The organism is Desulfomonilaceae bacterium (assembly GCA_041662605.1).
Lineage (GTDB): Bacteria > Desulfobacterota > Desulfomonilia > Desulfomonilales > Desulfomonilaceae > CAJBEZ01.
On record JBAZSD010000024.1, the window covers coordinates 1 to 57671 of the forward strand.

46 protein-coding genes and 1 tRNA gene (1 of these 47 running past the window's edge) are annotated in these 57671 nt (G+C 47.8%); 20 read left to right on the forward strand and 27 right to left on the reverse strand.

All coding sequences use genetic code 11. The features are described 5' to 3' along the window. A partial coding sequence (locus WC647_15650) for a 4Fe-4S dicluster domain-containing protein (protein ID MFA6223744.1) occupies positions 1-475 on the reverse strand: 475 nt, incomplete at its 3' end. Between the two features lie 222 nt (positions 476-697). Between WC647_15650 and WC647_15655 the strand changes: the two genes are divergently transcribed. Next, positions 698-1030 carry a hypothetical protein gene (locus tag WC647_15655; GenBank protein ID MFA6223745.1) on the forward strand — a complete coding sequence of 111 codons (333 nt, stop codon included), beginning with the start codon at positions 698-700 and terminating at the stop codon, positions 1028-1030. A 40-nt stretch (positions 1031-1070) separates the two neighbouring features. Continuing rightward, a tRNA-Leu gene (locus tag WC647_15660) sits at positions 1071-1158 on the forward strand. A gap of 94 nt (positions 1159-1252) precedes the next feature. Here WC647_15660 and WC647_15665 read toward each other — a convergent pair. The 5 genes from WC647_15665 to WC647_15685 form a co-directional block, all read right to left on the reverse strand. Next, positions 1253-1393, reverse strand: a complete 141-nt coding sequence (locus WC647_15665) for a hypothetical protein (GenBank protein MFA6223746.1) — start codon at positions 1391-1393, stop codon at positions 1253-1255. 511 nt (positions 1394-1904) lie between these two features. Then, positions 1905-2153: a hypothetical protein gene (locus tag WC647_15670; GenBank protein MFA6223747.1), complete on the reverse strand. Its 249-nt coding sequence runs from the start codon at positions 2151-2153 to the stop codon at positions 1905-1907. A gap of 60 nt (positions 2154-2213) precedes the next feature. Further along, on the reverse strand, positions 2214-2456 hold the full coding sequence (locus WC647_15675) for a hypothetical protein (protein MFA6223748.1): 243 nt from the start codon (positions 2454-2456) through the stop codon (positions 2214-2216). A 12-nt stretch (positions 2457-2468) separates the two neighbouring features. Then, entirely contained in the window at positions 2469-6110 is a 3642-nt protein-coding gene (locus tag WC647_15680; GenBank protein ID MFA6223749.1) for a PAS domain S-box protein, read from the reverse strand. 522 nt (positions 6111-6632) lie between these two features. Then, positions 6633-7229 (reverse strand): phosphatase PAP2 family protein, encoded by a 597-nt coding sequence (locus WC647_15685; protein MFA6223750.1) that lies wholly within the window; start codon positions 7227-7229, stop codon positions 6633-6635. A 541-nt stretch (positions 7230-7770) separates the two neighbouring features. Between WC647_15685 and WC647_15690 the strand changes: the two genes are divergently transcribed. The 5 genes from WC647_15690 (at position 7771) to WC647_15710 (ending at position 13964) form a co-directional block, all read left to right on the forward strand. Beyond that, positions 7771-11001 (forward strand): PAS domain S-box protein, encoded by a 3231-nt coding sequence (locus tag WC647_15690; protein ID MFA6223751.1) that lies wholly within the window; start codon positions 7771-7773, stop codon positions 10999-11001. A 552-nt stretch (positions 11002-11553) separates the two neighbouring features. Further along, positions 11554-12012 (forward strand): PRC-barrel domain-containing protein, encoded by a 459-nt coding sequence (locus WC647_15695; protein MFA6223752.1) that lies wholly within the window; start codon positions 11554-11556, stop codon positions 12010-12012. A gap of 359 nt (positions 12013-12371) precedes the next feature. Continuing rightward, positions 12372-12653, forward strand: coding sequence for a hypothetical protein (locus WC647_15700; GenBank protein MFA6223753.1), 282 nt, complete (start codon positions 12372-12374; stop codon positions 12651-12653). Between the two features lie 217 nt (positions 12654-12870). Continuing rightward, a complete protein-coding gene (locus WC647_15705; GenBank protein MFA6223754.1) occupies positions 12871-13158 on the forward strand; it encodes a hypothetical protein in 288 nt (95 codons plus the stop codon). A gap of 221 nt (positions 13159-13379) precedes the next feature. Continuing rightward, the gene (locus WC647_15710; GenBank protein ID MFA6223755.1) at positions 13380-13964 is read left to right on the forward strand and encodes a plasmid pRiA4b ORF-3 family protein; all 585 of its coding nucleotides are present in this window, start codon (positions 13380-13382) and stop codon (positions 13962-13964) included. Between the two features lie 161 nt (positions 13965-14125). On the opposite strand, the gene WC647_15715 is transcribed toward WC647_15710, so the two are convergent. The 7 genes from WC647_15715 to WC647_15745 form a co-directional block, all read right to left on the reverse strand. Beyond that, positions 14126-16156, reverse strand: a complete 2031-nt coding sequence (locus tag WC647_15715; protein ID MFA6223756.1) for a xanthine dehydrogenase family protein molybdopterin-binding subunit — start codon at positions 16154-16156, stop codon at positions 14126-14128. A gap of 34 nt (positions 16157-16190) precedes the next feature. Further along, entirely contained in the window at positions 16191-16697 is a 507-nt protein-coding gene (locus tag WC647_15720) for a (2Fe-2S)-binding protein (GenBank protein MFA6223757.1), read from the reverse strand. Between the two features lie 46 nt (positions 16698-16743). Further along, the gene (locus WC647_15725) at positions 16744-17649 is read right to left on the reverse strand and encodes a pirin family protein (protein ID MFA6223758.1); all 906 of its coding nucleotides are present in this window, start codon (positions 17647-17649) and stop codon (positions 16744-16746) included. A 32-nt stretch (positions 17650-17681) separates the two neighbouring features. Further along, positions 17682-18809: a potassium channel family protein gene (locus tag WC647_15730; protein MFA6223759.1), complete on the reverse strand. Its 1128-nt coding sequence runs from the start codon at positions 18807-18809 to the stop codon at positions 17682-17684. A gap of 40 nt (positions 18810-18849) precedes the next feature. Further along, on the reverse strand, positions 18850-20670 hold the full coding sequence (locus tag WC647_15735; protein ID MFA6223760.1) for an amidohydrolase: 1821 nt from the start codon (positions 20668-20670) through the stop codon (positions 18850-18852). Between the two features lie 65 nt (positions 20671-20735). Further along, positions 20736-21443, reverse strand: a complete 708-nt coding sequence (locus WC647_15740; GenBank protein ID MFA6223761.1) for a hydrolase — start codon at positions 21441-21443, stop codon at positions 20736-20738. A 263-nt stretch (positions 21444-21706) separates the two neighbouring features. Then, entirely contained in the window at positions 21707-24433 is a 2727-nt protein-coding gene (locus WC647_15745) for a response regulator (GenBank protein ID MFA6223762.1), read from the reverse strand. Between the two features lie 396 nt (positions 24434-24829). Between WC647_15745 and WC647_15750 the strand changes: the two genes are divergently transcribed. After that, complete coding sequence (locus tag WC647_15750) at positions 24830-25831, forward strand: hypothetical protein (protein MFA6223763.1); 1002 nt, start codon at positions 24830-24832, stop codon at positions 25829-25831. 594 nt (positions 25832-26425) lie between these two features. Here WC647_15750 and WC647_15755 read toward each other — a convergent pair. Then, positions 26426-26905 carry an Hsp20/alpha crystallin family protein gene (locus WC647_15755; protein ID MFA6223764.1) on the reverse strand — a complete coding sequence of 160 codons (480 nt, stop codon included), beginning with the start codon at positions 26903-26905 and terminating at the stop codon, positions 26426-26428. A gap of 191 nt (positions 26906-27096) precedes the next feature. Further along, positions 27097-27279, reverse strand: coding sequence for a hypothetical protein (locus WC647_15760; GenBank protein ID MFA6223765.1), 183 nt, complete (start codon positions 27277-27279; stop codon positions 27097-27099). A gap of 626 nt (positions 27280-27905) precedes the next feature. Between WC647_15760 and WC647_15765 the strand changes: the two genes are divergently transcribed. Then, positions 27906-28445, forward strand: coding sequence for an isoprenylcysteine carboxylmethyltransferase family protein (locus tag WC647_15765; GenBank protein ID MFA6223766.1), 540 nt, complete (start codon positions 27906-27908; stop codon positions 28443-28445). 1049 nt (positions 28446-29494) lie between these two features. After that, entirely contained in the window at positions 29495-29824 is a 330-nt protein-coding gene (locus WC647_15770; protein MFA6223767.1) for an STAS domain-containing protein, read from the forward strand. 198 nt (positions 29825-30022) lie between these two features. On the opposite strand, the gene WC647_15775 is transcribed toward WC647_15770, so the two are convergent. After that, a complete protein-coding gene (locus WC647_15775; protein ID MFA6223768.1) occupies positions 30023-30304 on the reverse strand; it encodes a hypothetical protein in 282 nt (93 codons plus the stop codon). A 386-nt stretch (positions 30305-30690) separates the two neighbouring features. On the opposite strand from WC647_15775, the gene WC647_15780 reads away from it, so the two are divergent. After that, the gene (locus tag WC647_15780; GenBank protein MFA6223769.1) at positions 30691-30978 is read left to right on the forward strand and encodes an integration host factor subunit alpha; all 288 of its coding nucleotides are present in this window, start codon (positions 30691-30693) and stop codon (positions 30976-30978) included. 264 nt (positions 30979-31242) lie between these two features. After that, a complete protein-coding gene (locus tag WC647_15785; protein MFA6223770.1) occupies positions 31243-31518 on the forward strand; it encodes a hypothetical protein in 276 nt (91 codons plus the stop codon). A 200-nt stretch (positions 31519-31718) separates the two neighbouring features. On the opposite strand, the gene WC647_15790 is transcribed toward WC647_15785, so the two are convergent. The 7 genes from WC647_15790 to WC647_15820 all read right to left on the reverse strand — a co-directional run bounded on the left by WC647_15790 (position 31719) and on the right by WC647_15820 (position 41514). Next, positions 31719-32621, reverse strand: a complete 903-nt coding sequence (locus WC647_15790) for a hypothetical protein (protein MFA6223771.1) — start codon at positions 32619-32621, stop codon at positions 31719-31721. A gap of 33 nt (positions 32622-32654) precedes the next feature. Then, positions 32655-33221 carry a helix-turn-helix domain-containing protein gene (locus WC647_15795; protein MFA6223772.1) on the reverse strand — a complete coding sequence of 189 codons (567 nt, stop codon included), beginning with the start codon at positions 33219-33221 and terminating at the stop codon, positions 32655-32657. Positions 33222-33697: 476 nt separating this feature from the next. Further along, positions 33698-34417 carry a bifunctional nicotinamidase/pyrazinamidase gene (gene pncA, locus WC647_15800; GenBank protein MFA6223773.1) on the reverse strand — a complete coding sequence of 240 codons (720 nt, stop codon included), beginning with the start codon at positions 34415-34417 and terminating at the stop codon, positions 33698-33700. A 654-nt stretch (positions 34418-35071) separates the two neighbouring features. Further along, positions 35072-37723, reverse strand: coding sequence for a PAS domain S-box protein (locus WC647_15805; protein ID MFA6223774.1), 2652 nt, complete (start codon positions 37721-37723; stop codon positions 35072-35074). After that, positions 37720-38178 (reverse strand): response regulator, encoded by a 459-nt coding sequence (locus WC647_15810; protein MFA6223775.1) that lies wholly within the window; start codon positions 38176-38178, stop codon positions 37720-37722. Before WC647_15810 ends, WC647_15805 begins: the two co-directional genes overlap by 4 nt. Further along, positions 38168-40672 carry an ATP-binding protein gene (locus tag WC647_15815; protein ID MFA6223776.1) on the reverse strand — a complete coding sequence of 835 codons (2505 nt, stop codon included), beginning with the start codon at positions 40670-40672 and terminating at the stop codon, positions 38168-38170. The genes WC647_15810 and WC647_15815 overlap by 11 nt, the downstream gene beginning before the upstream one ends. Before the next feature lie 35 nt (positions 40673-40707). After that, the gene (locus WC647_15820; protein MFA6223777.1) at positions 40708-41514 is read right to left on the reverse strand and encodes an alpha/beta hydrolase; all 807 of its coding nucleotides are present in this window, start codon (positions 41512-41514) and stop codon (positions 40708-40710) included. Between the two features lie 460 nt (positions 41515-41974). On the opposite strand from WC647_15820, the gene WC647_15825 reads away from it, so the two are divergent. Continuing rightward, entirely contained in the window at positions 41975-44215 is a 2241-nt protein-coding gene (locus WC647_15825) for a molybdopterin-dependent oxidoreductase (GenBank protein ID MFA6223778.1), read from the forward strand. Between the two features lie 23 nt (positions 44216-44238). Here WC647_15825 and WC647_15830 read toward each other — a convergent pair whose 3' ends face one another. From WC647_15830 to WC647_15840, 3 genes are all read right to left on the reverse strand, one after another. Then, positions 44239-44520 carry a hypothetical protein gene (locus WC647_15830; protein MFA6223779.1) on the reverse strand — a complete coding sequence of 94 codons (282 nt, stop codon included), beginning with the start codon at positions 44518-44520 and terminating at the stop codon, positions 44239-44241. A 199-nt stretch (positions 44521-44719) separates the two neighbouring features. Beyond that, positions 44720-46876: an adenylate/guanylate cyclase domain-containing protein gene (locus WC647_15835; GenBank protein ID MFA6223780.1), complete on the reverse strand. Its 2157-nt coding sequence runs from the start codon at positions 46874-46876 to the stop codon at positions 44720-44722. Continuing rightward, the gene (locus tag WC647_15840) at positions 46873-47844 is read right to left on the reverse strand and encodes an ABC transporter substrate-binding protein (protein ID MFA6223781.1); all 972 of its coding nucleotides are present in this window, start codon (positions 47842-47844) and stop codon (positions 46873-46875) included. Before WC647_15840 ends, WC647_15835 begins: the two co-directional genes overlap by 4 nt. Positions 47845-48019: 175 nt before the next feature. Between WC647_15840 and vsr the strand changes: the two genes are divergently transcribed. The 4 genes from vsr (at position 48020) to WC647_15860 (ending at position 53124) form a co-directional block, all read left to right on the forward strand. Further along, positions 48020-49651, forward strand: coding sequence for a DNA mismatch endonuclease Vsr (gene vsr, locus WC647_15845; protein ID MFA6223782.1), 1632 nt, complete (start codon positions 48020-48022; stop codon positions 49649-49651). Continuing rightward, positions 49648-50460: a 50S ribosomal protein L11 methyltransferase gene (locus WC647_15850; protein ID MFA6223783.1), complete on the forward strand. Its 813-nt coding sequence runs from the start codon at positions 49648-49650 to the stop codon at positions 50458-50460. The genes vsr and WC647_15850 overlap by 4 nt, the downstream gene beginning before the upstream one ends. A gap of 8 nt (positions 50461-50468) precedes the next feature. Further along, positions 50469-51722, forward strand: a complete 1254-nt coding sequence (gene icd / locus WC647_15855; GenBank protein MFA6223784.1) for an isocitrate dehydrogenase (NADP(+)) — start codon at positions 50469-50471, stop codon at positions 51720-51722. A 418-nt stretch (positions 51723-52140) separates the two neighbouring features. Continuing rightward, positions 52141-53124: a GHMP kinase gene (locus WC647_15860; protein ID MFA6223785.1), complete on the forward strand. Its 984-nt coding sequence runs from the start codon at positions 52141-52143 to the stop codon at positions 53122-53124. Positions 53125-53154: 30 nt separating this feature from the next. Here the strand turns inward: WC647_15860 and WC647_15865 are convergent, their stop codons facing one another. Then, entirely contained in the window at positions 53155-53379 is a 225-nt protein-coding gene (locus WC647_15865) for a hypothetical protein (GenBank protein ID MFA6223786.1), read from the reverse strand. Positions 53380-53787: 408 nt separating this feature from the next. Between WC647_15865 and WC647_15870 the strand changes: the two genes are divergently transcribed. From WC647_15870 to WC647_15880, 3 genes are all read left to right on the forward strand, one after another. Next, a complete protein-coding gene (locus tag WC647_15870) occupies positions 53788-54717 on the forward strand; it encodes a response regulator (GenBank protein MFA6223787.1) in 930 nt (309 codons plus the stop codon). 85 nt (positions 54718-54802) lie between these two features. Beyond that, positions 54803-56458, forward strand: a complete 1656-nt coding sequence (locus tag WC647_15875) for an ATP-binding protein (GenBank protein ID MFA6223788.1) — start codon at positions 54803-54805, stop codon at positions 56456-56458. Between the two features lie 5 nt (positions 56459-56463). Beyond that, positions 56464-57671 carry the 5' portion of a response regulator gene (locus WC647_15880; GenBank protein ID MFA6223789.1) on the forward strand. 295 nt of this gene lie beyond the right edge of the window, so 1208 of the gene's 1503 nt are visible here — the first part of the coding sequence; the start codon lies at positions 56464-56466; its stop codon lies beyond the right edge, outside the window.

The window sequence follows — 57671 nt, forward strand, 5'->3', positions numbered from 1 at the left end:
GCAACTTCCCTTTACGGAACATGTTCATGCCAAGCTCCATGTCTTCCATAAAGGTCTTGGTTCTAAATTTATACATTCCCACGAGAAAAAGCTCATAGACACGACCGAAATACTTGACCGTGTCCATAAAAGTCTTGTGAAATATGGCTACCTTGGGATCGGTCAAGGTTCCCTTGTTCCTCAGGATACTGTGCCTGATCGGATCAAGGAGTCCCGGGACGTCGATGCCGTTTGGGCATCTTGCCCCACAGGTGTGGCATGTCAAACATAGCCAGATACTCTTGGACTGGATTATCCTGTCTACATCTCCCAATACGGCCAGACGAACAAGCTGATGGGGCAACAGGTCCATGTCAGGGGCAACGGGGCAGCCTGCGGAACATTTGCCACACTGGTAACACTGATTGATTACTGATACTAAATCCGCCGACATCGGCGACGCTGATTGCTTAACAGAGGAAGTTTGAGGATTCATTAGAGATTCCCAACTTAGCTAGAATTTTTAATTTTTTGACCTGGCATCGACCGGAAGGTAAGCAATGGCAATATTAAACTCGAGAAACGGGCATGTCAAGTCAAGAATCCCCAAGATTCCGAGGCATGGACAGCGCCCGAGGCGAGCATCCCTTGACCTCAATAGCCGCCGGACTGTATAGAATGTTCAACGCTTGATCCTCCGAGTCTTCGGGAGACTAAAATGAAGGTTTTCAATGTCAATAGGTTGGCCAAGGAGCAGGGCGGTGAATACGTCCTCGGAATGAAGGATCTGCATACACACGCGTGTTACATGATCTTCGGGACTCTTCCGCCAGGCGAGGACAACAGACTAGTCAAACCCGGCGAAGGACATGAGGAGATCCTTCTGGCCGTTGATGGTCGCCTGATAATTGAAAGTGAAAAAGGCAAGTCAGTGTTGGAGTCTGGCCACGCAACTCATGTGAAGGAAGAAGAGGCATTTTTTATTTCAAATCCATCTGAAAAAACTGTATTATATGTTCTGGCTGGTGGGCATTCCAGCCCCCATCATTAGAATTGACGGTTGATCCTGCCGGAGAGTCCAACTCTCCAAAGCCTGAGTGGTGGAATTGGTAGACACAAGGGACTTAAAATCCCTTGGGGCATGTCCCCGTGACGGTTCGACTCCGTCCTCAGGCACCACAAATCATTAGGGTTTTTAAACATAGACCATTAAAAAACTGACTCGTAAATCAAGACATTCTCACTTTTGGTCCCATTTGAGCCCTCCAAATATCTATTTCTTGGCCTTGGATACCGCTAGAATTTGGGTTAATCCATTATCGTAAGCGAGTTTGTCGATAACGGATGTGAGTTCTTGGTCATCGACAAAACCGTATCTCGGTGACACGCCCATCTTCCGTCCCGCATGGCCCATGATCTCTTCTCTCGAACTTCAGAATCGATGCCTCATCTACGCGCATCAGGCTCCCATGCATGGCGAAGGTCGTGGAAACGGGGTTTTGGATCCGGCCATTGTAAGCGTCTCAACGCTGTTTTCCACGTGTCTATCGTTGATTTTCCAAACTACGTCGTCCTGTAAAGACCTCACTCTCCCTATGCGCTCAAATATTGGCATTAAATCTTTATGAATAGGGATTCTCTACGGCGCTGACTCTTTGGTCTCGGTAGCATGGAAAGAAATGATTCTGGAACGAAGGTTGATGTGTCTCCAGGTTAACTGATAGATTTCCCCACGTCGCATCCCTGTGAGATAACCGACCATAAGAATGTCTTGAAACCAACCCGGACACTCAGATTTAATCCCTTGAATGTCCTCCCAACTTAGATAAACCTGACGTTCAGAATCCTTTTCACTTAATCTTTTGAGTGAGCCAGAGATCCACGGATTTTCATGAACTATCTCATGCCAGTTCTTCCACAGACCCCTATTTTTCTTCGTCCTCCTCAAAACCGCCAAGAATTTTATCAGCATACTCGGGATACAATTTTCTCATGCAGTCAGAACAGATGCCGTGGCCGAACTGGGCTTCAGAATGTTCGCTTATGTATCTTTCAATTCCCAGAGGTTTGAAATCGATTTCAAATTTCTCGGATTCGCCAGTCAATGCGACTCTGCCATAAATCTCAAACAATTCAGGATGCGCCTGTTTGATCCCTGGAATTGCCTCGGTCACTTTCTTTCCAACTATGTTTTCTAACCCGGTCAACTGCTCAAATGCAGGGTTTACGTCTAGCTATGCCCAGTCATCTGGGTGGCCTTTGTCATCAAAAAGCATCTTGCAGTAAGCACATCCCTCCAGCATATTTTGGAACAACAAGCGATAGCGTTCCTCACTCTGTTTAAGGATATTCTCCTCGTGCTTACGTTCGTTGATATTCCGTTGAGCAGCCTCACAATACTCGCTTGAAGCCATCTTACGGCGCATCTTTCGCAAGTCATCGATTAACTGTTCCCTGGTTTTGTCTCGGTCTTGCATGTAGTTTTACCATCAATCGATGTCCAGGATCTCACGAATTGTAGTCAAAAGCTGTCTCATGTTATACGGCTTTTGGATGAATCCCCTTGCTCCGGCCGCCATGACGTTATTAGCCGATCCGCTCTCGGAATGACCACTGGCTACAATAACCTTGGCATTGGGATTGACCCGGAGAATCTCTTCCAGGCATTTCCTGCCATCCATCTCAGGCATGATCAGGTCCAGTATGATCAGCGATATGCAGTTGCCCTCCCTTTGGAACGCCTCCAAAGCTTCTTTGCCATTATTAGCAGTGATGACTTTATATCCGAACTGGCTAATAAGTGTTGCGCCAAGATCCCTAATATCGTCTTCATCATCCACCAGAAGAACAGTCTCTGTTCCGCGTGGAATAGTGGTCTCAACGGTTGGAGCTTGCGAATCTTGTTCTACCTGAATTGCAGGTAGATAAATTGTGAATGTGGTTCCAAGGCCAAGCTCGCTATAACACTTAATTTGGCCTCCGTGCTGCTTGACGATGCCATAGACCGTCGCAAGTCCTAGTCCGGTTCCTTTACCAATCTCCTTAGTGGTGAAGAACGGCTCAAATATGTGAGATAGTGTTTCCTTGTCCATCCCTTGACCGGTATCTGAAAATGTAAGCACGACGTAATTCCCAGGTTTGGCTTCAAGATGAGACTTACAATATTCCTCGTCCATCTGTATGTTTGTCGTCTCAATAGTTAATGTCCCACCGTCCGGCATTGCGTCCCTTGCGTTTACTCCCAGATTCATCAAGACTTGGCTTATCTGTGATGGGTCCGCTTCGATTGATTCCAGGTTCCCTTTGAGATGTAAGTTAATATTTATGGTCTTTGGAATTGTGCGGGATAACAGGCTGCGAACAGAGGTTATTTCCTGATTCAAATCGACGGGGACATGCTTTGTATCGACCTTTCGACTGAAAGTCATCAAGCTTTTAACCAGATCTGCGCCCCGCTTTCCCGCCTGATATATTTTCTGTAGATCAGCGTAGTCAGGTTCCTCTTCTTTTTTGCGTTGGAGCATTAACTCGGAATATCCCAATACAGCCTGGAGCAGGTTGTTGAAATCGTGCGCCACGCCACCTGCAAGTGTCCCTATCGCTTCCATCTTCTGAGCCTGGAAGAGTTGTTTTGAAAGCTCAAGATGTTCCGTAATATCACGCTTGACCGCAACGAAGTTCACTATGGCTCCTGATGTGTCTTTTACCGGTGAAATCGTGGAATCCTCATAATATAGTTGTCCGTTTTTCTTCCTGTTTATAAACCGCCCTGACCAGATCTTGCCTGATTTTATAGTGGCCCATAACTGAGCGTAAAAAATAGAATCGTGTTCCTCGCTTTTCAAAATCCGAGGGTTAGCCCCTCGAAGTTCCTCCTTGCTGTATCCTGTCATTCTGCTTATTGCTGGGTTGACGTAATGAATAGTCCCCTCAGTGTTTGTGATGATGACCCCCTCTGTAGCTTGATCAATGGCGGTGGCCAGACGTCTTTGAGTTTCCTCCGCCTTTCGTTCGGCAGTCACGTCTACAAACATGGACCGTGTTCCGGTCACATGGCCGGAGTAATCGGTTTCAGGCATCGTGTACAAGAATGTTTGAATGAGTCTACCGTCTCGCGTTAACAATTGTCGTTCGCCCATGACGTATTCTCCTGCAAGAGCCCTTGCATAGCCACCACCATCAAGAAGTCGAGCCTGGGACTCAGGCGAATAAAAGTCGGCCAGGGGTTTTCCAATTACCTCCTCTCTAGCGAAACCGACGGAATTTAGAAACAGTTTGTTGCAGTCGCTAATGAAGGGAATTCCCTGCTCATTCCTGGTGATGACATACATCAAGGGCGCATCCTGAAACAGTTTTAGATAGTTCTCTTCACTTCGTCGCAACTGCTCCTCTGTTTTCTTGCGCTCTGTGATGTCGGTAAAGATCACCTGTACTGCCCGCTTGCATTCGTATTGCAATGGAGTCGCCATGACTTCCACATTTGTGGATGTGCCATCCAACTTCAAGTAAACATCTTCTGCAGGGTAAAGACCTCTTTCTCCGGCCATCATTCTCTTTATCCTGGATTGCGCTTTTTCTAATCCATCGGGATGGATGATCTCTATGATCGGCTTGCCTATTAGTTGCTCTTCTGTTTCTCCACCTAACAGACTCACACCAGTGGGGTTTAAAAAAACAATTTCCCCCTCAGAGTGTACCGCAATCCCAACCGGAGCCACCTCAAGCAGGTTCTTATAACGCTCCTCACTCTCTTGCAGCAAATTTTCCGCCCGTTTGCGTTGGGTAACGTCGATAAACACTGAACGTGAACGCACAATCGAACCCTGAGAATCTCTCTCTGCTGTCACATTTAACAAAACATCGATGACATCGCCACTTTTCTTAACCAACTGCAACGGAGCGTCTATTACCAGACCTGTTTTCATGAAAGCCGGAAACACAATCGACCGAGCATAGTGAGCCGAATTCTCTGTCTGGAAATCAAAAGATCGCCGTCCGAGAACCTCACTACGCTCGTAGCCGAGTTCTTCGCAGAAGCGATCAGATACGAAGTTGATCTGCGCTTGAGAATCCAATGACACCATCATGACAGGAGCTTTTTCCCAGATATCATGGTATCGCTCCTGGCTCTCTCGCAACGATACCTGGGCTCTGTTCAGTTCATCAGCCTCTACCAGGAGTTCTTGCCTCGAAGATTCCAATTCTGCAGTACGAGCCCGGATTTTCTCCTCAAGGTTTTGGTAACTTTCTTTCAGTCTCACGGACATCTTATTGAAGGCGTTTACGAGATCCCTCATTTCCTTGTTTTTGGGTGGTGAGATATCTTCTCCTAGCCGTTCCGGGCTTTCTGTTATCAAAACCGCTTGATCCCTTACCGCAGTAAGAGGAGATAAAATGAATCCTCTAATCAGCAGAAAAAGGGCGCCAAAAACCATGAATAATAAACCTATAAGCAACGCCGATAAATGGAGAGAAAAACGATTGGCGTTTTCATAGGCCACTTCCAGGGGTATTCGTATCGAAATCGCCTCAACAACATCTCCTATATGCCTGTTGAAGCTTTTCTCAGGACCATATCTTTTGACGAGATCTCCGGGGGCTCTATCTGGAGTACTGTGACAACGCAAGCAAGAGTCTTCCATAGACTCTCCCCTGCGAATAACAGTTAAGAATGGCTGTTTTTCGAAAAAACGCACAGCGCTTCTCTGGTTAAGTTTTACATCAGCGCTCAAATCATTTATGAACTGCCTTTCATACTCGTCAGCCTCGTTCTCAGGGGAACGTGCGTTGATAGCGCTTTCTTTATAGAAGTAGGGTTTTGAATTAAAATGGTGGAAGTATTTCTCCATCTTCAAAACAGCGTATGTCGATGACATCCAGATGGGATCAAAGTAATCTGTGGATTGCAATGGCCCTATAGTCTTAAAAAGACTTGGCTTTAGATCCTTTGTAAAATAGGTATGGGTGGCAAGGTTTCTGTCCAGCATCAAACGAGCTTTAGATTCCGCCTCCACCAGCGCCTGTTTTTTCATGTTGCTGTTCACCAGAATGATGACCATTACACCAACAAAAACAAAAAGCGCTCCGATTGATAATAACAGGTAGGTACGAGTCCGAATGGTGGGCGCCACGATCTACTCCTTTGTTTGGAAGCCGAGAGTTCTGTGGGGCACAAATCATTTCATAAGATTATCATGTTGTAGTTGTGCGGGTCTACCCAATGCCTGTATTGGAGTTGTCACTTCAAGCTATGGCGCCGCTTTAATTAGTGATTGACCCAAAAAGTATTCTTCTGGTACGCTATAATTATTGATAGGGTCTTTTAACACATAGCCCCTCTGTCAATGTGTCCGACCAGAGGGGTTATTTTTCATTGACCCACTTGCCCTGGTTCGTGTAAGCTCATCGAGCTAATTGTCTGAAGCATGGAAGCCCAGTGATGCCGTCGTTGTTCATCGTTGGGCTTTTGTGTTTATTGGGAATCATTTCGTACTGTTTCAGACATTTCCAGAGAAAAAGCTGTCGATATTTTTCAGTTGCTGTCATTTTCTAAATCCCTTCCTCAAAACCGACAGACGATAGTCTCGTTTCTGATGTCTTCAGATCAAAAAGGGCATTTCTGGAGGACTGGATTGTTATAGTCTCCGATGGGATCAAATGAAGCGCATGAGCAATGTGACCCACAGGAGACCTATGAGGTAGGATATCGCCACGTCACTGGGCCAATGAGCCGCTAGACCAACTCTGGCGATTCCCCCTATGACAAGAAACGAGGCGCATATGACCAACAGAGTCCATCTAAAGCTTCCTGAGGCCTTGACCGCAGCTAGAACAGCCACGAATCCGAAGGTCGCCATATAATTAAAAGCAAAGATGGAAGGAAATGCGGAACCTGGAATTGCTTCTGCCACCTGAACCAGTTCGGGAGAAGGTCGTGGCTGGGCAACGACTTGTCCAAGCCATGTCCCAATCACCCACAACCCTACGAAGCTGGCGATTGACAACAATCCTGCACGCAACCCAGCAATCACCCAGGAAAGCACAAACGTGACGCCAATTAGAATCAAGACCCATGGGAATTTGGCAGTTGAGGATAGAGCCTGAGCCCAGTTCGTGGATTCGGGCAGTAAGGACTGAACAAGCCTGGTACTACTTACGTCCCCCGGAAGATAGGGAAAATACCTGAGGCATAGCGTGAGCAGGGCCACTAGGCAGAGTAGAGTTAGCCACACCAGATCTTTGGTTCTCATAGCCACTCCTGAAAAGAGTTTTCCCAAGGTAAAACCAATTTTTTCAATTTACTCCAAATGGAACATCATAACAAATTACATCAAATCGCAAAAGTAAGGAACCCAGTTCAATACCATTACTTTACGGAGGGCTTAATTTAACATTTTAAGCTAACTAGCTTGGTAAATTTGGTCCCATTTTTTGGGGATATATAGGTGTATAAATGATGATACTAATCTATAACTAGCTGGTAAGATTAGCGAAAAGTAATGTAAATAACTTACTTTGCGGGACTTAAAATCCCTTGGGGCATGTCCCCGTGACGGTTCGACTCCGTCCTCAGGCGCCAACCTTCTCAAACGGTTCCGAATAAATCAGTTGATGAATTCGGAGCTACCCTGTAATGGCAAGCGCCGTATGTGATTTCCCCAATTTAAATCTATCTATTATTCTTTTCAGGACTGATTTTATCATATATTTTGTTATCGACCTCTTATACAATATTAACTGGGGTAGTAGTCACCATTTATACCGCTGGTTTTCGACTCCGGAGTATTTTCCATGCAAGACCAAGACAAAACCAGAGAGCAACTCATTAAAGAATTAAGTGAGATGCGCCTTGCGATCGTTGAATCTAAGGCAAACGAGGCTAAACTCCTTGCCGACGTAACGACCTTGAGCCAGTCGGAATCACATTATCGTGAGATAGTTGATCGGGCAAACGAAGCCATTTTAATAATTCAGGACGGACACATCAAATTTGCTAACCGTGCAACCCGAGAACTGACTGGATATTCAAAGGCGGACCGATCAACCTTCGATGTCATTGCCTCGGTTGTTCATCCGGATGATCGAGAAATGGTCGCAAAATACCATTTGCGCCGACTACAAGGTGATAATACCCCATTTCATTATGATATTAGAATTGTCCTGAATGACGGAACAGTCAAATGGGTAACGATGCATACATCGCTACTCGTGTGGGAAGCAAAACCGGCGGGCCTTTGTCTTATGACCGATATCTCCGAGCGCAAGCGGGCTGAGGAGGAGTTGCAACGGTACCACGAGCATTTAGAAGATCGGGTGCATGAAATCACCCATGAATTAAGCGTATCGGCGACTCGACTCCAAGACTTGCTGTATACTACCAGCGACTGGGTATGGGAAATAAATGAAAAGTGGGAGTATATCTACGCTAGTCCAAGAGTAAGTGAGGTACTGGGTTACAGGACTGAAGAGGTTCTAGGTAAAACCCCTTTGGACTTTATGAGTCCGGAAGAGGCGGCTCGTATTGGCGCAATTTTTAAAGCAATCGCCGACCGTCGAGAGCCTTTTTCCTTTTTAGAAAACACGAATCTACACAAAGACGGTCGAAGTGTCATTTTAGAAACTAGCGGGGTTCCTATATTTGGCGTAGATGGAGAGTTCAAGGGCTACAGGGGAACTGACAGAGACATCACCGAGCGCAAACAGACGGAAGATGTTTTGCGGAAGGCTGAGGAGACATACCGCAATGTCTCGTCTATAACCTCGGACATAGCATATTCCTGCTGCAAATCAACGACTACGGCCTATTCTATTGACTGGATAACGGGAGCGACGGAACGCATTACCGGCTATTCGGAGAATGAAATAAAGACTCTAGGATGTTGGGGGGCTTTAGTCGTCGATGACGATTTGCCCATTTTCGACACACATGTGATCGGTGTCACTCCTGGAGGGATAGACTTCTGTCAAATGCGCTTGCGCCATAAGACCGGCGAGATCGTTTGGGTCCGCGCGTCAACCAAATGTGTGTTCGATACGGGGTCTTCAGATAGTCTACGGTTATTCGGAGGAATAGAAGACATCACCGAGCGCAAGCGGGCGGAGGAAGCTGTTCAGCGAAGTGAGACCTTTCTTCAGCAGGTCGTGGAAAACATACCACACATGATTTTCGTCAAGGAAGCTGAGAATCTTCAATTTGTCCGATTCAACAAGGCTGGAGAGGATCTGCTTGGATATTCCCGAAACGATTTGCTCGGCAAGAGCGACCACGACTTTTTCTCTTCGGATCAAGCCGACTTCTTCATTGCAAAAGACAGGGAAGTCCTGGCAAATGGACAGCTCTCGGAAATTCCTGAAGAAGAAATAAACACCAGGCTGAAAGGCAAACGGGTATTACACACAAAAAAGATTCCAATTCTGGACGCCAATGGGGCGCCACAATACTTGCTCGGAATTTCTGAGGATATTACTGAGCGAAGAAAATCGGAAAAGAAGAACCTAAGGCTGGCGGCAATCGTTGATTCTTCCGATGACGCAATCATCGGAAAGACCGTGGATGGAATTATCACGAGCTGGAACAAAGGGGCGGAAAAGATTTATGGTTTCAAGGAATACGAAGTACTTGGCAAACCAATATCAATTTTGGCTCCACATGATCATGCGGATGAGATTCAGGGCTTCCTTGAACAAATTAGGAGTGGAAAATCAGTGAAACGCCTTGAAACTGTTCGCCGAAACAAGGATGGCGCCAATATTCCGGTATCCTTAACTATTTCTCCGATCATTGACAAGGATGGCGGCATAATTGGCGCATCAACAATAGCCCGTGACGTCTCTGATCGTATTAAGGCTGAACAACAAAGAGAGGTTCTTCAATCTCAACTTTTTCATTCCCAAAAAATGGAGGCGATTGGAACCCTCACCGGTGGCATCGCCCACGACTTCAACAACATACTTCAGGCGGTCATAGGCTATTCCGAACTCATGCTGCAACGGAACAAAGACGGAGAGAAGGACTCTTTTGATCTGGAGAAAATATATGAGGCTGGAATACGGGGGGCCGAGCTTGTCAAAAACCTAATGACATTTACCAGAAAAACCGAGACTCAGTTCAAGCCTGTCGATCTAGGCTATCAGGTCCAACAGGCTGTAAGTATGTTGGCAAGGACAATTCCCAAGATGATTGAAATTGAGACCACCCTGGCTCCAGAGCTTGCGAAAATCGATGCGGACCCTTCCCAGATAGATCAGATTCTGATGAACCTGGCCGTCAACGCCAGGGACGCCATGCGTGATCGAGGGAAACTCTCAATTCAAACCTCAAATGTAGTCTTGGATGACACGTATTGCAAAACGCATGTTGCGGTTAACCCCGGCGCTTATGTCCTTCTGACTGTTTCAGATACCGGTCATGGTATGGATAAGGAAACACTAGGTCACATTTTCGAGCCCTTCTTCACGACGAAGGAAATAGGAAAAGGGACCGGCTTGGGTCTGGCTACGGTGTATGGCATCGTCAAGCGGCATAACGGCTTTATTGACTGCCAAAGCCAACCTGGCCAGGGAACAACATTCAAGATATATCTCCCGGTAGACCAGAGAACAGAACAAGTTTCCCAGGATACGTGCGAGACGACGGCGCCCAAAGGGGGAACTGAGACCATCCTGTTGGCGGATGACGAGGAGTCTGTGAGACTTATCACTAAGAGGATTCTTGATAAAATGGGTTACAAAGTGATCTCCGCTTGCGACGGACTGGAAGCGTTGGAATTGTATAAGCGGGAATCTGGAAACATATCTCTGGTTATTCTGGATCTTGTCATGCCCAAAATGGGTGGCCAGAAATGTCTGGAGGAGATCCTTAAGGTTAATCCAACATCGAAAGTCCTAATAGCTACCGGTGTTTCCAAGGCGGACGAACAAGCGGGCCGGGTGGTTGTTTCAGGAGCCATGGGAATTATACATAAGCCCTTTGACAAAAATGACCTTTCTAGAGTGGTCCGTGACACCCTGGATAGGGATTGACAGGGTACCCACATGCAAGGCCAGGATAGAATCAAAGAAAAGCTTACCGACGAATCGGCTGAATTGCGCTCTCAATTATTGACCAAAAAAAAACCAACTGAAACTGCAGTTGGCGTAGGATGGGAAGATTATTTTCTTGTCCAAGAACTAATGCAACTGCCGGGCCAAAGTTTAATTTAAACTGAAAATATCGCGTATCGGGGTTAATATCAATGTGTTACCAAGGCTCCCGTCATCGATTGCATATTCGATTAGTAGGTCTGAATTAAGGGATTTGTTCAAAAATTTATACATAAAAACGCCTCCAAACCACAAGACATTACAATTACTGGACTTTTTTTGTATTAAAAACCGGCGGCTTCTGCCGAAAATTTGAACACGGGGGTATTTATTTTACGCCTCTTTTGGCTAATGATTGAGTCAGGCGTTTTTTCTTGCTTGTTGTTATTTTGATTCGCTTTCAAATTTGTCCAACTGGAGCTGAAACATTCTAAACGGTCTACTTGTCTACCTGACTTTAGACTTAATTTGTCGTTCAAGAAAGGAGATCTCATGAAGAAACTGCTTTTGATAGGCTTGGGGCTGGTGATGCTCATGGCCTCTTTTGGTTTTGCCGCGGACGAACCTGCAAAGGCCCCTGCCCCTGCGTCGGTCACTGCTCCTGCAGCAGCCCCTGCGCCTCCTGTGGCCGGTTCGGAGACCGTAGTTTTAGGCGTAACGGTTACAGAGTTAACAAATGTGGTCAACGGTTGGAGCGTCAAGAAAAAAGTCATAGGTAAGCGAGTCTACAACGATAAGAAGGAGAAAGTCGGTACGGTAGAAGATATTATCATCGCTCCCGATAAGGTCGTTACCTATGCAATAATCGGGGTTGGAGGATTCCTGGGCGTGGACAAGCATGACGTCGCCATTCCGATCAAGCAATTTAAAGTGGTAGATGGAAAGTTTACATTACCTGGCGCAACAAAAGACGCCATCAAAAAAATGCCCGCCTTCAAGTATGCAAAATAGTAATAATCTTCATACGTGGACACAACCTGTTTTTCGAGAGCGGTTCCATCGTGGAATTATTTAATTGACTGAATAGACTACTAATTGTCATAATGAATGCTGTTAAGTATTCATGACACCCTTCAGAATCCGCCTTGTATAATCGTACGAGAGCGGATTTATTTTGGATGTTTTGTAATACCCGCTTATCGGAAGGCATATCTCACCGGCTGACCAAAGCCACTGTCCTGAAGACTTATGCCTTCCTTCATTTATACCCTTGTTTCTCCTTCCCTTTTTCGCTCATGTAGTATCTGGGAGTGGATGACGAGCCAAATTATATCTTGAATATTGTGACAGACCACATTCCGGAGAGGATAATGCTCAGAACTGACGACGACACCATAGAATCATACTTGGCAAAAATCGAAGCCCAGGTTCGTCAAGACCATCCCGTTTGGGATAAAGAAAGACAATGGAAAATAGAGGTATCGAGCAAGATACCGATGCTAAAGAAAGAAGCAATTGACTACGATGAGAAGATAATTCGTATTGATAAGGGGATTCTTAGAAAAGCCTTAAATGGAGACGAATCTACCGAGATCAGAATATTAGCCCATTGTTCCGCTTATGCTTCTGGTTTTAAGATCACGTATAAATAAGTTTCGGATGGTTCGAGCAAATCCCTAATCGTCAATAAACGCCGAGATAATCCGATACATCCTGGACTGGCTTGCTCAACTTTGACATTACTTTTTCCATCTAAAACCTCATGTTTCATCATGAATTACCAATTTCGTCCCTTTTTGTTGATATTTCTTGAGTTAACGTTTAGTTTTCTTTACTTCTGCCTGAGTCTTTCGTCGGAGGGCAAACCAAATGACAAACCACAGCGATCTTCCTAGACAAATAGTCGTCACACCAACAAAAAGTGTCGGAATATCCATTATATTGACCGTTCTATTTGGACCTCTTGGGATGTTCTATTCAACCATCCCGGGAGCGATCATAATGCTCATAGTGTCCGGTATAGTGGGTCTAGTGACGCTGGGATACGGACTCATCATTACGCACCCCATCTGTGTAATTTGGGGAGCCCTTGCAACGCATTCATATAATAAAAAACTGCTTGAAGGTTTGAGGTTGTCTTCAGGGATGTATGTTTAGGGACTTTTCTCTCAAGCTGGTTCAACTCTAACCGAAACATTATACTTTAACTTACTTCCAGTATATTTGAGAGGACCCATAATTACAACAAATTGATCCAATATCTTCCGTGATAATTACAAAAATCATTTTAATTCATATTTCTAATGAAGCCCATTAAATGCTATTACAAAAATACTGAGTCGCTCTAAATCATCGGTTTCGTCAAATGGAGAGAAAAAATGCCCAGGAAACCAAAAGATGGATCAGTTGCTCCGGTAGGCCCAAGCAATCTCATTTATCAGATGAAGGTCACACTTAAAGGGGTTAAACCACCAATATGGAGAAGAGTTCAGGTCAGAAGTGACATCACTCTCAAGATTCTTCACAGTACGATACAACTGGTTATGGGTTGGCACGATGCGCATCTCCATGCGTTCAACATCAAGGGAGAGTCATACGGAGACCCTGAGGACGAATTTGGGTCGGATGAAAAGAAATTCCGTTTGAACAGATTGAACCTGGAAGAGAAAGACAAGTTTATCTATGAGTATGATTTTGGGGATGACTGGGTACACGAGATTCTGCTAGAGAAGATTTTGCCTGTTGACGAAAAGATTCAATATCCGATTTGTCTTAAAGGCAAGCGTTCCTGCCCACTTGAGGATAGCGGAGGTCCATGGGGGTATATGGACCTCCTGGACATTATCAGTGATCCTGATCACCCCGAGCACGAGGAAAGTATAGAATGGGTACCAGAGGATTTTGACTCGGAGATGTTTGACGCTGAGGAAATAAACCGGAGACTGAAAGCAATCCGCCGGTAATTGTTATGATGCGCGGTGGGGCAAAACATTGAACAACCAGGTTCTTACGCATTTTCTTGTCTCCAGCAAGGCCCATCAGCCAAACATGATTGATGATATTTTTTCGATAGCGATCGAATCAGGCGCCAGACACGGTCGTTACGAAACACCTCAAAACATTATCAAGCCTCTTTCAAGCCCTTGGCTTCAATAGGTAGCCGACGAATGCGCTTACCTGTGAGAGCAAATATGGCGTTAGCCACAGCCGCTGCGATTGGCGGCGTTGCCGGCTCTCCAACTCCGGTCGGATCTTCCTGGCTCGACACGATGTAAACTTCGACTTTCGGAGTTTTGTTCATGGCCAACACCTTATAATTATTAAAATTGCTTTGCTGCACCCGGCCGTCTTTCAACGTGATTGCGCCATAAAGCGCGGCAGAGAGCCCGTAGACTATTCCACTTTGCATTTGCGCCTCTACAGTGTTCGGATTTATTACCCTCCCACAGTCAATTGCGCACACCACCCTGTGGACATGCGGTTCTCCTGATGAGCTTACAGAGACCTCCACCACCTGGGCGACGAAGCTGCTAAAAGACTTGTGTAGAGCGATGCCCCGACCATGGCCTTCGGGAAGCGCGGTTCCCCACCCGGCTTTTTGCGCGGCCAGTTCCAAAACAGCTCGATGCCGGGGCTGATTAGCGAGAAGATTGCGTCGGAATTCATAAGGGTCCCTGCCTGCCGCATGCGCCAGTTCGTCCATGAAACTCTCGACTACAAAAGCAGTGTGGGAATGGCCGACTGGGCGCCACCACTGGACCGGCACGCCTATTTTAGTAGTGTGCAGGTCAACGACAATATTAGGGATCTCGTACGGAATGTCTTTCGCCCCTTCAACCGAAGTTTCATCGATTCCGTCGGAGGAAACCATGCCTGCTTCAAAAGGCGTTCCTGTCATGATGGACTGGCCTACAATAGTGTGACGCCAGCCGACGATGTTTCCATCGGAATCGATCCCGCCGGAGATTCGGTCGTACCACATCGGGCGGTACCATCCCCCTGTCGTGTCGTCTTCCCTGGTCCAGACTACTTTGACCGGGGCCTTAATCGCCTTTGCCACCTGCACTGCCATCACGACGAAATCCGATTGCGGATTGCCTCTTCGTCCGAATGCGCCGCCGAGAAGTGTAGTGTGAATTTTCACCTTGTCGGGATCCAGACCCGCGACCTGAGCCGCCGCGATTTGGTGCAGAGTCTGGGCCTGAGTTCCTGTCCAGATCTCGCAACTGTCGGCACGCAGATCTACAACACAGTTCAGGGGCTCCATTGACGCATGGGCCAGGTACGGGACTTCATATGCGCCAGTCAACACCTTGGCGGCCTTCTGGAGCGCCTGTTGAGGATCTCCGTCCTTCCTCGCCACTATCCCCGTCGTTTTGCTCAGCTCTGCGTACTGTTCCCGCATGCCATCTGTGGAAAGCGTCGCGTTGTCCCCATGATCCCAGACGATCTCGAGCGCGTCCCGCCCAACCTTGGCTGCCCAAAAGCCACTCGCGACAACAGCGACTCCCGATGGAACCTGTACCACGTCCTTGACGCCGGGAACGGCTTTTGCCTTGTCGGCGTTGAAGCTCAACACTTTTCCGCCGAACACCGGGGGTCGCGAGACAACAGCGACAAGCATACCGGGGATATTTACATCTATGCCGAACACTCCCTTTCCGTTGGTCTTTTCAGGGGTATCCAGCCGTTTTACCGGCTTACCGATAATCTTGAATTCAGATGGGTCCTTAAGTTGAACATCTTTGGGCTCGGCCATTGTAGCGGCCTTGTCGGCAAGTTGGCCGTAGGTGAGATGTTTCCCGCTGGAATGGATCACCCTGCCATTCCGGGCTCGACAGCTTTCTTTGTCTACCTTCCACGTGTCGGCCGCCGCTGCAATGAGCATTTCACGAACGGTAGCCCCGACCTTGCGTAATCGTTCCCACTCGCTTAACACACTCGTGCTGCCGCCAGTCCCCTGAACTCCCCATTGGGTGTGATTGTAGGATGGATCAACGGGAGCGGGTTCAACTACAACCTTGCTCCAGTCGCACTCGAGTTCTTCCGCCACCAGCATAGGCAAGGAGGTGTATACCCCTTGTCCCATTTCCGAATGGTTGACGATGATCGTAACCGTCTCATCAGAGCCGATGCGAACGAATGGGTTCAGCATGGAATTTCCTCCAGAGGTTTCATAATGATCTCGATCATTTTTTCAGCTCTCCTTCAGTCGTCATCGCCGACGCTCTGTGAATGGCGCTACGGATGCGCTGATAGGTTCCGCACCGACAAATGTTGTTGGACATGGCCACGTCTATGTCCTCGTCCGATGGCGCTGGATTCTCCGCTAAAAGGGCAGCGGCGGTCATTATCTGGCCGGAATGGCAGTATCCGCACTGCGGGACATCCTCCTCGATCCACGCCTTCTGAACCGGGTGATTCCCGTCCGCGGAAAGCCCCTCGATCGTCGTGATCTCCTTTTCCACTACATCCGAAACATGAGTTCGGCAGGACCGCACCGCCTTGCCATCCACATGCACGGTACAGGCGCCGCAGACCGATATGCCGCAACCGTACTTTGTTCCGGTGAGACCAATCTCATCCCGAATTACCCACAAAAGCGGGGTATCGGGCGGGACGGCGACCGTGTACTCTTTGCGGTTAACATTCAGTTTCACCTTCAGAAAATTCCGCCCATCAGTTTTCTCCGCCATGGATTCCGCCTCCTTGATAGTTGATTCATAATAATGACGCTGGAAATTACGATCTTTTGTGTTTAATGAATTCGCCATTGTTGTATTCTTCGAACGCGATTCTCAGTTCATCCTGTGTGTTCATCACGATCGGTCCATACCAGGCCACAGGTTCACCGATTGGTCTACCCGATATTAGGAGAAATCTGACGGCGTCACTCTCCGTAGAGACCATCACCTGGTCGCCGTCCCCGAAGAGGACCAGGCTGCGGTTGCTTATGAACGGGTTTGCCTGCATGTCAAAATAATTGGTCCCCTCAATCTCGTAGGAAAACGGTTTCTTTTCATTGCAGAAGCAACCCTTGCCGTCGATTACGTAAGCGAATACGGTGTGGCCTCGCTTGGTAGGATGAATGAATTCCGATCCGGGCGGGACTGTTACATCAAGATATTCCGGGTCGGTGATTATATCGCGAACCGGACTCTGCCTGTCGCCCATCTGGCCGCATATCGCTCTGACCCGCGCGCCATTCTCAAGCAATACTTCCGGCGCCTGTCCGCTTTTGACGTCACGGTAGCGTGGGTCCATCATCTTGTGAGACCTCGGTAGATTGGCCCATAATTGGAATCCGTACATCCGGCCGCCTGAGTCTCCTTTAGGCATCTCCTGGTGTATGATGCCGCTACCGGCGGTCATCCATTGTATGTCGCCCGCGGATATGACACCCTGATTGCCCATGCTGTCACCATGTTCTACGTCCCCCCGGATCACATACGTAATTGTCTCAATCCCGCGATGCGGATGCCAGGGGAAACCCTTGATGTAGTTTTCAGGATAGTCTGAGCGAAAATCATCCAGGAGGAGAAACGGATCGAACATCGGGACATGGGTGAATCCAAAAACCCGGTGAAGGTGAACCCCCGCTCCTTCTATCGTGGGTTTACTCTTTAGGACCTTTCTGATCTTTCTCATTTGAGCCATCATCGTACTCCTTTGTTTGTGACCTAGAAATGCCCTGTATCGCGTTTGCGAGATGAACGTGAACGCGGCCCCCATACACTCATCTGCCAGTTGTCACGATGCGCGACCTCATGCATCCAGGGTGGAAGGGTTATTCGAAAATACCTGGAAAGCGAGTAAATGTAGGGTTCATACATGTGGCGCAGCTCCGTAAGCTTTTGGTCGGCGGCGTCTCCTTCGCTAAGCTTCAAGCCGGAGGCCGCCAAAATAGATCGTAAATGGACCAGGCCGGTTGCAGAAAGCCGATTCCGGGCCGACTGGAGCGGCGGAGTGTGAAAAATTATTGCCAGGTCCACAACAGCGTGTCGCGCCATGGCAAAAGTCCGTTGGGCCTGACGCTGACAGGCCCCATCCACGCCGGTCACAACCAGCGAAGTAGTGTCCAGGATGGTTGTGAGAGCCGCAAGCCAGGACTGATTGTCATGCTGTGAACGAAAGTACGCAAGCACCGGATAAGACAGGTGGATCTCGAGGAACTCGGCTGACCAAAGCTCCCACTCGTGGAGAAGTTCCTGCAGCGCCTGCATTCCGTCAGTGTCCCGGTGTCGGAGTAAAAGTTCCGCTGCGGTCGGAGGTGAGCCGGCGCGTGCGTCCAGCAGGGAAATACCAACCTCTCGGCGGGAAAAGGATTGATTTAGTGGAGGCACATACCCGATGATCAAAGCCAGAAAAGCGAATCCCATTCCTCCTTCCAGGACAACGAGGAGTCTCGAGAGTGTAGTGCGAGGGGAAACATCCCCTAGCCCCAGAGTAAAAAAGGTCGTGCCACTCAGATAAAGGTCCGTAATAAAACTCTGCTGACCATCCGGGGTGTGGAGTCCTGCTCCTGAGGCCCACTGCAGACACCCGAAGCTGATTATAAGACTGAGCGCCCACACTCCTACCAGCGAGAGCAGCGAGAGAGGACCATAGAAGCTGAAGAAGCCTTCTCTACGCTTTGCTGAGAACAGAGATGAACCAATAGCGGAATAGGCTAGCCAGGTATACCGAAAAAAGAGACGGGTAAGGCGAAATCGGCGAGTTACACGTCGGGGAAGGATGATTGTTTCAAAAGCGTCCCATAGGACGAGTAGCAGGAGGCTCCCTCCGAGTAAGGCAACCAGGATTTTCATGTTCATCTCCAATCAGGGGCGTTAATCCTGATATTGGACGCTAGAAGGCGAAGCAATCACAGCCCAGGGCCCACAGACCGGAATCGCCAAGTATCCACCTGTGCGCATGTGTCCCAACCGCGTGGCTGTGGTCGCCTGTATGCGCCCCCGATTTCGTCTGCGTGGCTCCTGTTCCGGCGTACCCGCCGTAAGCTTTAACCGGCGACCAGTCGGGACTGACGGGCAGTGGCGGTGGCCCCAAGCGCTGGAACTCGTCCGCGGCGAACACAACACGGCCTCCGACGATGGTCAGTACCGATTCGAGCTGTTTGATCCGCTCTTCCGGTATCGAAAAGTAGTCGGAGGATAGAACACAAAGATCGGCCAATTGCCCCGGCGCGATTGAGCCTTTTTTGCTCTCCTCGGAGGAGAACCAACTGCTGCCGACTGTGTAGAGGCGAAGCGCTTCCATGCGGTCGAGCCGGTTGCTCTCGGGATAGAGCGCAGCGCCCCCAATGGTTTTGCCGGTGATGAGCCAGTACAGCGCGATGAAGGGGTTGTAGCTTGAGACCCTCGTTGCGTCTGTGCCCGCGCCGACCGGGACACCCAACTCGAGCATCCGCCTGATGGGCGGGGTTCGTTGCGCCTGTTTTTCTCCGTATCGATCGACGAAATATTCGCCCTGGAACGCCATCCGGTCTTGCACTGCGATGCCACCGCCTAGCGCCTTGACGCGCTCGATGTTATGGTCGGAGATCGTCTCACAATGGTCGAAAAACCAGTGAAGACCGTCGAATGGAACTTCGCGATTTACTTCTTCATATACTTTTAAGGCGCGCGAGATCGTCTCGTTGTACGTGGCGTGGAGGCGGAACGGCCAACGGTTCTCGGCGAGATGACGGATGACCTCCTTGAGTTCGGCCTCCATCACGGGTGGCATTTCCGGGCGTGGCTCAAGGAAGTCTTCGAAATCGGCCGCCGAGAAGACGAGCATCTCGCCGGCGCCGTTCATCCGGTAGAAGTCGTCGCCCAACCCGGGCCGTGTCATCTGCGTCCATCGCTGGAAGTCTGACAACTCCTGGTCGGGCTTTTGTGTGAACAGGTTGTATGCGAAGCGGACGGTTAACTCATCTCGCTTATGAAGTTCGTCGATGACCCCGTAGTCGTCCGGGTAATTCTGAAAACCGCCGCCGGCGTCGATGACGCTTGTAATGCCGAAGCGGTTGAGCTCGCGCATGAACTGACGGGTCGAGTTCATCTGGTCCTCGCGCGATAGCTTCGGCCCCATGGCTAGCGTGGAATACAGAATCATGGCGTTCGGGCGTGCTATGAGCAGCCCCGTGGGGGCGCCGCGTTTATCTCGCTGAATCTCGCCGCCAGGGGGCTCGGGAGTGTCCCTGGTATAACCGACGGCGCGCAATGCGGCCCCGTTAAGAATCGCCCGGTCATATAGATGCAGCACAAAAACCGGCGTGTCGGGAGCGACCCGGTTGATCTCATCCAAAGTCGGCATTCGGCGCTCCGCGAACTGGAACTCTGTCCACCCTCCGATCACCCGGACCCACTGCGGCGCCGGCGTCCTTGCCGCCTGATCCTTCAGCATGCGCAAAGCGTCCACTAACGATGGCGCTCCGTCCCAACGCAACTCCATGTTGTAGTTAAGCCCGCCTCGAATTGGATGCATGTGGGAGTCGTTCAGCCCAGGGATAACTGTTCTACCCCCGACGTCAATCACTTTCGTCGCGGGCCCACGCAGCCGTAGAATCTCATCACCGGTTCCGACGGCGCTGATCTTGCCGTCCTTGATAGCGATCGCTTCGACGAACGACGGTAAGCCATTTGTGGCTATCTTGGCGTTATGAAGTATGCTGTCGGGCTCCATGTGGGCCTCCTTTATCAATCTGTCGTTTGTTGGTAAAGGGTACTGACGATCCCACTCAGAGGCCGTTACTTGTGTCCAGTGGCCGCAGTCGGAACGATGTATTCAGGAAACTTCGTCGCCGGCGCCCCGTGAACCATCGTGTACGCATACTCCACCCCAACGCCGTACGCCCCGCAATGGTTCTTGACGATGTCCATGACAGCGTCATACGTGTCGCGTTCCGCCCAATCACGCTGCCACTCAAGCATCACGGAGAGGAAGGTTACGGGCGAGGCTCCGGCCTGAATCACTCGCTTCATGGCGTTTTCGTGAGCGAGAGCGCTAACGTCGCCGCAGCAATCTTCGACAACATAAACTTCATACCCGTCATGAAGGGCCTGCACAGTCGGAAGAGCCACACAGGTTTCAGTCCATAGTCCGGCCAATACGATCTTTTTCTTGCCGATCCTCTCAACAGCGGAAACAAAGTTCCTGTCGTCCCAGGAGTTCATAGTGGAACGTTCGATAGGCGTCTGGTCAGGGAAGACAGCCTGAATCTGAGGCCAGAGGTTCCCGCTGAAACTCTTGGTTTCAACCGTGGTGAGGATAACAGGGACATCGAAAACCTCAGCGGCTTTTGAGAGCGCGACGGTGTTGTTAATGATCGTTTGACGGTCAAAATTGGAAACGCCAAAGAGCATTTGAGGCTGGAAATCGATCAGGGCGACAACGCAGTTGTCAGGGGTTAACAGGCCTTTTTCGCTTCGTTTCGCTCGACCCTTGTTTTGGGACATAACGTTCTCCTTTTCGAAGTTAGTTAACGAACAGCGTAATTAGAAAAGTTCCGGAAGATGGCGTCCAATGGCGTCTTGGCGCTGAACACGGCTCCGCGATGTTTTCTGTTCCCCTTCGCCATTGTTACCACCCCTTTAATTTTGATTAATTTGGGTGAAGCTTATGCGTTTAAACAAGGTCTTGGTTTTCTAGACCATTAATGGCGCTATAATGTTTCAGCGCAATTTGTTTATTGAAAATGTTCTGCTTTGAGGGTTTTGCGCTAACTTATCATCTGGTTGTTCGGTGGGAGATTCTCCATAGCTTCGACGAGTTCTTTAACGTTGATGGGCTTTGATATATAACCGTCCATGCCCCCTTCGAGGCACCGTTCACGATCACCTGCCATGGCGTGCGCAGTCATGGCTATAACGTGAATATGTTTACCATCCTGAGACTTTTCTATTTTCCTGATTGCGGCAAGAGCTTCGAACCCATCCATCTCGGGCATTTGAATGTCCATCAATATTACGTCGAATTGATCCTTCAGAAAGGCTGCTAACGCAAGCCGACCGTTTTCCACCACCGTAACGCTGTGTCCCATCTTCTCCAGCAATCTGGTGGCTAATTTTTGATTGACAGGATTGTCCTCCGCAAGAAGAACTTTCAAACGTCTTTTACTTTCTCTGATCGCATGTCGGGTCAATAGCGAGGCGCTGGTTTTTCCGGAGCCGGTCTCGTGCAACGACGAGCAGACAATGTCGAACAATTCCGACTGCCGCACTGGTTTCATCAGATACGCGGCTATGCCCAGTTCGACACACCTGGCGGCATGGCCCCGTTCTCCGGCAGAGGTAAGCATGATCAGAATCGATTCTTTGAGATTCGGATCGCCTTTAATCTGTGCGGCCAACTCAAATCCATCAGTGTCGGGCATCATATAATCGATAAGAACTACAGGGTAGGGCGTACCTCTGTCGTAAGCGAGTTTCATCTCTACTAAAGCGGCGCCGGCGCCATCCACGGAAACTGGCTTCATGTTCCAGCTCGCCAGCATCTGCGTCAGCACGCGGCGGTTGGTAGCGTTGTCGTCAACCACGAGTACAGGAACATCCATCAGACTCGAAGATTCGAAGGAAATAAACATGCCCGAAGGTTGGGCCTGTAATCCCAGATTAACAGTGAAACGGAACACGCTACCCCGGCCAACATCACTTTGAACCCATATCGTCCCACCCATCATTCGGATAAGCTGAGTGGAAACGGCAAGGCCCAGTCCTGTCCCACCATATTCTCTCGTGGTGGAACCGTCGGCCTGCTCAAATGAGTCGAAAATCTTCTCCTGCTTGTGTACAGGAATTCCGATGCCCGTGTCTGTGATGGTGAACTGCAGACATATTTCAGAGTCGGTTTCCGATTCCAGTTGGGTACGAACCGATACCTCGCCCGTTTCGGTGAACTTGATAGCGTTCCCGACCAGATTCACAAGGATTTGTCGGAGACGCCCCGGATCTCCGGTTACATAATCCGGAACTTCGGCAGGGATCTCGTAAATCAGTTCGAGCCCCTTCTTGTGAGCGATGACCGCGAGAGTCGTCAGCGTGTTGGCTATGCAGTCCCTCAGGCTGAAATCGATTGGCACGAGTTCGAGTTTGCCCGCTTCGATCTTGGAAAAGTCCAGAATGTCGTTTATCAGGGTGAGCAGTGAGTCGGCCGATATCTTTGCCGTCTCCATGTACTCCCGCTGTTCTTCATTCAACTCAGTGCCTAAAGAGAGGTCTACCATACCAATGACACCGTTCAACGGTGTCCGGATTTGGTGGCTCATGTTAGCCAGGAACTGGCTTTTTGCCAGACTGGCCTTTTCGGCCGAGCTGCGGGCTTCGATAAGATCGGTAATGTCCACAAAGGACTCGACACAACCCACCGCAATTCCGGAATCGTTCTTGGTAATACTTGAGTTTTTCAATATGATTCGCTGATTGCCGTCCCTGGTTTTCAGCGTGCACTGCTGTCTGAACATCCGCTCTCTGGAATCAGGACCAAACAACGGACATACCCTGTCGCACGGCTCGCCCAATATAAAATCACAGGGTTTTCCCACCACATCTTCCTTGTCGAAACCGGTTATCCTTAACAATTCATCATTCACCCCTGTGATGATCCTGGCGGTGTCGATGGTGAATATGGCGGTAGCCGCGGTGTCCAGGAATTGGGCTTGCAGCTTGAAAGCGCTATGGAGCCTGACTTCAGCTTCTTTTCGCTCTGAGAACTGGTGTTTTATACTGCTGCGCCCGAGAGCCAGCCCCAGGATTCCCAGCAACCATATTCCCCCATACGCTATAGTTTCATTGCGTATCTGCGCGAACAAAGTTTTCTCGACAGGCTTCCACGGTGTTGATGTGCTTATTCCGCCAATAATATCCCCAACTTTATATCCCTGATTGATGTGACACTTTAGGCAATCCGGCTCCACTACATGCGGGAGCATGAGCCGTAAATATGTTTCATTACCGATGGGAGCGAGGGAAAACGCTTCCTTTTTCCCTCGCTCGAAATCCAGCAAAACCTCTCTTTCCCATTCGTCGGGCGCGTTCTCCGGTCTGAGCGGTTTGAGGCTTGTGGTATGCACTTTGTGGCCAAACTTCTTTTCTCCCAGTTCCTGGACCTGACGGGTCATGTAGGCGCCATTCATCAGGGTAAGCTGTTTCCCTGATGGCGTTATAATATCTCTTTCGGGAATATTGGCCAGGTAAGGATTCGGTGGGGTATCTGGGGTAACAGTGACGTAAACTCCACCGTGGCGCGCGGACCAACTACGGAAAACCAGTTCCTTGTTGTAGCTGTGGAACAGACCTGCGCGTGCGGTAGCCATTGCTGATGAATAGGCTGCGCGATACTGGAGCCCGGCGACAGCCAGGATGACTATGGTCCAGAATGCGGCTATCAGGAGGATAAACCGGTTTATACGTGTCTGCACATCGCCAACAACTTTGGTAGGAGAGTTCATCGTTTTTATCTCGCTCGATAATTTGTCATCTGCGGCTCGAGAGATCATAACTCCGTGTCGCAGCCTCACCGAGTGGAAATTCCGGGTGCGCGAAAACGCTTTCCCGCTCATGCCACCAATTTTGTGTAAAGATCATAGACGTGTTTAAGAACCATCGTCCAGGCCCCAAATAGGTACACGATTTCCATAACTAATGGCAAATTCTTTCTATCTGCTGGAACGCAAACAGGACGGGGTTTTCATGAAAAAGTCCGCGCTTCAAACAGTCATTTAGAATTTGGACGCCCCACATGGGATGCCGGAGTGTTATATAAGCAAGAAAATACTTTCAATTATTGCCAAAACTAGCTATAATAATATCAGTTTTTATTATTAATGAATTGCAGGGGTTGTGTCTTGACTAGATTCGTGACAACAATTGCAGCGGTAATTTTCTTCCTGACCTGTACAGCACTACCTCTTTACGCCCAGTGGATTCCCAGGCATTTTAATGCGGACGTATCCTTCCGTGTCGAATGTCTCTTTAGCAACCAGACACTCAGCAAATATGATGACCCAGTCCTCAGAACGCAGAACTACGGTAACCCTTCGCCTCCTCCCGGTGAAATAACGATAGGATTCGCAAACCCGATTGAGCGGCTACGAATCGACTACAATAACAATCTGCCAGTACTCGATGGGATGGTAGAGTTAACTCCTGTTCCATCAGTGTCAGCACGACTTAGAGGTTGTACGAGCGTTCTGGCTTCTGACAGGACGGTTACCCTAAGTAGTGGTCCAGTTCGTGTTATTACTGCTAATCCAAATACTCCATTTATTCCTGATTTCTTTGTTGGTTGGAGAGAACTCTCAGCATCAATTAAGCCTCAATTTTGGTTTTGGGAGGCTGCCGGACTATATAATCTGAGCTACGAAGGTTTTTACAGGTACAGTCTGGTTGGCGGCTTTCGTCAGGAATCATGGTCATACCAGCCATCCAACAATGATGCGACTAATTCGTATCTTAGGGATGATTTCACGTCCCAGATTCCTTTTATAGGTATGCAAACGGTTATGAATGGGCCGTGTTGGAAGGCTCGGTTTGAGGCGCTTGGCTCGCCTTTCATGACAAAGAAAGTTGCCCACACAGCGCGAGACCAAGTGGATTACATCCAACTGGACGGCTCTCTGACGCAGGGTGGGTTCATAGAATTGCAGATAGATGGCAATATAAATGTTACCCCCAACGGTTTGATGGGAGTCTATGCTCAGTATTCTTACGAGCAACTAAAAGGAGAACTGACCGGAACCAGTAAAGATGGCGATAGGCTCCGTAATGATTACTTGACGACATCGTACAATTTTTACACCCTTAAAAGTATCTGGACTCTAGGCTTAAGCGGTAGCATCCTGTTTTAGAGCCGAGATCAAACGCTACTTGTGGCGAATATGAAGCTGATCCGGTTTTCATTCGTTCCTCTTTTGGTTTTTCTAACAAAACTTTTCCTATTGTAGTGGCAAGTCCTTAATTGTACCCGTACATTATAGATATTTATAAAACTCGAAAAGATTTACCATAAGATGAAAGTAATATTGGTTCACTGGTCATTTTGAATCACCTTTGTAACCAAGGTCAAGGACACTAATTAATCACTAGATAACTATTCTATATCAAATTACACAGCAAATACCTTCTAATCAAACCATTATTCTTTCCATATTCTATTACTCTTGTAACTATATTTGTATCATAAAGTGTTTCGAGGCTACAACGCTACCTGGGCGATGATGTGGTTTAGATAAGGAGAGAAGTTATTGGAAGTGAATGTAATAGCGTGTGGTGTTGGCCTGAGATAGTAAAATAACGATGAGTTTATAAGCCCAGAACATGAATCAGTCAGATTAATGAACGTCCTCATCTGCACAAAACTGTCAAATAACGCTCACTTCTTCTTCATAATTGCTTGAAATCGATTTATGAGGGAGGCGAGAACATTGCCTGAGCCTCCTTTCTTAAATCGATTTAATATCAATCTTGATTGAGCGTTTCTTGCTTGATTCAGCCTTGGGTAGTTTCAGGTTCAACACCCCATCTTTAAAAGTAGCCTCTATTTGGTCCTCTTTGACTTCACCAGACAGGGTTACGGAACGTGAGAAACTACCAAAAGACCTTTCAATTCTATGCATATTCGCTGTCTTTTCTCCACGCTCTTCCTTCTTTTCACCCTTGACTGTAAGTATTGACCCCGTTAGGTTAACTTCAACTTCTTTCGGGTCTACCCCAGGCAATTCTGCTTTAACAATTATGTCTTCGTCAGTCTCGTAAACATCAAATGAGGGGGTAAAACCACGAGTAAAGTGAAATGCAGGCAACCACCTCGAACTGCCATAGGCTCGGTTGAATAGGTCGTTGCCCTTCTTTTTGAATTCGGTAAGCATATTATCAGGACCGCTCTGCCCCTCTTTCCATCTCCACGGAATTAGAGTACGCATTTTTTAATGTCCTCCTTTTGAGATGGTCGGGTAACTTCCTCACATGTCGAACCATAAGGATATGCATTAATGGTAGAAAAAATAACACCGGCTAAGCTCATAAACTAGTCTAAACTAATCAAAATAAAAGTCACCTTCAATTGTACCAAACCAACAGGCCATTGTTTTCTTTAGATAGTTTCGCTTCAGCTTCAGTTGGAGGTTCTTCTGTGGTCCGTTTCTTTCCTTTCATGTATTTCCAGTTTAAGGTCCTGCTTAAATTTGGCGTTTGCTTTTAATAATAACAATTCAGCCACCTCTTTGTCATACACAAGGAACACGGGTCCATTTGGGGGATGAATCACATAAAGTGTTTCTTTTACTGATTCTGCCATGGTCGTTTCACCTCCCTCAGTAATATTTAGACAAAATTTGAGAGAAAAAGTTTTTGGCTGCGCAAGATTTTTTTAGAGATTTATCCAATTTTAAACCGACGGATACATCAGCATAAAATCCCCAATATAAACGTCTTCATCTTTGCCATTAACTGTGAATCTTACAAATGGACCTATTTCTAACAATTTGGTGGGAGACCGATTGGTATAGACTTCAAAAACTTACCAGCAGATGAAGCTACAAATGTTTCACTGCTCATCTGGATTACTCCTGCAACTAAGTTCAAACGCTTAAATGACAAAGATATGACTATTTTGTATTATTACATACCAGAAATGAGATATAAATACTACCATTATTATAACCATGTTGTATATGGTGTATAACTACATTGGCATAATCGACTATTTCCAGCCTAGAACGCAACCTGGATGATGATGTGATTTAGACAAGAGGCCATAGGGTAATAGTAAAATCGAGAGGTATTGACCTGGGAGGGGGAATTTGAGATTGGTGTTTTAAGCGTTAACCCAAGGACAGGATTGAGAATATTTTGGAGAAACCATTTCGGTTTGATAATTTTAATTCATGGAGTCAAAAAGCATCTGCTAGGGAGAGTTTTACTATGCTTAATAATCTAGTTGACAAAATGGTTGAAGCCTCTGGAAAACCAAGGTCCTTAATCTACAAATCAGTCGTTATAATAGTTGGGGCCTCTCTCTTTGTCGTCATAATTCCTCTTCTTCTCTTACTAGCCAGTTGCGGAATTGAAGAATACTTGCTAACCCATCGGCTAAGAATATTGCAGGTTATCTTTGGGTTCCTGTGCCTAGCTTATGGATTCTTTCTATTAGCCTGGTCCGTTGTTTCTGAGGTTAAAACAGGAAAGGGAACTCCGGTTCCTATTGCTCCTACTCAAAAACTAATTATAGATGGTCCTTACCGAAAACGCCGGAATCCAATGCTACTTGGAGCAGTAATTTATTGTTTGGGTGTGGGGACTATTTTAGAGTCCATCACCATTGGGTTGCTTATGTCTTTTCTAATTCTCATTCTCGGAACTTGCTACAGTAAATTTATTGAAGAAAAAGAATTGCGGAAGAGGTTTGGACAGGAATATGAAGAATATAGAGAGAAAACACCATTTCTGATTTCTAATTTTTGATAACGAGTTAATTATAAATTTTGGCGGTAGAGACTTGAACTTATAAATCGAGTTTAATTGTGAATTACAGTTATCTTCTCGCTCTTTTTAAAAATTTCACGAGCTAGATTGGCTAATTCGATTTGTCTTTGAACGTCCTAGTTCCAAAGAGGCAATTTGAGAAACCACTTTGATAGCGCATTCCTTGCAGATGCCGTGAGTGACTGCCTGTTTATCCTCTAAATTGGATTTTACATAACCGAGTTCTTTCTTACACCAAGAGCAAACACGTTTCATTATGTTAATAATCTCCTTTATAGTTTTCCTCATAACTTAATACCGAAACAACGTACATCTATTTGTTTTTATATTATGATTTGTTGTAAATGTCCAGACAAACGAGTCCGCCTTGTATCATCGCATACGAGTGCGGATTCATTTTGTTCGCTTAATCTTCCGCTTAATCCGAAGGCATAAACCCACCAGCGTTTCCCCTAGCCGGTGTTTTGAACAACCTTATGTGTTCCTATATTTCCCGCCCTGTAAATCACATGATTTCCTAATCAATATCTCACCAATTTCTAGTTTGACCTGTGATTAGCTCGAAAGTAGAGTGAGCGAACAATCCCTCACTCACAACAAACCCACCGTCCTTTGCTCCCTTTCGGTGGGTTTGGTTTATCTCCGCCATCATTTGCCATCGAGCGGATTGTGAGGCATTGTTTTTTCTTAGACATTTCCGTTTCAACGAGTTGTTTTGGTATTCTGGAAGGTATATCAAACTCCAATTTATGCCTGATCATGTTTGAATGGTGCCTTTCCTTACCCAAAATTAAAGTTGACACAATGGGCGGGGAATCGCCATAATCAAGGTTCCTTGGTAAAGGAATGGTAAGCATTAGAGTCCGCCTTGTATCATCTCATGGGAGTGCGGATTCACTTTGTAAGGTTATTGGGAAGGCATACCACCGGCTTGCCCGCTACCTAAGCCAGTGTTCTGATAAACCTGTGCCTTTATTTATTCCTTTGTTTTTCTGCCCCTTTTGCCTGTGGGTTGCCAGTTTTGAAAAATGAATGTCGAACATATAGATGGAGTAACAATTATAAGCACGGAAGACAGATTGGATAGCCTTGATGGTCCAAAACTGAAGGATGTAATAAAGGGGTTGGCTCAAAAACCGGGCCTCAAGGTGGTCATAGACATGGGAAATACCTTATTTCTTGACAGTTCCGGTTGCGGTGGGCTTGTGTCATCCCTAAATACTCTACTTAATAATAATGGAGAAATGAAAATTGCCCGACCTACCCCCAGAGTTATAGAGATTTTACAGCTAACCCGGCTTCATAGAGTGTTCCAAATTTACGATTCCATTGAAAGTGCCATAAAGTCATTCCATTGACCAACATAGATGGCCTTCGGTAACACTCAGAGCCATATGAGCCAAGGGATTAGTACAAAATAAAAGCCCTGACGGGGGGATGCCAAGGCTCACAGGTAAATCTCTAAAACAGAATTTACCCCAAACTATTTCTACCAATATGAATGGAAACCGAAATATCGAAAAACAGTTTCATTTCTCTAATTTACTGCCGTCTATTTAAGGTTGTACTATCATTTTCTTTTTTAAAGTAGCCGTCATTTTCATTGCTCTAAAAGCGGGACGGTTTCCATAGATATCTTTATTAGCTCTTAACTTTGCCACCTGAGTAGCGGCTTCCCCTTCAGTAGCATGTGTAGACACTACTTCCAATGGTTTTCCTCTACCAGCATCTAATGAATCAACAGAAACTACCCCCCAAGATAAATTAGGGTCTATATTGACTTCAGTTATTTTGGTTAACTTTTTTGCTCTTTTCAAATATTTTTTTGCTAAACTCATTTTAAAAACCCCGTTTTCTTAGCTACTCCTACACGACAAGCGGTTTTTTCCTGGATACGCATTTTGGCTCCAATGGCAAACCTCTAGCTTTTAACCAGATATTAAAAGACATATATACTATATCTATTTCTGGAGAAAAAGTGATTATTTTTTTCACCAGAAACGATAGTGGAAAATGTTGATGAGAGGGATGGTTAACTTTTTGAAAAGATAGTGGAAAGCTGAGGTCGTACACTTTATTGGCTCCTATGACACTAAGTTTGTCTAAGATGAAAGATTTTGATTTCCGAAATGTGATGTTTCTAAAATGTCTTGTATTTGCTGTTGATGGTGTTTAAACTTATTTAAATATTATTCTTTGTTATTAACTACTTGGGATGGTGTCTATGGCGTTGACCAAAATGGATATTGCAACAAAGATAGCGGATGATTGTGGTTTCTCGAAAGGAGAGGCCCTTCAGATTGTGGACAAACTCCTTGATATGATAAAAAATTCCTTGATACAGGGGGAAGATGTCATGATTTCGGGATTTGGCAAATGGGCTGTTAAGGCAAAGAAACCTCGTAAAGGCCGTAATCCTTTTACAGGAGCGACGTTAATCCTAGATGCTCGTACTGTCATTACATGGAAATACTCACCGGTTCTTAAAAAATCTGTAAATATACCCTCCTAGTTCATCTGTTTACATGTCAGACTCTAACTGGCGGAAAAGCATTTTATCCACAGCATTTCAGGACTATAGACAGTTAAGAGACTTGGATTGATTTATACCCCAAGAGATTAGTACAAAATAAAAGCCTTGACGGGGGGATGCCAAGGCTCAGAGGCAAATCTCCATGAGAGAATTCACCCCAAACTGTTATCTAAGCATATTAATGGCGAAGTTAAATACCAGGGACAAATAAAAGTGTCAAGTCATATTTGTAGGAGCTAGCAAATGATAATCATCTGCATACGTACCTCCCCCTCAATTCCAGACACTGCATTGGAATATGAAGTCGATGTAGGTTTAGCATGGAAGCTTTTAGAAAACTGGAAAGTTGAAGCGATAGTTTGCAGATGGCAGCCTGGAAAGTGGTTCAGCTACGCCTGTGTCGACAAGAGTGTTCCTGCCTGGAGAACCCCAACAGCATCAAATAATTATGGCACAAATCCTGGCAGGAGTATTGACGCGATCATGGGCGTTCGAGTTGACCTAACTTCAAATTTTTAGTGTGTGGCCTGAGTTGGCGCCAGATCAGACTTTTCCGATAAGGATATCCGTGATCACTGATGTTGCTATATTCAATATATTCCTGAACATTGGAGAGCCCTCCTACGATCTGATCAAAAGCGATGTCCCAGTATCGTCATAATTATATACAAGCGCTATAGATACAAGAAAATGTCTGATGGCGATTCCCAGGAGGGGGATCAGTAATACAGGCCAATCTGGAAGAAAGGACCCTGCCATTGGGCATGCGTTGATACGTAATCATTGAATTCAGCGTCCAGCGTGACGGATTTGAAACCGGCTTCTATTCCTAAAGAGAATGTGGAGAGCCCGAAGGCGCTGGCGTCCCAAACAGCAGGTCTCGCCCCGGCCGCCACTTCCCATTCGAACATTCTGGATTCATGCTCTATGCCCCAGATCTTGTTCCAGTACGGAAAAGCGAATAAGATCTTGCCCTGGACCGTTAATGGCACTTCCCTGAAGCGGGCCGGTATGGCGAATATATGAAGACCGAGACTTGCAGGACCGCTAGTAGTGTGAAAATAGTCTCTCTCATTATCGTCGACATTTACTCTTCCCCTGTTTACAAGAAAAGACACCCCGCTGAAATTATATTCGAAGTCAATGCCGGCACGCAGAAATGGATATCGAATTACGTCGAGGCTAAGCCCCGCCCTCGAAGAGCTTAAGTCAAGCTCTGAAATCCTAGTAAGACCGTTATCATTTGGATTAAAAAAGGCCCCTCGAAAAATCAGGTCTTCGTCAACAGTCAGTCTCAGGCCCAAGCGATCCACCTGCAGTTGGAACATAAAGGAGTTGAATGGCTCAGGCTGCGGATCAAAATTGTGCAGGTCCGAAGATAAGAGGTCGAACTCCTTAAGCTGGCCGCCGCTAGGGCGCTTCAGATATCCTGAAACCAACCTCGGGGCGAAATATCGATATCTCATCGTTGCACGATAGTCCGACCAGTCCCACCAGGTCCCTGATGAGAACCACGAAGAAAGATCCTGACTATGAGATGGAGTGGCTGAAAGGGTGAGACAAAGGACCACAAAGAGCGCCAACGGAAGAACAATGCTTACCATATTTAATTTCGGCTTCATTGACACTCCCCCAGGACTTGCGTCCAGGGATTCTTAGGCAACCGCGCCTAACGGTCCGGTTATCGCCTGAAGGACCTGCCCGGCCCTTAAAATATTCTTGGCTGCTAGAATATCTCTGTCCATTACAAGACCGTAATCATGGACATACTGACGTGCCGTCTCTGTGATGAAATCTTTCCGCTGATTAGTGATCTTCTCGTGGCATTTAGCGACTGCAAGTTGTGCTTTCTTCCTATTTGAGACGGAGCGCTTAACCGTTACGGTCTTTATGTTACCCTCGATAGGTCGGGATAGTTGTAATTTCAATCTCCCAATTTTTTTGATGACAACGTTACGGCCATCTAGAGACCACCATTGTGTGTCGGGAAAGGTAAAAGAGTCGTAGCGATCACTACCTTTGTATTGTGGAAACTCAGCCTTTAAAACAACTAACTCGCTTGACTGTTTGACCCAATCTACACGCTTGCCACATCTCTCCCAAGCGTCTCTACGTTGCTCTATGCAAGCGTTATATAGATCCCTACAGAGCGACAACCAATCGTTTAGTCTTTTTTCCGTTGATGGGCTGAGTTCCGCTCTATATTGAAAGGTCTTACGCATGGGACATCCAGTTGATTCTCAAACATCTTTGCTTTTAACACCAGTGGGGGTCGCCACCGCTTGACACAAAATATGAGTTGATCCACAGGCTATGAGCCGACACTATATAGTAAATTTGCTAAAAGAGTCAAGGAATTAGTCTGGATGCGGACCAACCAGCCAATACCCTCCGAATTCTTTGGGGCTGCGTCTGCCATACCGAAAATCAATTCATCAAAGGAGTATTTTATAATGTTTCAGCCCAATCTGGACGAAAACTGAGAGAAAAAATTGTTAGTTGCCCGACGGGAGTCATAATATGAACCCCGGAACATGGACGAGGGATATGCATGAGCGTCCAACTGACAACGATCGAAGGCAAACAGCGCAGGACCAGAGTCAAAACCAAAACTATTACATGCAACTGGACGGCTCTCTGACAGAGGGTGGATTCCTCGACCCCGTTTGTATTAGTGATAGACGCGGCTCCAAATAACTTAAAGGTTCCTGATTTTCTCCAGATCAAGCGAAGGCCAGATTTTAGCCCCCTTTTCTTTCATTTCCTCCAGGGCCGCCTTTGAAGTGTTGTCAGCTACTCCACGGCATAAATCATCGACAACATAAACGTTATACCCCTGCTTCAGCCCATCGAGCGCCGTGGCCTTCACGCAATAATCAGTAGCGATTCCGTAGACGATCAGCGTCTTGACGCTGGAAGCCTTCAGCGCCTTATCCAGTTCTGTGCCGGCGCCACCGTCGTCCATGAACCCGGAGTACGAGTCAAACTTCGCGTCAGCGCCTTTCTGGATGACTTTAGTGATGATGTCGGGTTTCACAAGGATTTCAGCCGCTGTGGTTCCCTGCACGCAATGGACCGGCCAAAGAACCTGAGTGCGGCCGTCATTCAGCTTGATTGTCTCAAATGGTTTCTTACCTTCATGATTCGATGCGAAAGACATGTGATTCGCCGGATGCCAGTCCTGGCTGGCGAAAATCGGCAGCCCCGCCTGCTTCAACTGCTCAGTGGCTCTGGAGACTTTTTCCAGATAGGGCATATCAGTATTTGGCACGGCAAGCGAACCCTTATGAGCCGTTGTGAAATCGCCCTGAATATCCAACACGAGTACGGCCACACCACCTTTGGTCTCCGCTAGAGCGAGGGCCAGAGACAGGCTCAAGATCGTTAGAGAAGAGATCAGCACAAACAGGTTGTTCATGTTCCCTCCCTAGGCTTGATTGATAAAAATGAAATTATTTTGATGACAATTCATAAAATTGCAACTATTAAGGACCTGAGGTTACATACCTCTAATAGAATATTCATCTGTTCCTAACAATCCAATGTAAAAATCAGACGCAAGGGAGGGAATTCATGAATGTTGTATTGAATCACTTTAATGATTAATAGGATAACATGGAAAGTAAATTAACGGATTTAGAAAAACAGTTCTTATTCGATTGCGAGTCAAATTGCGGTCGGGATTTCCCCAAGTGCGGGAACACTAATTGTGAGAGGCGTCATCAAATGAACCAGTCTCTGCAAAAGTTATGGAGTTACAATGAAACGATTGCCACGAAATGCTAGCGTAACCAGCTTGACTAAGGCCGAGTACCACATATTCAAGATATGTATGAGTAAATACTGTATTTATAATATCGATACCTGTCCATGCAATAGCCGCACGGACTCGTCAAGATATTGTGAGTACTACAGCCAGAGGGTTCAGGTTTACGCCAAGATTCGTCAACCAGAGCCGTCCATGAGCATTGCGAAAATTGCTTAAATCAGTTTCCAGCGGCTTATGCGCTCGCGCTGTCGCACTATTTTAAGGACCATGAACAAGCTGTCATCGCCAATAGCCATAAAAAGCTCATTCCGAGTCCAGAACCGCTCTGACGGTTTCCAGGACCTGTCGAACGGCGTACGGCTTGTTGATGAACCTCTTCGCCCCATTAGCCACGGCATCCTGGACGGAGCCGTTTGCGACGTATCCGCTGGCGACCACTACCTTTACAGACGGATTGAGGGCCAGGAGCCCTTCGAGACACTGCATGCCACTCATTTCAGGCATGATCAGATCCAGAAGGACCATGGCTATCTCTCCGCCTCGTTCCCGATACACCTGCAGGGCGTCTAACCCGTTAGTAGTCTCAATCACCTTGTACCCAGCCTGGGTAAGAAATCTGACGCAGAGATCGCGAATCATTTGTTCGTCTTCGACGACGAGAATGGTCTCTGACCCTCCCCGAGGCATTGGCGCCGCGATCAAGTCCGCAACCTCGATTTCCGGGATAAGGGCCGGGAAATAGATCCTGAAGGTGGTTCCTGCGCCAAGCCGGCTAAACAAACTGATATGTCCTTTATGCCGCTTTACAATCCCGTGGACCATAGCCAAACCCAGTCCTGTCCCCTTGCCCACGCCTTTGGTTGTGTAGAAGGGCTCGAAGATATGCTCCAGGGTTTCGTCGTCAATTCCGGAACCGGTATCCGAGACGCTCACCAGGACGTAGCGACCGGGTTGAATGTCAGCATGCGTCCTGGAGTATTCCTCATCTATGATGACGTCGCCGGTCTCAAATGTGAGTTTTCCTCCATTGGGCATCGAGTCCCGCGCATTTACCGCAAGGTTCATAAGGACCTGGTCTATCTGAGTTGGATCCGCGCTGATCGCAGCGACGTCCTCACTCAGCAATGTCTGTATTTCAATCATCTTGGGGATGGTTCTATCCAGCATTTTGCGTAAATCAACGACTCGATGATTCAAGTTCAGGGGTTGAGGCTTGAACTCTGTTTTCCTGCTGAATGTGAGCAGTCTCTGAACCAGGTGGGCCCCGCGATTCGCCGCTTCACTGATTTTTTGCACGTCAGCCTTGTAGCGTTGCGGAAATCCCTCATCCCCAATGATCAAATCGGAATATCCCAACGCCACCTGCAAGATGTTATTGAAATCGTGGGCAATGCCTCCTGCCAGAGTTCCTATGGCCTCCATCTTCTGGGCTTGCTGAAGTTGTCTTTGCAGGGAGACTTCATTGGTGACGTCTCTCTTGACCGCGACAAAGTTCACAATTTTCCCTAAATGGTCTTTTACAGGGGAAATGGATACATCTTCTTCGAACAACGAGCCGTCTTTTTTCCTGTTTATGATGTGACCGGTCCAGATCTTCCCATTGGTAATCGTATCCCACAGTCGTTTGTAGAATTCTTCATTGTGATGACCACTTTTGACGATACGGGGAGTGTTTCCCATAGCCTCTTCGCGAGAATATCCCGTAGTTGTTTCAAAGGAGGGATTTACATACACTATCGTCCCTTGGGCGTCCGTTATTTCAACTGTCTCAACAGACTGCTCTACGGCCGCCTCCAAACGGATACGGGCTTGCTCGGATTTCTTATGCTGCGTGATATCACGGATTGCCCCCACCGTTGCCTTATATCGGCCGTCAGCGTCTCGAATCACTGATACCGCTGTGTCCGCCCAGACGCTCTCCCCGTCCTTTCGCACATAGCGTTTTTCCAGACGGTACCCATCTGTTTCTCCTCTAACAATGGCTTCGTGCATTTCCCTGGAGCTGAGCGCATCCTCTGGGTGAGTAACGTCCATTATGGTAAGGCGCCGAAGTTCGTCTGGTGTGTAACCAAGAAACTGAGACAAGGTTGAGTTCACTTCCATGAAGTTTCCATGCCGATCCACCAGGTCGATGCCGATCGAGGCGGTATCGAAAGTGGCTCGATACTTCTGTTCACTTTCCTGAAGAGCGTTTTCTACCCTATTCCTGTCGGTGATGTCCAAACCCATCGCCAGTAAATAGGGTTCTCCGCCTATTTCAATGACTTCGCGCGAGACTAAAACCACCCGATTTTCGCCAGTCCGGTTCCTTACGGTTGCTTCCACGTTCCGCACGGAGCCCTTGTCCCTGACTTCCTCCATGATCTTGCTGTACGTTTCAGCGTCGTAGATTCCCAACTCTACGGTCGTGCGCCCAATCGCCTCGTCACGTCTGTAGCCGAAGACTCTCGTCCATGCGTCATTGACTTCCAGAACCGTGTTGGTACCCATGTGAACAATCGTGAGAAACGCAGGATTATTCCTGAATGACTTTGCAAAACGCTCTTCGCTCTGCCGCAGTTCATCCTGCCATCGTTTCCTCTCGGCGCTATAAAGAACGGTTCGGATCAAAAGATCCGGCGTAAGGTCGCCTTTCGGGAGATAGTCCTGGGCCCCCATCCGAATGGCGCCCAGCCCTGTATGGTGGTCGTCAAGCCCGGTCAATACGACTGTCGCTCCGGTTGGAGCCGCCTTGAGAATGCGGGAAAGGGTCTCGAGACCGGCGCTGTCAGGTAACCCGAGGTCCAGGAGAATGACATCGATTCTCTCTCGCTCCAGGAGTTCAAGCGCGGCTGCCAGGCGAGTCACACTCAACACATCGAAACCGGTTTGATGCGCGTGGGAAAGGTACTCTTGCGCCAGATCGGCGTCTCCGATGTTGTCTTCCACAAGCAGGACTCGCACGCGGTCGATCATTTTATGTCCCTGTGAGGTGGCAGCGCCACGATGCCAAGCCAAAACGCCTCAATTGCTCTCACCACTTTAAAGAACTGGCTGAGGTCGATCGGCTTTGTGATGTAACAGTTGGCGTGCAGATTATAACTCTTCAGAACATCCTCTTCGGCTACAGACGAAGTGAGGATCACCACTGGAATGGATTTCAGGTCTTCGTCGGCCTTGATCTCAGCCAGGACTTCTCTGCCGTCCTTCCGGGGCAGGTTGAGATCGAGCAGGATCACATCAGGTCGAGGAACTCCGGCGTATTCACCCTTGCGACGTAAATACTCCATGGCCCGCTCGCCATCTTTGACCACACGGAGCGGGTTGCACATTTTGTTCCCTTCCAGCGCTTCCCGCGCCAGATCGGCGTCACCAGGATTGTCTTCTACAAGAAGAATGTCGATGAGTCGCAAACCCTGTTTAAGTCCCATAATCCTGACCTTCCTTTGTTATCTTGGGTATCGTAAAGTAAAAGGTTGATCCCTGACCCGGATTTGAGTCAAACCAGATCTCCCCGCCGTGTCTGTTGACAATGCGCTGACAAAGGGCGAGCCCAATTCCGGTGCCTGGGTATTCTTCTCTGGTGTGCAGGCGTTGAAAGATAACAAATATCTTGTCTTTGTATTGCAGATCGATACCGATGCCGTTATCCCTAACCGAGAAAAGCCAATTGGGGCCATCCGCCCGCGCTGATATATGAATCATCGGCGGTTTCCGGTCTCGAAACTTAATTGCGTTGCTGACCAGGTTCTGGAAGACTTGAGCCAATTGAGTCTGGTCCGCCATCACCTGTGGAAGCTCATCATTCGTCACCAGAGCGTTGGATTCACGAATCGATTCTCCCAGACTGGTGACCGCCATCCCAAGAGCTTCGTTACTGTCAACAATCTGTAATTTCGATCCGCGTGTCGTCACCCGTGAAAAAGTCAAAAGATCGAGAATGAGGCGCTGCATCCTCACTGCGCCATCCACCGCATATTCAATGAACTTCTTAGCCTTATCGTCGAGTTGTTCCCCGTAACGCTCCGCTAGAAGCTGCGTGTAGCTCGCCACCATACGAAGAGGCTCCTGGAGGTCGTGGGACGCCACGTATGCGAACTGTTCAAGTTCCATATTCGAACGCTCCAGATCCACTATTGTTTTACTCAGCTCATGCTCTGCCCACTTGCGTTCAGTGATATCCATGACGATACCGATGTAACGGACAACCTGACACTGGTCATTGTAAACCGGACGCCCTCTTGACATTAACCATCGCTCACCACCTTTGGGGCCTAAAACACGCCACTCCGCGTTCAGTTCCGCCCCTGTGGAGCTAATTTCCTGGACGGCTTGTTCCACCGCAGCGCGGTCATCATGATATATCGTCCCAAGCCATGCCTCGTACGAAGGTTCGCAGCTATACGGCTCCAGTCCGTACAAGGCCCATAGTTCATCGGACCAGAAATTCCTATTGGTCCCCAGGTCCCACTCCCAGGCTCCTGCCTTTGCTGCGTCCAGAGCCAGACGTAGACGTTCCTCACTTTTTTTGAGCGCCGCTTCGGCCCGTTTACGCTCGGTGATGTCCTCGCTAAAGATCACTATCCCGCCTGTTCCGCCGTCAGACGCGCGCCAGGGGCGAATCTCCCGCCGCAGCCATTGAACTGAACCGTCCATCCTCTCAAAACAGTCTTCATATGCCGTTACGACCTCACCGGAAAGCCCAATGAGATGCTCCTCTTTCCAACGATTCGGAATGTCGGGAAAAATGTCGTAGTCTGATTGGCCTAAAATGTCGTGATCCCGAAGACGATAATCTTTAATCCAGCGCTGACTGACAGCGAGGTAGCGCATGTCGCGATCGAACATGGCCAGAGCCACGGGTGAATGTTCGATGAACAGTCGCAGGGTTTCTTCCCTTTGCTGCAGCGTCTTCACCGCGGCCTCTCGGGCCCGCTCCGCTTCACGCAGTATTCCGCGAGCCAGTTCGATCTCGGCTATGACAGGGCGTGATGGATTAGATGGTGATTCCGCCAGATTTACGACCGAGTTAGCCAGTCTGCGGCTAGCCATCCGTCCGCCAAGGACGCTCAACAATGTGGCCATCAGTATTGTTAGCGCCAGCCCTGTCGCTGCGGTCATGATCGGCGCGCGATAGACGCTGGTAGGGATTTCCAGAACTACAGACCAGTGCGAAACTCCGGATTTGGCCACGAAGCGTCCGGATAGGGTCGTGGCGCCCGAGCTACCTTCGGTTTCCGTGGGGGAGCGGCGGGCTATAACCTCGTCCTTGCCGTCGAGGACCGCAAGGGACCAGCCGGCCGGAAGCGAGACTTCGTCCAGGGGCTTCTGGAATTGGCTGGTCTCGACAACGCTGAGCAGGATGAACCTGATTTTATCATCTCGTTTAACCGGTACCGCTATTGCGATCAAAGGGTCTTTGGTTATCTTTCCGATGAACATGTCTCCAACAGCGGGTTTCCCGGTTTCCAACATAGTCGGAACCGCGGCGTGGCCTCTTGGGCGGAGAAGTCTCGGGAGCGTTTCTCCAAAAGGCGCCTGGGTGTTGAAGAGCATTTGAGTTGACAGGTCGGCGAGGATGACATTCCCCCCGAAGCTTTTACGAAAGGCCTTGGCTTGGTTGTAGAACTCGTTCAATCGGGGCGGATCATCCAGCAGCGGCGAAGCGGCCAGCACCTCCAAGCTTCCAATCTGCCCTCGCATTTGAAGGTCAATGGCGGTCGCTATGTTTTCAGCGAGATGCTCCGCCTCCTGGTCGCTCTTTGCCTGCATGGTTCTAACATTGTCGACCGCGAGATAAATTGCCAATAGCACAAGAGGCAAAACGCACAACAAGATCAGTCGGGTGAGGAATGCAAGGAGTGATAGCGGCTTCGGCGTCTTTTCGGCCGGGGCGCCCGGCTTATCAAGGTGTGTGAGAGTCATTTTGGGGCTCCATTGAATGTTACCCGATTGCTCATTTAATTATTTTCGCAACGTTTCAGAAAATCCAGTATCGCCTCGTTACATAACTCAGGTTGTTCGATCAAGACCTGGTGGCCTCCACCGGGGATAACCCGCAGTTCAGCTCCGGGAATTCTCTCCGACAATATTTTCGAGTTGGCCGGTGGGAAGAGCAAGTCGGAATCACCTGTAAGAACCAGAGTTGGAGCGATTATTCCCGACAGGCGGTTGAAAGTGTCGTGTCCGAGAACCGCCTGCCACTGTTTGATCAATATCTCAGGTTTGGCCGGGTGTTTAAGAGATACTTCAGAGTAGTATCCAGGAATTTCCGGGGAATGTTCCAGAGTATGCCTGTCGAACAGGGTGGGCGCTGCCTTGATTTTGGCTTCAGGGGTCCCTTCCAGGACCATTTCCCTGAACAGAGCCGCCACTTCGGCGCTCGGTCCGATTTGTTCAGCTCCGCCGCAATGGGTACAAGTTAGAACCAGACCCTTAATTCGATTGGGATGATTGATCGCCAGCTCCTGGGCAATCATACCTCCCATGGAGAGTCCCATGACATAGGCCCGTTCCAGGGCCAGGGCGTCCATAAGAGCCAGGGTATCGGCGGCCATCATTGGAACGGTGAAGTCTCCGCCGGGGTCACTGGAACGCGCTATGCCACGGTTATCAAATGTTATGACCTGGAAATATCGGGAAAAAGTTGGCGTTTGGGCGTACCAGTGGTCCGCGTTGCTGCCCAGACCCCTTATCATGACGATAGGCGTCCCCTGTCCGTGAACCTCATAATAAATATTCAGACCATCCAGTTGGCGGTAGGGCATACAAAACTCCTTCACATTTTGTGGAAAAAGGCTGAAAAAGATTCTGCAGAAGTTGTGTAACTATTATTCGGCGGTTGGCGTCAAGAAAAATCTGATTAATTCCCGACTCCTGACAATAGAATTATCCTATGCGCCACTTTCTGTTTGTGGTTCACATAGTATAAGCAAGATTCTTGTTCATTACAAAAGAGTTTAATTTCCGATTTTTGGTTGACAAAGGATTTAGCGAAAGATATTTAGTATACTAAATAAGGTCAGCGGTCCCTTATAAGGAGTGATTGATCCGATTTATATACCAGACGCTTAAAAAATTCGGTCCGCCGCCTTCAGATGATTCCGAACTAAAGGCTCGGCATAACTATTTATGCTCTGGACCGGTTTCTGAAAGCTATAACGGGCTTAATTTTTATGTAGAACAGTTAGTATACAAGCTATTTGGTGAACCTTAACGGAGGGTGACATGTCATCGTGGCAAAAAACAAGCTGTGTATGTTGCGCCCAGAACTGTGGCCTTGAAGTGATGGTTGAAGACAACCGGATAATCAAGGTCCGTCCTGACAAACAAAATCCGCGCAGTGAGGGTTACTGTTGTCGCAAAGGACTGGAAATAGCCCATTATCAGCGACATGCGGATCGACTCAAGAAGCCGCTCAAGCGGGTAGGCGACCAGTTTGAAGAAATCTCCTGGGATCAGGCCGTGGAAGAAATCGCTGAAAAGCTCAAATCCACAAGGGAAACGTACGGACCCAAATCCATCGCGTACATGGGTGGCGGAGGGCAGGGATGCCATTTTGAGGCGGCATTTGGAGTACGGCTTCTTCGCGGTCTAGGATCGCACTATCATTATAATGCCCTTTCGCAGGAACTGACAGGCTATTTCTGGGTAAATGGAAGAGGCTTCGGACGACAATATTTCTGGACCGTGCCCGACCATAAAGATACGGACATGTTGTTGGCGGTCGGCTGGAACGGCATGATGAGCCATCAGATGCCTCAGGCTCGAAGGCATTTGAAACGAATTTCCGAAGACCCTGAAAAGTTGCTTGTGGTAATCGATCCCAGACTTTCTGAGACAGCCCGGATTGCGGACATGCATCTGGCGATTCGTCCCGGGACTGACGCTCTGCTGTTTAGATCTATGATAAGCGTCATTCTTAAAGAGGGTTGGGAAAAGAAAGACTATCTTGCGGAGCATGTGAGCGGTTTCGAATCGATCAAGCCAATGTTCGTCGATTTTGACGCCCGTTCAGCCATTAGCCTATGCGGCCTGGATTATGATCAGGTCAGGGAATTGTGTCGGCTCCTGGCTAATCGCAACTGGTCATATCACTCGGATCTTGGAATCCTCATGGGGAGACATAGCACCGTCTCGTCCTATCTCGAGTTGATCCTGCTGGCAATCTGCGGGCGGATATGCGCCCCTGGAGGAAATGTCATGCCTGGGAGCCTCATGCCGATAGGAGCGCATTCCGACGAACGCGATCCAAGGACGTGGCGTACGGCTGCCACGGATTTCCCTGCAATCATGGGCGTATTCCCGCCGAATGTCATGCCTGAGGAAATTTTGGCTGATAGTCCGGACAGACTGAGGGCAGTCTTTGTCAGCGGCTCCAATCCCTTGAGATCATACGCCGATACTTCGGCCTATGAACGGGCTTTTGCCGCCCTTGATTTACTGGTAGTCATCGATGTGGCTTTTACAGAGACTGCTAGCCTCGCTCATTACGTACTGCCCGCAAAGTCTGCTTATGAAAAATGGGATGGGACGTTTTTCGCCTGGAACTATCCTGGAATATTTTTTCAGATGCGGCGTCCGGTGGTTGAAAGTGAGGGAGATTGCCTTGAAGAGAGCGAAATCATGACACTTTTGGCCGAACGCCTGGGATTGCTCCCGGAAATTCCCCAGAAACTTCAAGACGCCGCTTCGGGAGACAGGTTGAATTTTGGCATGCAGCTTATGGCCTTTGCCCAGAACGAGCCCCGCGCAATGAAATTCATGCCGTTCATTCTAGGCAAGACGCTCGGTAAAGCTCTTGGCTCAGTAAACCTCGCTGCACTGTGGGGGTTGTTACAGGTTGCTCCGAAGTCTTTCAGGGAGGATGCGGCGCGGGCTGGTTTCAATCCTGGGCCGCTAATGGGAGAGGAAATCTTTAAAAACATTCTTGAGCGCCCTGAAGGAAGCTGGATCGGCAAGTGTGATACTTCAAATCAGTGGAATGGACTTCGAACTGAGGATAAGCGGATAAATATTCTGATTCCGGAGTTGGCTGAGATTGTAAACAATATTAACGCTGAAACTGAAGAGATCGCGTTGCGTACGAATGATGAATTTCCGCTCATACTGGCGGCCGGTCGCCACATAGACTACAACGCCAACACGATTATGAGGGACCCGGCCTGGAACGAGGGCAAGAGCCGGGTGTGCACATTAATGATGAGCCCGCAAGACGCTGCGAGCCTTGGCCTCGCAGACCGTCAGATGGTTAAGATAACCACGGAAGCGGGCTCGGAAGAAATTGAACTGGAAGTCACCGACACCGCTAGACAGGGTCAAGTAATCATGCCCCACGGTTTTGGCCTGATTCACGCAGGCGTAAAGTTTGGGGCCAATATAAACCGCCTAACCAAAAGCGCTAACAGGGACCCGATTGCGGGAACACCCCTTCACAGATTTGTTCCCTGCAACGTGAAACCTGTGTGAAACAGCGAAGAACATGGATGAAATCACTCCTTTTCGATTTTATCCATGTCCTTTTGCCACTCTTTCCAGGCTTTTTTCTCACAATCCTCAATACACTTGAAATAGAGCCGCCACATGCTATCTGCGCCGCCGCCTCGCCACATCAGATCTACGCCATACCTGTCCTTACATTCTTTTATGCACCAGGTCCGTTCCTGTTCCACGCTTTCAGATGCCCCGACAGGCCCTACAAACGCTTGAAAACCGGCGCCCAGAATTACAATCAGCATGACTCCAAAAAAAACGAGGATACGTCTTCTGGTCATGACCACCTCTCCTTGATGCTGGGTTGATAAACGGAAACTACGAACAAGTATCTCTCCATAATATAATCCTCAGTTCCAATCCAGGAAATTTGTGGCGCCAGGGTCTCAGGCGTCTAACGGTAAGGTTCAACCGGACCGCAATAAAAGAATCACAGACACTGACGCCTGTCATGTCAGGAATGACGGAGAATGAAGATGGTCAGACGGCCTTCTCAAGGACGTGGAGAGCCTTTGGGGATACGGACGTAAAGTGCGTCTTGATATAATGAACTCCATCAACCGCTTCAAGTGAAATTACTTTGGCGTAAATTACGGCTTCGGAGATTTCTCCCTTTTCGTCATGAGGTACTATCATCACGTTTTCCCAAAGCTCCAGGGGCTCAGGGCAGGTCATAACAGCTTCCCTATGGGAAACTTGTCTCATCGTTCCTGGGTTTCCGTGGGACGAGACGGTTTTTTGGCTCAGCCGATAGAAAGTCATAGTTATTGGCTTCTCGAGAACTCTGAGAGTTTCCTCAAGGCGCTTCAGAGCAACCGTGTACTTGCCTCTAATTCCTATCACATCATAAAGTTTGACCTTTCCCTGAAAGCCTTTCATTTCAATCTCAAGTATGTCTTTAACCTCAAGGATATCCGACAGGCGGTCGTAAGTTGATTGAGATACAAGGACCTGGCCGCCGACAGTAAAGGATTCCATCCTGCCTGTGAAATTGACATCCGGCCCTACTGCTCCATACTTTTTCCGTTTATCCGAGCCGATATTTCCAACAACTACGTTTCCTGTATTAACCGCAATTCCCATTTCGAGTGTGGGCAGCCCATCGGCTATGTTCCAGGCGTTTATTTCGGCCATTGCTTCCTGCATCTTCAAAGCGCACGCCACGGCCCGTTCAGGGTGATCCTCGAGTGGTTCAGGGGCGCCGAAAAATGCAAGTATCCCATCTCCTATTATTTCATCAATAATCCCTCTGAAATCGATCAGCGTGTCGACCATTCTTCCCAGATAACGATTAAGAAGAGTGATTATGTTTTCAGGATTCATATTTGCTGTGAGAGCCGTAAAGCCTCTAATATCAGACATCATCATCGATATTTCCCGGATCTCGCCACCGAGTTTTAACCCATCACTAGACTGAAGCAGCCTGTTGACAACTTCCTGGGTGACGTATCGGCCAAACGCGTCCCTTATGAAATCCCGTTCTTTCAGTCCCTGGGCCATTTGAGTAAATGACTGGGCCAGCAAGCCAACTTCATCGGTGCGATTTGCAGCCTTCAGTTCAATATCGAGTTCCCCGACAGCGACCTTTTTGGTAGCGGCCGCCATCTCTTTGAGTGGTCTGGCTATGGATCTCGCTACAAAGACGCTAACAAGAACGAGAAGCCCAATCCCTAAAATACTCACTATAAAGGTCTTGTGGTGAAGCTGATCAACTTCCGAAAACAGTTCGCTTTTAGGGAATACTGCGCCGAATACCCAGCCCGTGGACAAAATATGTGAATAGGCTAGAAACGAATCCTGTCCTCCCAGACTTGAGCCAACGTCTATAAAGCCTTTCTTTGATCCGAGAATTTCTCTTCCTATAGACCGTAACCGTTCATCACCATGCGACTCTGCCAGGCTGAACAATGACTCTTTCATCACATAATCGGAATTCGGATGAGCCACAAAAGTTCCCGTGTTTGTAACCACAAAACAAAAACCGTCTTTTGTCTCATTAACACTGGTTACAAGTTTTTCCAGCCAGCCAAGACTTACATCAGAGGCTATTATCCCCCGCACGCCAAGTTGTTTCCCATCTTCTGAAAGTTCAAAGAATGGGTATGAGTAAGTCACTAATAAAACGCCTCCTGCGCTCTCGTCGAAATATGGTTCACTTGGAACAGGAGTCTTCAATTGCACGGGAATGTAAAACCAGTCTTGCTGAAAATAGCTTTGCCCCGGCGCGTCCCCATTGGAGAATTTCAGACCATCCGGCGCTTTATAGTAATATGGCTCGTACTTCAGGATATTCTTGTTGAAAGCGTAAGGCTGAAAGGCCATTGCCATGCCGTAAATTTCCGAATTATCTACCACCATCCGTCGAAGTGTTTCCAAAAGGGTTTTTTCATCCCAATTCGAGGTTTCGAGAAATCCTGCGAAACTTTTGGAAACCTTTCCCACAGCCAGGAACTCCTGTTCAATCTTACGGGACATTCCGACGGCCAGATTTAGGGCGCCATCTTTGGACTCATCCAGTATTATCTGTCGAGAACTCACATAACTGTAAGTCAGAACAAGGGCGAAAACCATTCCGGCGCCTAACAGAACCAGGAGAGTCAGCTTTAACGCGATACTACTATGGAAACGACCAGTCATTTGGTTCCCCGATAAAAATCTTCAAACCTCACATGATCTTCCACAAATCCCAGCGACCGGAGCGTGTCTGTAACCAGAAGGTATTGTTTCTGATCAAGCTTCCCGAGAACGGCCCTGTCTCCATCCGGAAAAATTAAATCTTTCATACGGGCCAGCATCCACATCTGATGGGCCCGGTTTGTTCCCGTGTGTGCAGCGTGGGTGTACTTCATCACCACATCGAGGGTTTCGTCCTGGCGCTCCAGCGCATAAACCCAGCCTTTCAGGGATGCCTGAACAAAACTTTCACAGACTTTGGGGTTTTCATTCAGAGTTTTTTCGAGACAATAGATCCCGTCTTCCGGGAAATTCAGACCGTAATCACTGAAAAAGAAGGTGGTTAGTTCCTTGGGGTCAAAGCCGCTGTTTAGGATGGTATGATACTCATTATACCACATGGCCGATATTGCATCGACTCCTCCCTTGAGAAACAGGTTTATGGAACTGTACATCGGTATTTCAATTACGTTGAGATGATGTAATTTGAACAATGCGAGAGGCTGTATCCTGAAATCTCCCTGCCAGAGGCCGACCCGCCTGCCGTTAAGGTCTTCAAGCGAATTAATTCCGCTAGACTTCCTGGCGATCAGCATCAGGGCCGAGCGTTGAATAATTTGGGCGAGATTCACCAGCTTCGTTCCAGAGGAGCGCTTTTGAACGGCCGTTGAGACCCAGGACGTGCAAAAGGTCGCCTGACCGGATTCCAAAGCCTCCAGAGGCGGATTCGTTGGGCCACCCACCAGGAATTCCACATTCAGGCCGGCGTCTTTGTAGAAACCTTTCTCAAAAGCCATCATGTAGCCGGCGAACTGAGCTTGAGGGATCCATTGAGGGAGAAAAGTCACGTGGATGAGCGGCGAATCACTGGCCATAAGATTGGAACCCAGAAGCGCCATGCAAATTGTAAGGACCAATATGACCTTTTTCATCGACCCTCTGAGGAAAAGAACGGATGTGATTACAAACTTTCACACGATATTGTACAAATTTATCATAAAATATTACAAAGTTTTATGTTAAATTTACCTTTTTCGGAGTTTTATCCCTTGTTTGAGGCGCTCCATATCCTTGAACTAGTTCCAAAGCCCATTGACGAATAACGCATTGCCAAGAAATAATTCCGAAATAATGAGAAGCGTGCGCTCACGGGACACCGGTCCCGAATTGCTTTTTCGCAAGGCGCTCTGGAGGAGGGGAATAAGATACAGGCTATGCGCAAAGGACATGCCGGGCAAACCGGATATTGTAGTTCCTTCTCTAAGACTCGCTATTTTTATCGATGGGGATTTCTGGCATGGAGGCCAGTGGAGCCGAAGAAATTTGTCTTCGCTTGAAGATCAATTTACTAAAACTGGATCCCGCGAATACTGGCTTGCCAAGATTCGTAGAAACATGGATCGTGATTGCGGATCCACTTCAATCCTCCTTTCGCAAGGATGGAGAGTAATAAGGTTTTGGGAGAGCGACATCAAGAAAAATTTGGAAAACTGCCTTGCCGCTGTATGCGAAATAAACAAAAAACCTGTCGAACCAACATCGTTCAGTCTCGCTCCCCAGAAAAATTTTGCGGAATTTTTCGCAGGGATAGGTCTTGTACGGATGGCTCTGGAGCGTCACGGCTGGAGAGTGGCTTACGCGAACGATATTGACCGCAACAAATACAGAATGTACTCGCAAAGATTTCAAGACAAACCCGACCTTGTCGACTTACAGGATATCCACAAAATTTCCGCTGACAGGATCCCGGACGTCACACTTGCGACTGCTTCGTTTCCCTGCAATGACCTGTCTGTGGCCGGTTCCAGAAACGGACTTAACGGAAAAAAATCGTCATCATTTTGGGAATTCATGAGATTGCTTGAGGAAATGAATTATAGACGTCCCCCTATAGTCCTTATAGAGAATGTGCCTGGGTTTCTCAATTCCGACAACGGCAAAGACTTTAGGGACGCCATGATGGCTTTGAATAATCTGGGATATTCGGTTGACCCTTTTTTGGTGGACGCCGTGTGGTTTGTCCCGCAAAGCAGGCTCAGGCTTTTCGTCATAGCTCAAATATTCGACAAATCACGCGAGACAACGGATAAGTTAACCGTACGGGCGCTCGAGTCCAATTTTAGGCCGAAAAAGTTAGTAGACTTTATCAATAAGAATCCGGAGATTGCCTGGAACATCAGGGAAATGCCCCAAATAACTTCATCCGGATTAACGCTGACTGACATTATTCATGACCCACCAGATGAATCCCCTGAATGGTGGAGCCCGAAAAGGGCCGCTTATTTACTCAGTCAGATGAGTCCAAGGCATAGAAAGGCGGCCGAATTGATGATGTCAGGATCAAGCTGGTCCTATGGAACGGTCTTCAGACGAATAAGGAACGGCAAATCAATGGCCGAACTGCGTACCGACGGGATCGCCGGCTGTTTGAGAACTCCTCGAGGAGGTAGCGCCAAACAGATTGTTGTCAAGGCCGGTAAAGGCGACTTTTTCGCTCGCCTACTCACGCCATTGGAATGCGCGAGGCTCATGGGGGCGGGCGATAACAATCTTCCTTCCTCTGCAAGCCAGGCTTTTTTTGGGTTCGGAGACGCTGTTTGTGTTCCAGTGATTGAATGGATAGCCATCCACAGGTTAAATCCACTTGTTACGGAACTGATGAGGGGGAAACCTTTGTATCCCATTCAGTCCGCGTTATCTGAAAAGGTAAAATGTGATCCGTCGAGTGATATCCAATGATTGACCCTGAAAAGACCCTCTTTATCTATGAAATAAAAAGCAGTCTTCCGGATTTTCTGCCGGACCCGCCCAATACGTTGATTGGGGTCTGGAATGAGGACGATTTTTCTTATGTATTCTTTCTGGAGCCCGAAGATCATTACGTGGAAGGTTTGTGCTCGTCGTGCGACGCCATCCTCAGTTCAAGACATGAGATGAGATACAAGGATTGGCAGGAAGGTATCCCGGATGTTGGGTTAAGTATAGCCGGACAGAGGTTTGTCCCGTTTCGGGAAAACGCTCACGATGAAAACTCGATATTTCTTGATCCATCGGTTGTCTTTGGAGATGGAAATCATCCGACAACCGTTGCGTGTATCGAATTCATGGTTGACATCATGAAAAAGGATGAAGTCAAATCAGTTCTTGACCTCGGATCAGGCTCAGGGATTCTGGCTCTAACCGCAGCCGGACTAGGGGCTTCCAAGGTTGTGGCCGCGGACAAGAACCGGCTGGCAGTGCAAGCGACCAGACAAAATGTGAGTCGAAACGGATTTGACGACATCATTGAGACGCGGGAAGGAGAAGCCAGGATTTTCCTGAATCGTGGCTATGATCTCGTGATGGCGAATTTGCCGTTCAGCGTTTTAAGAGACATAGTCGTATTAAAGGAAACATCATTGATCAAGACCTGGGTGGTTTCAGGAATCAATTCCGACCAGGCGCTCACGCTGAAAACATTGCTTCAGGAGCAAGGATTTGAAATAAAGAATGAAAAGTTAACCCCGCCGTGGACCACGTTTGTCGCGGCGCAAAAAGATTTGGAGTGAATCATTAAATGGACCACAAGTTGAAAGAACCCGGCGCCGGACGATGGATAACAACTAATAAAGAAGGTCTTGGGTTTGACGTGCCGGATAGCCCGGTCATCGGTTATATCGAAGGCGATGGAGTGGGACCTGACATTTGGGCCGCTTCTCGACCAGTTTTTGACTCGGCTGTCATGAAAGCCTACAAGGGAAGCCGAAAAATCTACTGGTGGAAAATATACGCAGGAGCCGAGAGCTTCAAAGAATTTGGCTCCTACTTTCCTGAAGAGTCATTCGAGGCTATCAAGAAATGCGTTATCGCCATAAAGGGACCGTTAACAACTCCTGTGGGTGGTGGTTTTAGAAGCCTCAACGTGACACTCAGACAGAAACTGGATCTGTACGCATGTGTAAGACCTGTCAAATATGTGACCGGCACACCGTCTCCAATGATCAGACCCGAGGATGTGGACATGGTTGTTTTCCGGGAAAACACAGAGGATGTCTACGCTGGGATTGAATGGAAATCCGGGTCTGTTGAAGCCGTCAAGATGATAAATTTTCTTGAGGAGGAGATGGGGATACATTTGCCCCTGGATTCCGGTATTGGCGTGAAACCCATGAGTCCTTCAGCGACAAAGAGACTGGTCAGGATGGCGTTCAAATACGCCATTGATAACAGAAGGAAAAGGGTTACACTGGTTCACAAAGGTAACATAATGAAGTTCACGGAAGGAGCGTTCCGGGACTGGGGTTATGAAACGGTAAGGGCCGAATTCCCGGATATAGCTATTTTTGAAGAAGATCTCTTCTCAAAATTTGGTGGTCGTATCCCCGATGGGAAGATACTTGTTAACGACCGAATTGCGGACGCGATGTTTCAACAGGCTTTGCTTCGGCCCCAGGAATATGAAGTGCTGATTACCCCGAATCTGAATGGTGACTACATCTCTGATGCGCTGGCGGCCCAGGTTGGTGGTTTGGGAATGGCCCCCGGGGCTAATATTGGTGACACTTGCTCCGTTTTTGAAGCCACTCACGGCAGCGCTCCGAAGTACGCTGGACAGGATAAAGTAAACCCTGGATCAATGCTGCTTTCCGGGGCCATGATGTTCCGGCGGATAGGCTGGGATGAGACCGCTGAACTGATTGAAAGAGCCCTGGCCGAAACAATTCAATCAAAGATCGTTACATACGATCTTGCCCGGCTGACGCCCGGTTCGAAAGAGGTTTCATGCTCAGGATTTGGAAAGGCGATCAAGGATCGGATTGAGAAGAACTGATTGCATAGTTCCGGCGGATTTTTGACGGCCTGTTGTTATTTTTTTTGGAAGCGTTGATTTGTCGATGTTCCAAAAGCTTATGGTTGACCAATAAGAATGACGTTTAATACCGGAAGCGCTGAAATCAAAGAAAAGCCTTGACTCAATTGTCCTACTTCCCATATTTTCGGTTTTCGCCGCTTCCGGATTTTATTTTTTTTGTTTTTGTGGTGACTGGAGGGATGAAGTATACCCCGTCCCGAAGAAAACTTTTCCCGGAATGCGGTCTTTGGGACGGGGCATATATAAAACGAGATTTGGCGCTTTTCAGATCCGCCTGGCTTCCGGCTAGACAAACCAACAAGCAATTAATATTTACAAATAATAGAAATTTCCGGGGCTTATCCAGGTTGTTTGCATTCCGCATGGCAGGTTCACAATGATAATCACGCGTACACCATTTCGAGTGAGTTTTTGTGGGGGAGGCACTGATCTCCGTTCCTACTATCAACATGAAGAAGGGGCGGTAGTCAGCGCGACCATAGACAAATACATCTATATCACCATCAACCGCCTGACCCGATATTTCGAACACAGCATTTCTCTGAAATATTCGCAAACCGAACTCGTGAACTCAGTTGAGGAAGTCCGACACCCGATAATCAGGGAAGCGCTAAAAATGACAGGGGTCACCGACCGGGTTGAAATAGCCTCAATGGCTGATATCCCTTCCGGAACCGGCCTGGGATCATCGAGCGCGTACGCTGTGGGACTGCTTCATGCGTTACACACGTTCAAGGGTGAGGCCGTGTCCGGCAAGAAACTGGCGGAAGAGGCCTGTGAAATTGAAATAGAAATTCTTAATGACCCTATAGGAAAACAGGATCAGTTCATCGCAGCGTACGGTGGTATATCGCATATCAGATTTAATCCTGATGAAAGTGTCTTTGTAGATCCGGTCATTTGCTCTACGACTACCAGGCAAGCCCTCGAAGGTAATCTTATGATTTTCTACACCGGAGTCACCCGTAGGGCCGGAGACATCCTGGAAGTTCAGAAGGCGGAAACCCGCAACAAGATGGAAGTTCTGAGATCGATGAAGAACCTTTGTAAAGATCTCATTGAAACGCTGAGGGAACCCAAGTCATTGAGCGAATTTGGAGAAATCTTGCATCATGGGTGGTTGCTTAAGAGAAGCCTCGTGCAGGAAATTTCCAACGACACGATAAACAATTGTTACGAAAGAGCTAGAACCGCCGGCGCGATAGGAGGAAAACTGCTAGGAGCGGGTGGTGGTGGGTTCCTGTTGTTCTACGTTGAGCCTCAGAACCATTTGCGTGTTAGACAAAGCCTCTCCGATCTAACGGAATTACCGTTTCAGTTTGAGCCACAAGGCAGCAAGGTAATTTACATATCGGACTGATAAAATACCATGCGCCGGGAACTCCTGTTATTAATGCCGATTGACATGCGCCGAATTCTCAGACAATCCGCAACCGTATTTCGTCTGCGAGAGGCAAATAAAACTTTCGGTCACGCTGTGACGGCGTCCGAGAAAATCGACAAAGAACTCACTCGCGGTTTTTTTCCAGTAGACTAAAGCAGCTTCGTCATATTCGGAGTCCAGCACATGCCACCCAGCCTCAATCAGATCATCGATTCTTTTTTCGAGATCCATTGCCCGTCCCTCCTTCCGGAGAAATGAAAGGAGATTAGGTTGCCTTGTTGATATACTATAACCCCAACATACATATTAAACTGGGGACAATGAGGAGTCAAACAAAAATCATGGATTCAAAATCTTTTCTTGATCCCGTAGGATTGGTTGAGATAAGCTGAATAAGAGTGTTTCGCTCAAGTTTTATTGCTTCATTACATTCTTAGCGTTCGAAAAACAAAAATGGCGCCGAATTCGAGTAACAGATTTTTTTGAGAAATGTTTGATTCAACCTTTCCATGTAACCTGTCTTCAAAGGTAGTCAGGAATTGATTACTTTATTTGCAACGAAATATTCTTGAAATAAAAACCGATTGTATCTTTTTTACTGTATCGATTGCTTAACGGGATAATTTTAAGGAGGTCGGTATGAACTCTGGGGGTAATTTCAAAGCCATTACACTGGTAGTTGATGATGAACAGATTGTACTTGAAAGTGTCCGTAGAATTCTTGAAGAGCAAGGATTTAAAGTGGAGACAGCTTCAAGGATTGATCAGGCTATCGATCTTCTAAAGACAACGAGATATGATCTGGTATTAACTGACCTTATGATGCCGGACAGAAGCGGTATGGAGTTAATTGAGGCCGTAGCGTCGGAATATCCCGACACAGGCGTAATAATGTTTACTGGTTATCCTACGGTCGAATCGGTTCGAGAGTCCATGAAACTCGGCGCTCTTGATTATCTCCCAAAGCCCTTTACTCCGGATGAACTTGTTGAGGTAACTGAAAGGGCGCTGGACAAGGTTTTCATGTTACGACGAGACAAGGAAGCTCAAACAGTCTATGAAGCGTCGGAAAAGGCTCTGATGTCCAGCCTTGATCTCAAGAAGATTCTTGATCTCATCTGTTCCTCATCGAAAGATATTTTAAAGGTTAAGGGCGCGTCCGTGCTCGTGCGTCAAAAGGATGGCCCCTTTTATGAACTGGCTTCATCCTGTGGTTTGAGCGATGAGTACGTCAGCAAAGGCTCCCTGGACGCGACAAGAAGCATTTCGGAGGTTCAGTCGACAGGAAAATATTCCTTCGTAACGGAAAATTCGTTTGGCGCTCGACTTCAGTACCCTGACGAAGCTCGTCAGGAAGGGATAGCTTCAATTTTATCGATGCCATTGTCAGTTCGAGGAGCAATAATCGGTTGTCTCAGGCTCTATTCCACCTCAGATCGACAATACGATTCAAAGCAAATGACGCTTATTTCCAAATTCTCGGGTCAGGCGGCGTTGGCTGTGGAAAACGCGATTCTATACGAAACCATGCGCAAGGACATTGAGGGAATGAGAAAATACATTTCCTGATTTAGTGTTTCCGGAAAGGCGTTGAAAAAGCGCAATGACGGCGAAATCGGCTACTGCCTTTGAGGCTGATGAGGAGAGGCGCCCTGTGAACTCTGTATCCAGGGGAGCGTCCCTGATCGTCCATCATGAACCGGGACTGTTTTTGAAGTTGTTCCGGAGAATCCAGACCAGGGTTCCGGCTCGTTTCCGGCAGAATCTCCTTTTTCTGACTTCATTCAAGAATAGAATTCTCATTAGCGCTTTGGTCCTGCTTATAGGGTTGGTGACAGTGATCGGCGCGATCCTCGCCTCGACCATATTTCCAAGTTTGCATCAGGAAACAATTGTAATTGAGCACATTAAACTGATCCATTTTTTTGCCAGCCTCATCATTATCGCGATTGGATGGCTGTTTATAGACCGCATTTCCAAGAAAATCACGGAACCGCTCAGAGATTTGACCAAAAAGGCTGATCAGATTAGCCGTGAGACCTCAGCTAGCTTAACGTTTCATACTGGTCTGACTGATAACCAAATTAGTGAGGAATATGGTAGCGCTACGTCGGAACTGGATTCACGAGATGAAATTTATCAATTAACTTCATCATTCAACCGCATGTTAAGTAATCTGAAAGCCTCGGAAGCCAGGCTGACAGAGTCTGAAGCCCGTTATCGATTTCTGTTCGACAATGGACCGACACCGATCTTTGTGATCGATGTTGAAACTATGAAGATTCTCGATGTAAACGCCCGTGCTGAGGAAGAATACGGATACATCAGGCAAGAGTTCCTAGCGATGAATTTTGATGATTTGGCTCCTGAAGGTGATCGCGAGTCTACCCGATCACTCCTGCAAAATATTGATTTGGATGAGATTGCGCCCCTCCCTATACTAAGACGAAGAAGAAAATCAGGCTCGGTCTTCGTGATCAATTTTCAGGCTAGCGCAGCGCGATATGAAAATCGGCCGGCCTTGATGATTGCTGCTTGGGACGCAACCGAAAAACTCGAAAAACATGCAAAGTTGATTCATGCCGGCAAGATGGCGACGCTGGGAGAAATGGCCACCGGTATCGCGCATGAACTTAACCAGCCTTTGTATGTGATCCGTATCGGTTGTGACTACCTGACAAAAAAGGCTCGAACGACAGGATCCGTACCGGCGGAAGACTTTCTCAAGGTCACTCAGGAGTTGAACGAAAACGTAGAAAGGGCTTCCGGAATCATCAATCACTTGAGAGAATTTGGACGAAAGACAGACGAATCTTTCGATATTCTTGATATCAACGTGCCATTGCGGAATTCCGCTTCTCTTTTGAAAACCCAGCTTGAGGCCCACAACATAGAGTTTATTCTCCATCTGGCCGATGAGCTTCCAAAAATCAGAGGGAATTTGAACAGACTTGAGCAAGTATTTATAAATCTAATAATAAACGCTCGAGACGCGGTTATTTCGAAGCAGCGCGCCGAGAAAGGCCAGACACAGGAACCTCACCAGCATCGTGTGATGATTGAATCGAGCGTGCAGGACCAAAAAGTGGTCGTAACCATATCAGATACTGGACTCGGGATTCCCGAGAGTCTGCGATCAAAGGTATTTGAGCCGTTCTTCACTACAAAAAAGACAGGGCAGGGGACTGGGCTCGGCCTTGCGATCAGTTACGGAATCGTAAAAGAACACAATGGATCCATTGAGATAGTTCATAAACCGGCGCCCGGGTGCGCCATCAAGCTTTCATTTCCCAGGACGTCCAAGGGGTAAACTGTATGACAAAAATACTGCTTGTGGATGATGAAATCAGCATACTTAATCTCTTGAAGATGACCCTAGAGCTGGATGGATATGAAGTTCTGACAGCGCGAGACGGCAAGTCCGCTCTTGAAATCTTTCAAAAAGAGCGTCCGGAGGTAGCTATAATAGACGCCCGCATTCCGGAGATGGACGGAATAGAAGTTCTTTCGAAGATAAAGTCCGAAAGACCTGACACGGAAGTCATTATGATTACCGGTCACGGTGATATGAACATGGCCATCGAATGCTTGAGAAAAGAGGCCTCCAACTTTCTGACAAAACCTGTTAGCCATGAGATTCTATCTCTCTCCATCAAAAGATCTCTTGAAAGACTCGGACTTAAAAAGAAACTCAGAAAATATACCCGGAACCTGGAGATCCTGGTTAGGGAAGCCAATGACGAGTTGGAAAGGGCCTACAAGTTCCGTGAGAACATAATAGAAAATTCTCCGGACGCTATCGTGTGTGTAAAAAAGGGAGGGGAAATAATTATTTTCAACACAGCGGCTGAGAAATTACTCGGATACGAAAAGCATGAAGTTGTAGGCAAGATGCATATAGTCGACCTCTACCCTTCAGGAGTGGCGAAACAGATTATGAAAGACTTGAGATCTCAGGATTTTGGAGGTAAGGGGGTGCTCCAGAAGAGAGAAGTTGAAATCCTGCACAAAGACGGCCGCTCTATCCCTGTCTTTATTTCGGCGGCGATATTGTATGAGGGATCTCAAGAATCCGGATCAGTTGGAATCTTTACTGACTTGACAGAGAGAAAAAAACTGGAAAGGCAGCTTCTGCGATCCGAGAAACTTTCATCTTTGGGACAACTGTCTGCAGGAATAGCTCATGAAATCAACCAGCCTTTAACCGGAGTCCTAACCTTCGGTAGTCTTTTGCTCAAGAGGTTCAAGGATGATGAACAAACACGAAAAGATCTGGAAATAATCGTTAATGAAACCACAAGAATCAGAAACATAGTACAGGGCATCCTCGATTTTGGGCGAGAGACACCGGTAAAGAAAACACCGGGATCCATCAATGAAGTTCTGGACCGGACCTTGGAGATAATCGTTCGTCAGCAACGTTTCCTGGGAGTTACTCTTATTAAGGAATATGAGAGCGCAATTCCAGATGCGCAGGTTGACGCGGGCATGATGCGACAGGTTTTCATGAACCTTGCCTTAAA

Coding starts and splice junctions, on each gene's coding strand:
- WC647_15655 (MFA6223745.1), top strand. CDS start 698: ATGAAGGTTTTCAATGTCAATAGGTTGGCCAAGGAGCAGGGCGGTGAA.
- WC647_15665 (MFA6223746.1), bottom strand. CDS start 1,393: ATGGGCCATGCGGGACGGAAGATGGGCGTGTCACCGAGATACGGTTTT.
- WC647_15675 (MFA6223748.1), bottom strand. CDS start 2,456: ATGCAAGACCGAGACAAAACCAGGGAACAGTTAATCGATGACTTGCGA.
- WC647_15685 (MFA6223750.1), bottom strand. CDS start 7,229: ATGAGAACCAAAGATCTGGTGTGGCTAACTCTACTCTGCCTAGTGGCC.
- WC647_15690 (MFA6223751.1), top strand. CDS start 7,771: ATGCAAGACCAAGACAAAACCAGAGAGCAACTCATTAAAGAATTAAGT.
- WC647_15695 (MFA6223752.1), top strand. CDS start 11,554: ATGAAGAAACTGCTTTTGATAGGCTTGGGGCTGGTGATGCTCATGGCC.
- WC647_15700 (MFA6223753.1), top strand. CDS start 12,372: ATGCTCAGAACTGACGACGACACCATAGAATCATACTTGGCAAAAATC.
- WC647_15705 (MFA6223754.1), top strand. CDS start 12,871: ATGACAAACCACAGCGATCTTCCTAGACAAATAGTCGTCACACCAACA.
- WC647_15710 (MFA6223755.1), top strand. CDS start 13,380: ATGCCCAGGAAACCAAAAGATGGATCAGTTGCTCCGGTAGGCCCAAGC.
- WC647_15715 (MFA6223756.1), bottom strand. CDS start 16,156: ATGCTGAACCCATTCGTTCGCATCGGCTCTGATGAGACGGTTACGATC.
- WC647_15720 (MFA6223757.1), bottom strand. CDS start 16,697: ATGGCGGAGAAAACTGATGGGCGGAATTTTCTGAAGGTGAAACTGAAT.
- WC647_15725 (MFA6223758.1), bottom strand. CDS start 17,649: ATGAGAAAGATCAGAAAGGTCCTAAAGAGTAAACCCACGATAGAAGGA.
- WC647_15730 (MFA6223759.1), bottom strand. CDS start 18,809: ATGAAAATCCTGGTTGCCTTACTCGGAGGGAGCCTCCTGCTACTCGTC.
- WC647_15735 (MFA6223760.1), bottom strand. CDS start 20,670: ATGGAGCCCGACAGCATACTTCATAACGCCAAGATAGCCACAAATGGC.
- WC647_15740 (MFA6223761.1), bottom strand. CDS start 21,443: ATGTCCCAAAACAAGGGTCGAGCGAAACGAAGCGAAAAAGGCCTGTTA.
- WC647_15745 (MFA6223762.1), bottom strand. CDS start 24,433: ATGAACTCTCCTACCAAAGTTGTTGGCGATGTGCAGACACGTATAAAC.
- WC647_15755 (MFA6223764.1), bottom strand. CDS start 26,905: ATGCGTACTCTAATTCCGTGGAGATGGAAAGAGGGGCAGAGCGGTCCT.
- WC647_15760 (MFA6223765.1), bottom strand. CDS start 27,279: ATGGCAGAATCAGTAAAAGAAACACTTTATGTGATTCATCCCCCAAAT.
- WC647_15765 (MFA6223766.1), top strand. CDS start 27,906: ATGCTTAATAATCTAGTTGACAAAATGGTTGAAGCCTCTGGAAAACCA.
- WC647_15770 (MFA6223767.1), top strand. CDS start 29,495: ATGAATGTCGAACATATAGATGGAGTAACAATTATAAGCACGGAAGAC.
- WC647_15775 (MFA6223768.1), bottom strand. CDS start 30,304: ATGAGTTTAGCAAAAAAATATTTGAAAAGAGCAAAAAAGTTAACCAAA.
- WC647_15780 (MFA6223769.1), top strand. CDS start 30,691: ATGGCGTTGACCAAAATGGATATTGCAACAAAGATAGCGGATGATTGT.
- WC647_15785 (MFA6223770.1), top strand. CDS start 31,243: ATGATAATCATCTGCATACGTACCTCCCCCTCAATTCCAGACACTGCA.
- WC647_15790 (MFA6223771.1), bottom strand. CDS start 32,621: ATGAAGCCGAAATTAAATATGGTAAGCATTGTTCTTCCGTTGGCGCTC.
- WC647_15795 (MFA6223772.1), bottom strand. CDS start 33,221: ATGCGTAAGACCTTTCAATATAGAGCGGAACTCAGCCCATCAACGGAA.
- pncA (MFA6223773.1), bottom strand. CDS start 34,417: ATGAACAACCTGTTTGTGCTGATCTCTTCTCTAACGATCTTGAGCCTG.
- WC647_15805 (MFA6223774.1), bottom strand. CDS start 37,723: ATGATCGACCGCGTGCGAGTCCTGCTTGTGGAAGACAACATCGGAGAC.
- WC647_15810 (MFA6223775.1), bottom strand. CDS start 38,178: ATGGGACTTAAACAGGGTTTGCGACTCATCGACATTCTTCTTGTAGAA.
- WC647_15815 (MFA6223776.1), bottom strand. CDS start 40,672: ATGACTCTCACACACCTTGATAAGCCGGGCGCCCCGGCCGAAAAGACG.
- WC647_15820 (MFA6223777.1), bottom strand. CDS start 41,514: ATGCCCTACCGCCAACTGGATGGTCTGAATATTTATTATGAGGTTCAC.
- WC647_15825 (MFA6223778.1), top strand. CDS start 41,975: ATGTCATCGTGGCAAAAAACAAGCTGTGTATGTTGCGCCCAGAACTGT.
- WC647_15830 (MFA6223779.1), bottom strand. CDS start 44,520: ATGACCAGAAGACGTATCCTCGTTTTTTTTGGAGTCATGCTGATTGTA.
- WC647_15835 (MFA6223780.1), bottom strand. CDS start 46,876: ATGACTGGTCGTTTCCATAGTAGTATCGCGTTAAAGCTGACTCTCCTG.
- WC647_15840 (MFA6223781.1), bottom strand. CDS start 47,844: ATGAAAAAGGTCATATTGGTCCTTACAATTTGCATGGCGCTTCTGGGT.
- WC647_15850 (MFA6223783.1), top strand. CDS start 49,648: ATGATTGACCCTGAAAAGACCCTCTTTATCTATGAAATAAAAAGCAGT.
- icd (MFA6223784.1), top strand. CDS start 50,469: ATGGACCACAAGTTGAAAGAACCCGGCGCCGGACGATGGATAACAACT.
- WC647_15860 (MFA6223785.1), top strand. CDS start 52,141: ATGATAATCACGCGTACACCATTTCGAGTGAGTTTTTGTGGGGGAGGC.
- WC647_15865 (MFA6223786.1), bottom strand. CDS start 53,379: ATGGATCTCGAAAAAAGAATCGATGATCTGATTGAGGCTGGGTGGCAT.
- WC647_15870 (MFA6223787.1), top strand. CDS start 53,788: ATGAACTCTGGGGGTAATTTCAAAGCCATTACACTGGTAGTTGATGAT.